This window comes from Streptosporangium oxazolinicum, from assembly GCF_039537505.1.
Taxonomy (GTDB): domain Bacteria; phylum Actinomycetota; class Actinomycetes; order Streptosporangiales; family Streptosporangiaceae; genus Streptosporangium; species Streptosporangium oxazolinicum.
The window spans coordinates 1-45,106 of the sequence record NZ_BAABAQ010000025.1 but is presented as its reverse complement, the minus strand read 5'-3'; the positions used below and the strand labels follow the sequence as shown (position 1 = coordinate 45,106).

Below are 45,106 nucleotides of genomic sequence, written 5' to 3'. Positions count from 1 at the left end.
TGGTCGGGGACATCCACGGGGTGAAGGTCTCCGGCTCCGACGTCGAGGAGATCAGGCAGGCGATGCTGACGATGCCCGCGCACCCCGACGTGGAGGAGGGGCTGACCCGGATGAGGGACGCGGGTTTCCGCCTGGTGACGCTGACGAACTCCCCGTCCAACCCGCAGGGCGAGAGTCCGCTGGAGCACGCCGGCCTCGCGCACTTCTTCGAGCGGCGGTTCACCGTCGAGACCGTTCGCGCCTACAAGCCCGCCTCGCAGGTGTATCACCTGGTGGCCCAGGAACTGGGCGTGCCGCCGTCCACCTGCTTCATGGTCGCCGCCCACGTCTGGGACACGGTGGGAGCACAAAGCGCCGGCTACACCGCGGGTCTCGTCACCCGGCCGGGCAACGCGCCCCTGCCGGTGGCCTCCCTGCCGCAGCCCAACCTCGTCGCGCCCGACCTGCCGGCCCTGGCCGGGCAACTGATTCAGCGGTGGCGCTCATAAGCCGTACGACGGCCCCGACGCGGCCACCGATATACAGACACATGCGGTGTCGCGGCGCGACCGCTTCGACACGTGGGCCCGGGCCGGGACTGCTCGTGAGGCTTAGAGCGGGCTCGAAGCCTCACGACGCCGGCGTGGCCACGCAGAAACGAGCTGCCGCAAACCGCGGCGCGTTACATCCGAACGCCGCATTCGCGCACCGCTTCGACCGGAGGGATCTCAGGCTCACCCAACCACCGGATTGGACCGGGCGTCAGGGGCCGCCTGTCTGCGCAGGCTCCGGACGAAGGAAAGAAGGCACACCCATGTCCGGCTCCAAGCGCATCGTCATCGATCAGATCTTCCCGCCGCTGGACGACCACGTCGTGCAATCCCGCGACGTCGCCGAATGACCACGACGTTCTCCAGCGACACGACAGGAGGAGTCATCAGCGCGTTCGAGCATCAGTACCGCCACCTCGCCGGGCGTGAGCCGGTCTTCGCGCGCCTGCTCGACGAGTACGGCCGGCCCGATCCCTTCGAATGGCACGACGGCGGACGCACCGGGGCGAGTCACTTCGCCGCGATGGCACTGCACATCATCGGACAGCGGATCTCCGCCACCGTGGCGTTCGTCGTCTTCGATCGGATCGCCGCGGCCACCGGCGGCATTCCCACCCCGGACGGCGTTATCCGGCTGGGCGCCGAGCGGTTGCGTGAACGCGGCCTTTCCCGGGCCAAGGCGGCCTACGTCCTGGACCTTGCCCAGCGGCAGGCGAGCGGGCTGATCGACATTGAGAACATGGCCCCGCTCGACGACGGCGAGGTGATCGCCGCGCTCACCGCGGTGCGCGGCATCGGCCTGTGGTCGGCGCAGATGTTCCTCATCCACCAGCTCCACCGGCCCGACGTCCTGCCGGCCGGAGACAGCGGCATCCGCCGCGCCGTCCGCGAGGCTTGGCGACTCCGCGAGCTGCCCGCCGTAGGCAAGGTACGCGACATGGCGGCCGGATGGGCGCCGTATCGCTCCTATGCGGCCGCGCTGCTGTGGCGATCACTACGACCCGCCGGCGAGCCCTCCGACCCCAAGGCCCGCGCCCTGAGCCGCGAGACGATGACCGATTCGCGCTCGTCGTCAGCGGCGACATGGTCGCCCCGCCCCGCCCGAGACCGGCGTGCTGAGCCGCCATCTGGATGAACCGCCGCACACCGCGACAACCACGCGTCCTCCCCGGATTTCCCGGGTGAGCGCGTCATCGAAGAGTCCGTATCGGGGGAAGGGAAGAGCGGTGATGGAGAAAGAGATTATCCGAGTCGAACCCTTGTCGACCTACCTGGAACGGTGGAAGGCGCCGACCTCGGCCGTCACTCGAAGCGGTGACACCGTCTACGTGTCGGGATTTCCTCCCTTCGACCCCGGCACCGGAAAGGTCGTCCAGGATGCCTCCATCGAACGCCAGACCGAACTCGTCCTGGAGCAGATGAAACTCTGCCTGGAGACGGCCGGGTCGTCTCTGGGCAAGGTGCTCAAGTGCAACGTGTACTGCACATCGGTCGAGAAATTCGCCGCGGTCAACGCGATCTACACGCGCTACTTCCCCAACGATCCACCCGCCCGGATCTTCGTCACCGTTCCCGCCTGGCCTGGAACCTTCGACATCGAAATGGACTGTGTCGCCACCGTGTGACGCGTTCGCGCCGCGTGCGGCCGACCCAAGCGCAGAGGTCCTGGACGACCTGCGGCTCCGCGTCGCGCCGGGCGAGTGGTGGACCGGGGCGTCCGGCCGGCGCGGGCCCCTGACCGACGACTGCTTCGGTCGCCCCTACACCGACGCCGACATCGAACTTGCCCTGGCTCGCGACCCCCGCTCCGGCCTGGCCGAACGCGCTTTCATCCCATTCACCTGGCGGGCGTGCCTGCTCTGGCTGCCTGAGCCGAGCCGGCGCTGCTCGGGGTCCGGTTCGGTGATCAGCGAATACCCCTCAGGTAGGAGGCGTGAACGATGAAGCGCAGCCGGTACGGTGACCACCACCCTGGACCTCGTGCGTACGTACGGTCTCGCAGGAGCTCGCGGTAGGAGACACTGACGATCCGGCTCCGTGGGCGAAAGCGAGCTGATCGTCATGAACGGCATCGTCGAGGCAGGCGGCCTCCGGCTGACCCATGCCTGGATGCGCGGGATGCCTGCCGGCGGGCGCGTCCTGCTCATGCGGGCAGCCCGATGACGACGCTCACGCCGGTGCGACCGGTGTCCCTGACGCCCGCAGGCGATGCGACCCCTGTCATGAGGGCCGTCGTCGACGGCATCGAGCCGGAGACCTTCTTGTGACTCACCTTCCACCATTCAAGCAGGACCGTCACGTCATCGCGCATCGATAAGGCGACCGGTCGCGGCTGCCCCTTTCCTGCCTGCGGGTCAACGACAGCGTGCCTCGGGCCGCGCACGGGTGGGTGGGGCGATGCGGTGGTGCTGGCCTGGAAGCCGTTGATCTCCAGCGGGAACATCATGCTGGCGGCGCCGTCGATGTGCGGATGACTCCAGGCCATCCAGCTGTGAAACGGGCCCGAAGCGATGAACCGGCGGTTGCCGACCCCGGTGGAGGTGAAGAACACCGCCCCCGCAGGGCGGCCCAGGAGCAGCTCGTCTCGGGCCGGATCCTGGCGGGCCCTGTTGAACTCGGGCGCGGTGCGAGTAGCCCCTGCCGCTGGCGTTGCCCCGCCAGGCCCAGCTCACCCTCCTCTGGAAGGGCTCCACTGAAAGGGTGATAAGCGGCAAAAGAAATCTTTGTTCTTTTTGTGGCGTTCGTCGCCGTACCCCGGGGAGGGCATAACGGGTACGGGCCCGCACGCTCAAGGACGGGGGAAGCGATGTCACCGGGCAGGAGAGCACAGCCTAAAGGCACGCGCCACGGCTTCGCGGAGAATCCCGACGGGAGCTACGCCACCACGGGGCGCGGCCTGGAGGTCCTGGACAACCCGCTGCTGAACAAGGGCACGGCCTTCACTCCGGACGAACGCGAGGAACTGGGCCTGTACGGACTGCTGCCGGCGGCCGTCGAGACGCTGGATCGGCAGGCGCGCCGCGCGTACGCGCAGTATCTGGCGCAACCGGACGACCTGCGCAAGAACATCTACCTGACGGCGCTGCAGGAGCGCAACGAGGTGTTGTTCTACCGGCTGCTGGGCGATCACCTGCCCGAGATGCTGCCGATCGTCTACGACCCGACGATCGCGCGGGCGATCGAGGGCTACAGCCACGAGTACCGGCGGCCGCAGGGGGTCTACCTGTCGATCGACGACCCGGCGGGTATCCGGCGGGCCTTCGCCAACCTGGGCCTGGGGCCCGACGACGTCGACCTGATCGTCGCCTCCGACGCCGAGGAGATCCTCGGCATCGGCGACTGGGGGGTGGGCGGCGGCGCGGGCATCGCCGTCGGCAAGCTGGCCGTCTACACCGCCGCCGCGGGAGTCGACCCCGCCCGGGTCGTCGCCGTGGCGCTGGATGTGGGCACCGACAACGAGAGGCTGCTCAACGATCCCCTCTACGTCGGCAACCGGCACTCGCGGGTGCGGGGGCGGCGCTACGACGACTTCATCGACGCCTACGTCTCGGCGGCCACCGCCGGCTTTCCCGGCGCGATGCTGCACTGGGAGGACTTCGGCCCCTCCAACGCCCGGCGCATCCTGGAGCGCTACACCGGCCGCGTGGCCACCTTCAACGACGACATGCAGGGCACCGGCGCGATCGTGCTGGCGGCCATGCTGGGCGCCGTCCGCGTCTCGGGCACGCCCATGCGTGAGCAGAGGATCGTCGTCTTCGGCGCCGGTACGGCGGGCATCGGGATCGCCGACCAGCTGCGCGACGCGATGGTGCGCGACGGCCTGACGCCTCAGGAGGCCGTCCGGCGGATCTGGGCGGTCGACCGGCAGGGCCTGCTGACCGACGACATGTCGGGCCTGCGCGACTTCCAGCTTCCCTACGCCCGCCCGGCCGCGGAGGTCGCCGGCTGGCCCAGGGAGGCCCGCGAGGACGGGATCGGGCTGGGTGAGGTCGTCGGCCGGGTCCGCCCGACCATGCTGCTGGGCACCTCCACCGCGCACGGCGCCTTCACCGAGCAGATCGTGCGCGCCATGGCCGCCGCCGTCGAGCGTCCCGTCATCTTCCCGATCTCCAACCCGACGAGCCGGATCGAGGCGATGCCCGAGGACCTGATCCGCTGGAGCGCGGGCCGCGCCCTGGTCGCCACCGGCATCCCGGTCGCCCCCGTCACCCACGGCGGCCTCACCTACACCATCGGCCAGGCCAACAACGCTCTGCTGTATCCGGGGCTGGGCCTGGGGGTGATCGTCTCGCGGGCCCGGCGGGTCAGCGGCGGCATGCTCCAGGCCGCGGCCGAGGCGGTCGGCGCGATGGCCGACGTCTCGGCTCCGGGCGCCTCGCTGCTGCCGCCGGTCGCCGATCTGCGGGAGGTCTCGGCCACGGTCGCCGTCGCGGTCGCCCGCCGGGCCGCCGCCGAGGACCTGGCCCGGGTGGACCTGCCCGACCCCGTCCAGCAGGTCCAGGACGCGATGTGGCAGCCGCGCTACCGGCCGGTCAGGGGAGTGTGACGGTGGCCGCCCGCCATCCGCGCCGCGCGAGCCAGGCCGCGCCGAAGATCGGCGACGTGCCGATCGGGCTGCCGGTCTCGGGCACCCGTACCGAAAGTGACTCCATGGGGGAGATCCAGGTTCCGGCCGATCACTACTGGGGTGCGCAGACCCAGCGGTCACTGATCCACTTCGACATCGGCGAAGACCGGATGCCCAAAGCCGTCTACCACGCCTACGGTGTCGTCAAAAAGGCCGCGGCCCTGGTCAACGGCGAGGCCGGGCGCCTGCCTCGCTGGAAGGCCGACCTGATCTGCCGGGTCTGCGATGAGATCATCGCCGGTGAGCTGGACACGGAGTTCCCGCTGTATGTCTGGCAGACCGGCTCGGGCACGCAGTCGAACATGAACGTCAACGAGGTGATCTCCAACCGGGCGATCCAGCTACTCGGCGGCCGGCTCGGCACCAAGGAACCGATCCACCCCAACGACCACGTCAACATGGGACAGTCGTCCAACGACACCTTCGTCACCGCGATGCACATCGCCGCGCTGCGGGCCGCCACCGGCCGCCTGCTGCCCGCGCTGGCACGGCTGAGGGACGCCGCCGAAGCCCACAGCCGCGAGTGGGAGCACGTGGTCAAGATCGGCCGTACCCATCTGGAGGACGCCACGCCGCTGACGGTCGGCCAGGAGTGGTCGGGCTACGCCGCCCAGCTCCAGGACGCCGACGCCGATCTCCGACATGCCCTGGAGGGGCTGCACCGGCTGGCGATCGGCGGCACCGCGGTGGGCACCGGGCTGAACGCGCCGCCGGGGTTCGGGGACGCGGTCGCCGCCCGGATCGCCGCCCTCACCGGGCTCGCCTTCACCGGCGCGCCCAACGCGTTCGCCGCGCAGGCCTCCTGTGACGCGCTGGTGCGTTTCTCGGCGGCACTGCGCACCCTGGCGGTGCCCCTGTTCAAGTTCGCCAACGACATGCGCTGGCTCGGCTCGGGGCCCCGTACGGGCCTGCACGAGCTGGTCCTGCCCGCCAACGAGCCGGGTTCCTCGATCATGCCGGGCAAGGTCAACCCGACCCAGGCCGAGGCGGTGCTGATGGTCTGCGTGCAGGTGATGGGCAACGACACGACGGTGGCGATGGCGGGCGCGGAGGGCAACTTCGAGCTCAACGCCTTCCGGCCGGTCATCATCGACAACGTCCTGCGCTCGCTGCGCCTGCTGGCCGACGCGATGGACCACTTCCGCGCCTATCTCGTCGAGGGCGTCCGGCTCGACACCGCCAGGCTGCGGGACAACGTGGACCGGTCGCTGATGATGGTCACCGCGCTCAGCCCGGCCATCGGCTACGACGAGGCCGCGCGCATCGCCCACCGCGCGCTGCGCGAGGACCTCACCCTCAAGGACGCCGCCCTGAGGTCGGGTGTCGGCGAGGCCCTCTACGACCGTGTCGTCGATCCCGAGCGCCTCACCCGGCCCGGTGTGGCCTCCGCCGACGGGACCTGAGACCGGGGAGGAACCCTCAGAAGTGGTTCAGCGGCTCGGGGAAGCTGCTCCTCATCTGGGGCGAGGTCGCTCTGCTCCGGCGCCCAAGTGTGGTCGTTGAGGATGAAGACCAGGCCGAGCTGACGGGCCCAATGCGAGAACGGCGTCCAGGAGTCTTTCGCAGGAACGCGATGGAAGCGTCGTCATCGCGGAACTCTTCACGCAGGCGATCGGCGGTCTCTCCGGCCAGATCGGTGGTGTCTTCCTGCTGAGAGCGAAGCCGCCGACGGCCGCATCGGCCAATACAGGCCGACGCCGTCGTGACGGACGACGAAGATGCGGTCGAGGTAATCGCATGTGTCAGGCTCGGGGCGGTCCTCGGCGCTCCATGCGGCGGCGTCGGTGAGCGAGCCCGGTCCCCACAGCAGATCGGCAGGGTACTGGGTGACCTCGTGGCGAAGACGGTGCGCAGGTCCTCGAAGCTCTTGCGGGTGCCCTCGGCCGCCTGCGGCGCGAGGTCGAAGCGGGCGACGACCTGCTGCTGGAACTCAGCGGCGCCTTCCGGGTTCATGCGTACGCCAGAGCCCAGACCCATGGGGGTGAAGCGCAAGGTGCGCTCGTCGGCTTGACGCAGCTCTTCCAGCGTCTTGATGATCACTACCGGGCCCTTCCGTGGCGTGGCGAGCCGGTCAGGATGCATTCCGGGCCTCACCGTCGCAGGCCGAAGCCGAAGCCAGGCTTGTGCATCGTCAGCCACCCCGTCCCCGGCTCCTGCCGGGGGCGATCTGCCCGGCGGCCGGGGCGGGCCCCTGTCCTACGACGCCGCCCACCACCGCTGGCAGATCCACTGCACCGCCACACGCGTCGAGATCGACATCCACCGGCTGCGCCACGCCCACGCCACCGAACTCATCAACGCCGGCGTCTCCATCGAGGGCGTCCGCCGCCTCGGCCACGCCTCCACCGAAACCACCCAGCTGTACGCGCTGCTCGACGACAAGGTCACCGACGCCGAGATCCGCGCCGCACGCCGACGCCGGGACCAGGCAACGAGCTAAGGAAGCTTCGCAACCAAGAGCAGCCTCAGCTCACCGCAAGCAAGATCCTTCTCAGCGCCAATGGCCGTCCGTTGGTTCCTCACCCCCGGACTCGGTGCTGAGCAAGCATCTCAAGGTCCTGCGGACGGCAGGGTATGTGAAGGTGACCAAGACGTCGGGCAAGGCCGCCAGAAGCACATGGATCGCGATCACCTTCGAGGGCCGGCGGGCACCTGGACGAGCCCCGCCGTCTCAGTGACCTGGCGAGGGTCCCCGACAGCGGGTGAACGCTGGAGGAAGCCTCGCGCAGGCCGTTACCACGCGGGCTGGTCCCGCGGGGTCACTGTTTCGACATCGCGCAGGAGTAGTCCGCGCTGCCGGAGCCGCTGTACGCCTCCAGCTCGACGTAGTGCGACCCCGAGCTCGTCGCGGTGTAGGTGAGGGACTCGTCGGTCCCGGCCCCGTTGTTGACGGAGCGGACGAGCGTGCTGCCCGCGGAGTTCAGGACATACAGGTCCGCGTCGTAGTCGGAGGGGATGGAACAGGTGACGGTGATTGTCTGCCCGCTGTTCAGCGAGACCTTGAAGTAGTCCCGGTCCGAGGTGCTTTTCATGTCCCCGGTGACCGTCGCCGGATAGGCCAGCCCCGAGATGTCGTTGGCCGTGGTCCGGGAGTCGTTGGCCTCGGCCTCGGCGAAGGTGGTCTCCCCGGTGGGCGGGGGAGTGGAACAGGAGGTGACGGGGGTTCCGGCGTAGAGGTTGCCGTCGGCGACCCCGTTGGTCACGCTTCTGAGGTAGTAGCCGCAGGTGGGGCGGTTTTTGAAGTCGAAGGACTGCCCGGAGGCGAGCTTCCAGATCTTGTAGTCGGAGAAGGTCAGCGGCTGCCCGGCGACGGCCCGTTCGGGCTGGTGGTCTCCGAGCACGACGTAGGCGGCGGCGCCTGACAGGGTGGCCCGCCCGTTCTTGTCGAGGTAGAGGGAGCCGCCCTCCTCCACGCCCACCCCCCAGGCCTTGCCTCCGCTGGTCCTGCCGTCCTTGAGGGCTCGTGCGACGAAGGCCATCGTGCGTCCCATCCGGTCGCGGGCCACGAAGTGGGAGTCGTTGATCGTGTCGCGGTAGTCCTTCCACTGGAACAACCCATAGGTGAAGGTCATGGCGCTTTCGTAGGGATTGGACAGCGCCGAGGCGGAGGTGGCGCTGCCGCCGCAGGCGTTGTAGACGATGTCGCTGTTGATGTGGTGGCCGGCGCTGCCGCCGCCGCTTCCACCGCCCTTGGCCACGACGGACTCCACCGACGCCTCCAGTGAGGTGCCCTTCCAACTCGCGTACCGGCACTGGTCGCCACCGGCGAAGTAGACGAACTCGGCGTTGCGGATGTCGGTGTTGACCTGCGCGTTGTTCCCGTCGCCGGCGGCGGTCAGGGTGTCGGTGGTGCAGGAGTTGACGCCCGCCAGGGCGATGATGGCGTCGCACTCGGGGGTTCCGCCCGAGGAGCCGGCGAGTACGACGACGTCGAGGGAGCCGGTTCCGCCGCGGATGGCGTTGATGGCCGAGGTCATGGTGGCGGTGACGACGCCGCCGGACCCGTTCATCGTGAACGCCGGCCCGGACCAGGAGGACCTACTGACATCGGACGCGCTGCCCTGGCGGACGCGGGTGACGGATGCCTGTGCCTGCTGGGCGCCGGCCAGGACGAGCGGCAGTGACAGCGCCGCGGTCAGCAGCAGGGACAGCGGCCGGTGTGTCCGACGCGTGACCGAGGGAGTGGAGGAGGGGGTGGAGGAATGCATGGGAGCCTCCGGAGTGGGGGGAATGAAACGCACATTACATCGAGGCGATCGCGAAGTGAATAAGTAACTTCTAGTACGTCCTGCATGTGTCAACGGCATCGATGGCGATACGCGAAAGTTACATTCGTAACATCCTTGCGGAAATATGGAGTATCTGTAATGTTTGCTTCATCACAGCCTCCCAAGTCCTCTCCCGAGGTGCGACGTGCGTGCAACCCCTCTTTTCCTGACCGGCCTCGCGCTGCTCGGCGTCACCGCCTGCGGTCAGGCGGACACGACGGCCGACACCGTCAAGCCCGCCGCCGCCCCGGACGCCCCCGCCCCGGCCACGACGGTCGCCGGGACCTCTGTCACCGCCGACCCCGCCCTGTCCGCCCTGCTGCCCGAAACGGTGCGCAGCGCCGGCAAAGTGCGCGTGGCCACCGACGCGCCCTACCCGCCGTTCGAGATGTTCGTCACCGAGGGCAGCGCCGACCTCACCGGCATCGACTACGACCTCGGACAGGCGCTCGGGGCCCGGCTGGGCGTGAGGTTCGAGTTCACCCAGCAGAAGTTCGACGGCATCATCCCGGCCATCCAGGCCGGCAGGTTCGACGCGGTCATGTCGGCGCTCACCGACAACAAGGAGCGCCAGGCGGTGCTCACCTTCGTCGACTACTCCGTCTCCGGGACCGGCATCCTGGTCAAGAAAGGCAACCCCGAAAGCGTCACCGGTCCGGCCGACCTGTGCGGCAAGCGGGTGGGCGTTCAGGCGGCGACCAACCAGTCCAAGCTGATCGACAGCTGGCAGGCCGAGTGCCGGGGCGCGGGCAAGCCCGCGATCGACAAGAAGGAATACCCCAAGGACACCGACGCCCAGCTCGCCGTCAAGGCCGGCACCGTGATCGCCGTTCTGAACACCAAACCCGCCGCGATCTACACCGCCCAGACGGCCGACGGCGGCAACGCCTTCGAGTCCGTCGACGACCCCGAGGCGCCCGGCGGATACAACGCCTCCCCCAACGGTATCGGCGTGACCAGGCAAAACCCCGAGCTCGTCACGGCCATACAGAAGGCTCTGCAGTCCCTGATGGACGACGGCACCTACCGCAAGATCCTGGCCAAGTACGACGCCGAGTCCATCGGCCTCACCACGGCCACCGTCAACGCGGCGGTGGACTAGCCCATGGCACACACCGCCAAACCCACCGACCCGGCGGCCGCCCCCCTCGCCGACGCCGGCGAACCCCCTCCTATCAGGGCGATCCCCGTGCGGCACTACGGCCGGTGGCTCGCCGCGGCGGCGGTGCTGTTCCTGCTCGCGGGGCTGGTCAACTCGCTGATCCGCAACCCCAACATCGGCTGGCCCACGATCGGGGAGTACCTGTTCAAGCGGGTGATCCTCGACGGGCTGGTGACCACCGTCTGGCTGACCGCGGCCGCGATGGCCATCGGCATGGTGGGCGGCACCATCGTGGCGATCATGCGCCTGTCGAGCAACCCCGTGCTCTCGGTCGCCTCGTGGACGTTCATCTGGCTGTTCCGCGGCACCCCGCTGCTCGTGCAAATCCTCTTCTGGGGATTCTTCGGCATCTTCTACGCCGAGCTTGAGCTCGGCATCCCTTTCACCGACCTTGTCCTGTGGTCGGCCCCCACCAACCAGGTCATCACCCCCATGGTCGCCGCGCTGCTCGCGCTCGGCCTCAACGAGGTCGCCTACGCGGCGGAGATCATCCGGTCGGGCATACAGTCGGTCGACCACGGGCAGACCGAGGCGGCCCACTCTCTGGGCATGTCGCCCCTGCAGACCATGCGCCGGATCATCCTGCCGCAGGCCATGCGCGTGATCGTGCCGCCGATGGGCAACGAGACGATCAACATGCTCAAGACCACCGCCCTGGTGTCGGTGATCGCCGCCGCCGAGATGATGACGCAGATCCAGCGCATCTACAGCCAGAACTACCAGACCATTCCCCTGCTCATCGTGGCCAGCATCTGGTATCTCGTACTCACCAGCCTGCTGTCGATCCCGCAGGCATACATGGAACGCCGTTACGGGCGGGGAGCCGGTCGCGGCTCCGGCGCGCTGCGTCGCCTGGTCGGGGGAACGCGATGACCATGGTCCTGGCCGAACGGGTGCGCAAGCACTTCGGCAAACTCGACGTGCTCAAGGGTGTCGACCTGCGTGTGGACAAGGGCCAGGTGATGTGCCTGCTCGGGCCGAGCGGCTCGGGCAAGAGCACCTTCCTGCGCTGCGTCAACCATCTGGAGAAGATCGACGGCGGCCGGCTCAGCGTGGACGGCGAGCTGGTCGGTTACGCCCAGGCGGGCCGCGGCCGGTTGCGTGAGCTGAAGGAGAGGGAGATCGCCCGGCAGCGCCGGGACATCGGCATGGTCTTCCAGCGCTTCAACCTCTTCCCTCACATGACGGCACTGGAGAACATCGTGGAGGCCCCGATCAGGGTCCGCGGGCAGGACCGGGCGCACACCGTACGGCAGGGCATGGACCTGCTGGCCAGGGTCGGCTTGCAGGACAAGGCGAGGGCCTATCCCGCGCACCTGTCCGGAGGCCAGCAGCAACGCGTCGCGATCGCCCGAGCGCTGGCCATGCGGCCCAAGCTGATGCTCTTCGACGAACCCACCTCCGCCCTGGACCCCGAGCTGGTCGGGGACGTGCTCGACGTCATGCGCGGCCTGGCCCGCGACGGCATGACCATGATCGTGGTCACTCACGAGATCGGCTTCGCCCGTGAGGTCGCCGACACCGCGGTCTTCATGGATGACGGTGTCGTGGTCGAGTCGGGAGCCCCCCGCGACATCCTGGACCACCCCCGCCATCCCCGCACTCGCGCGTTTCTTTCCAAGGTGCTATGAACCTCGACGATTATCTTCACGACCTCAAGACCCTGGTCGGTATCGACTCGGGATCCTACGACGCGGCGGGAGTCAACAAGATCGGAGACTTCGTGGCCGAACGCCTGGGCGTACTCGGCTTCGACGTCGAGCGGCGGCAGACGCTGCCCGAACTCGGCGACATCGTCATCGGCCGCAGGCGCGGCACGGGCAGCCGCCGCATCCTGCTGCTGGCGCACATGGACACGGTCTTCGCATCCGGTACGGCCGCCGCCCGCCCGTTCAGGACATCGGGCTCACGCGCCTACGGGCCGGGGGTGTGCGACGACAAGGCCGGGCTGCTGGCCGGGCTGTACGCCGTGCAGACGCTCGTCGCGCAGGGGCGCGAACCCTACGGCGAGCTGGTCCTGTGCGCCTCGCCCGACGAGGAGATCGGCGCGCCGGGCAGCCGGCCGGTCATCGAGGCGCTCGGCGGGCAGGCGGACTACGCGCTGTGCCTGGAATGCGCCCGGGAGAACGGTGACCTGGTCAGCGCGCGCAAGGGCGTGGCGGACCTGACGGTCGTCGTCGAGGGCCGGGCGGCGCACGCGGGCATCGAGCCCGAGCGCGGCGCCAACGCCGCCCTCGCCGCCGCCCATCTGATCATCGGCCTGCAGGAGCTCAACGGCCTGGTGCCCGGCGTGACCGTCAACGCCGGGGTGATCCGCGCCGGATCCCGGCCGAACGTCGTCTGCCCGGAGGCGAGGATCGAGATCGAGGTCCGGGCGCCGGCCGTACGGGATCTGGACACCGTCCTGCACGCCGCCGACCGGCTCGCCGCCGACAGTCGTGTGCCGGGCACCCGGGCGACGGTACGCCGGGGGCCGATCACCCCGCCGATGGAGGCCACCCCCGAGACGCTGGGCATGCTCGCCCTCGCCCAGGCGATCGCCTCGGAACTGTGTCTCCAGATCGAGGGCGCGCCCACCGGCGGCGTCAGCGACGCCAACCTCACCGCCGGCGTCGGCACCCCCACACTCGACGGACTCGGGCCGGTTGGCGGCGACGACCACTCCGAGACCGAATGGCTTGATCTCACCTCGATCGTACCGCGCGTCACCCTGCTCACCACTCTCATCGAACGACTCTCGGAGAGACAATGATCCCCCTCCCCACGCGCCGGGCCACTCTGGCGCTGCTCGCGGCCGTCACGGCCGCCACCGTGTCCGCCGCCGCACCAGCCATCGCGTCCGTCACCGCACCCGCCGCCGCGCCCGCCGGGAGCGCGGCCTCCGGCGGCACCCTGGTGCTGGTCGGCGGCTCCCTGGACGACGACAACGACGAGATCTACGGCGAGATCGTCAGCCGGGCCGGCGGTGACCAGGCCCGGTTCGGCGTCATCACGGCCGCGTCGCTCCCGCCGAGCCAGGAGCCCGACGGCAACAACAGCGCCTCCAACGGCGTCTTCTACAGCGACCTGCTGAAGAGACACGGCGCCGGATCCGCCGAATGGCTTCCGATCGACCTGGACCACCCCACCGCGGCCGACTCACCCGAACTCGCCGCGAAGGTGCGCTCCATGACCGGCTTCTTCTTCGGGGGCGGCGACCAGTACCGTTACGTCCGGCTGCTGCTCCGCGACGGCAGGGACTCACCCGTCCTGGCGGCCATCCGCGAACGCCTCGCCCGGGGCGCGCTCGTGGCGGGCACGAGCGCCGGCGCGCAGATCCAGGCCGGAGAGGACATGGTCACCGGCGGTGAGTCCTACCAGGGCCTGCGCGACGGTGCCCGCGCGGGCTACTTCGACGACGCCACCGTCCTGGGATACCTGCCGGGCGGCGGCTTCGGCTTCTTCCGCCACGGCCTGCTCGACACCCACTTCTCCGTCTACGGCAGGCAGGGCCGGGCCGTCCGGCTGGCCTCCGACACCGGTAACCGGCGGGTGTTCGGCCTCGACGAGAACACCGCGCTGCTGGTCACCGGCGTCGGCATGGGCCGGGAGAGGCTTCGGGTGATCGGCGAGCACGGTGTCTCCGTGCTGGATCTGGCGCGATCGCGGACCACGCGGCCGTGGTCGATCCGCGACGTGCGCTGGAGCCACCTCACGCGCGGCGACCGGTGGACCCCGTACGGCGTCCAGATCGCCCCCGGCAAGCTGCCCGCCCGGGGCGAGAACCGCACGGCCCGGCCGGCCAGCCAGGACATCTTCGACTCGGCCGACGGCTCGGGCGACGGCTACGAGCTCTTCGAGGCCGCCCAGGACCTGGCGACCGCGTGGCGCTCCCGCTCCGCCACGGGATTCACCCTGGAGACCGGCCCGCGCTTCGCCGTCACCCTCACCAAGGACAAGGACTTCCGCGCCTACGCCGGAGGCTCCTTCACCGGACTGCGGATGGACATCCGTACCGGCTGAGCATCACCATCGATCAACAAGGCGACGGCACCGGACATCAGGGAGGACGACGAGCATGGCGCGTGTCAGCGATGTGATCCGAGAACGACTGGGCGAGTGCAGCCCGGCCGAGCGCAAGGTCGCCCGCGCGCTGCTCGCCGCCTACCCCTCGGCGGGCCTCGAGACCGTGGCCAGGCTCGCCGACCGGGCGGGTGTCAGCGCCCCCACCGTGTTGCGCTTCGTCGGCCGGCTCGGCTTCGGCGGCTTCCCGGAGTTCCACGACACCCTGCGCGCCGAGCTCAACGAACGCGACGCCTCGCCGATCGCGCTCTACGAGAGGACCGAGTACGGCTCTCGCCCGCCCACCGGCGCGGCGACGTTGCTGCGTCAGGCCGGGCTCATCCTTCAGCAGTCGGTCGCCCAGACCTTCGCCACCGTGCCGCCCGACGACTTTCAGGCGGCCATCGACCTGCTGGCCGACCCTGGCCGCCGCGTCCTCGTGCTCGGCGGCCGGTTCACCCGGCTGATCGGCCGCTATCTGGCCCTGCACCTGGTCCAGATGCGCGACGACGTGCACCCCCTGTCCGAGCTGTCCGTCGAGCGTGCCGCCACGCTCGCCCGCCTCGGCCGCAAGGACGTGGTGGTCGTCTTCGACTACCGGCGCTATGAGCCCGACACCCTCACCGTGGCCCGGCACGCCCGCGACCAGGGTGCGCGCGTCATCCTGTTCACCGACCCCTGGCTGTCGCCGATCGCCTCCCTCGCCGACGTCGTCCTGCCGTGCGAAGTCGGGGCACCCTCCCCCTATGACAGCCTGGTTCCCACCTTCGCCACCGTCGAGGCTCTGGTCGCCGGCATCCTGACCGCCCTCGGCCCAGCCGCCCACGACCACATGCTCCACGTCGAGGACACCGCGCGCCTGACGAACCTCTACAGCCAGGACTCCGGCGACGGCACGGTTTTGAGCGCGGATCCCGAGCCGGAGAGACACCCCACCGATCCGTCCCCCACCCCGCACCCCGAGTGAGGTGAACCCGTCCGGCGTTGATGGGGACTCCCGCGGTTGGTAAGGATGGAGCCCATGGCCGGTCGATCGAGGCCGGGCCCTGCCTCCGATGTGTGGACATCTTGAGTACCGGATGATGGAGATCCGGAGACAAGGAGTTCCACGTGGCGATGAAGTCGTATCCGCTGGAGTTCAAGGCGGACGTCGTCGCGTTGTATCTGTCCGATCCGGGACGGGCGCCGGCTTCGGTCGCTGAGGATATGAGGATCAGCCGGGAGACATTGCGCAACCGGGTGCGTCAGGCGCAGGCGGAGGGCGCCGGGGCGCGGGGCCCGGTGAGGAAGCCGGCGCATGGCCCGCTATCGCCCGATGACGTGCTGGAAGAGGAGAACAAGCAGCTCAAGGCCCGGATTCGGGAGCTCCGGCACCCGCCTGCGCCAACGCGTCCGCACCACCGTGCCCGAACCTTCGGCGACGCCGGTGCCTGACCTGTTGGACTGGGACTTCACCGCCGACGCACCCGGCCTCAAGCACATAGGCGACATCACGTATCTGCCGGTCGGCGATGGCGAGTTCCTCTACCTGGCGACTGTCCTGGACTGTTTCAGCCGCCGGGTCGTGGGCTGGTCGATCGCCACCCACATGCGCACCGAACTGGTCTCCGAGGTCAGTAAGCGAGGGCACGGTTCCTCGCCGCGCCAGGCCCGTTCGGCCAGCGCCGCGGCGCGCACCTCGGCGACCTGGACCGCGGCGCGGGCGGTGTCGGACGCCGCCCACGGCCGGTTGGCGCGGTCGGGGGTGGGGACGCGGTGATGTCACAGGTCTGTGGGGGACTCAGCCGGCGCGGCGTCGTGCGGCGAGGTCGGCGAACCAGCGCAATGCCTCGGGGTCGTCAACGGCGCTGATGGTGCAGGCCTGCTCAGCTGGGACGCCCTGGATGATCCGTTTGATCGGCACCTCGAGTTTCTTGCCGGTGACGGTATGCGGGATCGCGGGGGCACACAGCACGTCGTCGGGGACGTGCAGGGGAGAGGCGTGCTCGCGCACCGCCGAGCGGATCCGCCCGATGAGTTCTTCGTCCAGCGTCGCGCCATCGGTTAACTGCACGAACAACGGCATCCAGTAACCGCCGTCGGGACGCTCGACACCAAGGACCAGCGCCTCTGCCACTTCGGGTAGCGCCTCGACCGCCTGGTAGATGTCTCCGCTTCCCATCCGGACACCGTTGCGGTTGAGCGTGGAGTCGGAGCGGCCGTGAATGATCGCGGTGCCGCGACTGGTGATCGTCAGCCAGTCGCCGTGCCGCCACACTCCCGGGTAGTGGGCGAAGTAGGTTTCGCGGTAGCGGTGGCCGTCGTCGTCCCCCCAGATGCGCAACGGCATCGAGGGCATGGGCGACCGGATGACCATTTCGCCGATCTCGTCGGTGACGGCGTGGCCGGCCTCGTCCCATGCCTCGACGTGGCAGCCCAGCGAACGGCAGGACATCTCACGCTCGTACACCGGCAGCCAGGGCGCCCCGCCGACCAGCGCGGCTGAGAACTCGGTGCCGCCGCTGAACGCCCGTAGCGGCAGCGAGGGGCCGAACTCCTCGACGATCCAGCGGTAGCTGCGAGCGGGAACCGGCGAGCCGGTCACCCCGATGCCGCGCAACGCCGACAGGTCGTGCTCGGTCGCCGGGTGCACCTCGGCCTTCTCGCAGGCCAGCAGATACCCAGGGCTCACCCCCAGACCGCTGAGCCGTTGCTCGGCGGCCATCTGCCACAGCCGGTCGACCGACGGGTACATCGGGTTGCCGTCGTAGAGCACGGCGGTGGCGCCGGACAGCAGGCCGTTGACGGTCCCGTTCCACATGATCCACGAGGTGGAGGTGTAGGACATTCCGCGGTCGCCGGGACGGACGTCGCCCTGCAGACCCGACTGCGCCAGCGCGGTGATCAGGACGCCGCCGTGCCCGTGCACCAGGCCCTTGGGCAGCCCGGTGGTGCCCGAGGAGTAGACGATCCATAGGGGATGGTCGAACGGAACCGGGGTGGGCCGCACCGTTTCGTTCCCGGTGAGGAGGTCCGTCCACCGCGTGCCCGAAGACGGCAGGCCGGTCACGGGCACAGTCACGACATGACGCAGGGTGGGCAACGCCGCGGCGAGTTCGGAGACCACCTCGCGCCGGTCGTGCAGACGGCCGCCGAATACGTAGCCGTCGGCCGCGATCAGCAGGACGGGCTCGAGCTGGGCGAAGCGGGCGGCTGCGCCGCCCGGCCTGAGTTCCGGCCCGCACGCCGACCACACCGCTCCGATGGCGGCGGTGGCGAGGAACGCGACGACGGCTGCGGGCACGTTCGGCAGGTATCCGACCACTCGATCGCCCGCGCGCACCCCCATCCGTGTCATCGCGGCAGACACCGCGCCGATCTGGGCGACCAGTTCACCCCAGGTCAGCTGCGTGCGGGTGCCGTCCTCGCCGAGCGACACCAGCGCCGGTTCGTGCTCGCGTCCCGCGGCCTGCCGCAAGATCTGGTCGACGTAGTTGAGCCGTGCGCCCGGGAACCAGACCGCGCCGGGCATGGTCGGCTCGGCCAGGACCGCGGAGTACGAACTGCCCGGGGCGATGTCGAAGAACTGCCAGACCTCGGCCCAGAACTCCTCCAGGTGCTCGACCGACCAGTGCCACAGCGACTCGTAGTCGGACACCTTCACTCCGTACCTACCGGACAACCGCCGAGCGAACGTGGAGAGTTGGGATGCCTCAACCTGCTCGGGCGCGGGCGTCCACAGCGCGTTCGTGCTCATCGGTCCGCTTGCGGGTGTTCGCGCGGCGGCGTTGTGTCCATCGCTCCGCCTCCCGGGCCGCGGCCACGCGGACCGATCGCGGTGATCTCCTCTTGCCGGAGCCGCGCGACGGCCACGGTCAGCGCGTCGCCCTCGCTCCACACCCGGACCGGGGCTCGAACGACCCGATCTGTCATGGACACCTCCACTGAGGAACCCCGAGATTTCACCGATAGATCTATCGTAGAGTTCCCTTTCTGGGCTGTCGAGCACATGACCGAAGCTCAAGATCATTGATAACCTGAACGGTACCCTGGGCGCGAAGGTGAGCCTTGACCAGAGCAGCGGCCTCGATCGAGGCGGGAAACGACGCGGAAGCCGGGGGCCACATGATTGAGAAGGCTCGGGACGGGCAGCGCCGAGCGCTCTCGCGAAAGGAGATCAAGGCGATCACCCGGCGCCGCCTTCTGGAGGCCGGGCTGCGCATCCTGGACGAAGAGGGCGAGACCGCGCTGACGACCATCAACGTCACCCGCCGCGCGGGCATCGCGCAGTCCAGCTTCTACGTGCACTTCACCGACATGGACGACCTGCTGCACAACCTGATCGACGAGCTGTCGCTGGAGCGGCTGCGGTCCACCAGGGCCGCGAGGCGGGAATCACGGTCCGCGCCGCACGACATGGAGCGCTTCCGCGACACCTTCCGGGTGCCCATGAAACATTCGCTCGCCCACCCCCGGCTGTTCCGCCTGCTGTTGCGCAGCCGGCACGACCGCACCTCCCCGCTGGGAGAGTGGGCGCGCGAGGTGTTCGAGGACAACCGCGCCGCGCTGGTGGAGGATCTGACCCGGATCGGCCTGCCGAACGGCACCGAGGGCGAGCGGCGGCGGCTGAACATGATCGCCGATGGTGTCGTCGCGCTCACCGAGTCGCTGACGCTCGGGCATCTGGAGGGGCGCTACCCCGACCTGGAGGAGGCGATCGATCTCCTGGTCGTCTTCTCCGAGGGATACCTGCGCCTGTGCCGGCGGCCGTAGCCGGGTCAGTCCCACCCGGTCGCGGCGCCGTCTCTCATCGCGAGCGGACCGACGGGCCAGCGGAAGCAGTCGACCATCAACCGGTCGACCTGCTCGGCGGTGGCGACCTTCTCCTGAACGACCCGTGCCGCCTCCCTGACCGCCGCGAAGTAGACCCGGTTGGCGACATAGCCCCAGGAGGTGGGCGCGTCATTGATCACGACGGGGTTCTTCCCCGCGCTGGAAGCCAGGTCGGTCACCAACGCGACCGTCGCGTCGGAGGTGAGCGGCCCGCGCACGATCTCGGCCAGGCGCATCACCGGGGCCGGTGACGCCCAGTGCCAGCCGATCACCCGGTCCGGACGGTCGGTGGCGGCGGCGAGCGCGGCGACGGGGAAGCCGCTGGAGTTGGACGCGAGCACGGTGCGCCGCGGGCAGTTCCGGTCGAGGTCGCGGAAGACCGAGATCTTGAGGTCGAGCCGTTCTGGTACCGCCTCCACGACGAGGTCGGTGTCGTAGAGGCGCCGCACCTCATCGGTGAAGGTCAGCCGGCCGGCCGCCGCCTCGGCCTGCGCCTGGGACAACTTGCCGCGAGCGACCGCGCTGTTCAGACCGAAGCGTCCCGTCAGCACGGTCTCCTCGGCACGGTTCAGCGCGTCGGCCGACGCGTCGTGGCAGACGACCTCATTGCCGGCCGCCGCCAGCGCCTGGGCGATGCCCGAGCCCATCACGCCAGCACCGAGAACGCCCACCGATCGGCCCATGCCGCCTCCCGCCTGTGACACCACGTGCGAACGTAATTCACCGTTAACATTATCGTCGAATAGGCCTATCTGTGAAGCCGTCTCCACAGGGATCTGGAGGCGACCGCGGACAACCGGCCTTCCCCGGCGACGTCGCGGGCGGGGCCGTGTGTGCGTGGCGGAGCCGTGGCGGGGGACGCCATGGCTCCGCGGCCTCAGCCGGTGATGGCGCCGAACTCCTCACGGGTGTCGATGATGTCGCCGAACGTCTGCCACCGCTCGCCCTCGAAGCGCATCAGCTGCATCGACTCGATCGGGAACCGGTCGCCGGGACCGGTGCCCAGGGTGATGCCGGGCAGCAGCATCCCGATCTGGACGTCGCCCAGGTTCTCGGCGGCGGCCCGCAGCCCCTCACGGGTCGGGCATTTCGCCGCCTGCATGGCTTTGGCCCAGCTCTCCGCGGCCGCCCAGCCGAACGCGTTGAACGGATCGTTGGGGTTCTCGGTGCCGCCGTACCGCAGCATCTTCTCCTTGAAGAGCTTCATCCCGGGGTCGTCGGCCCACTGCGGGTCGGGCGGGTCCTTGTAGTACCCGGAGGAGATCACCCCCTGGACGTTCTCCAGCCCGACGGGGCGCAGTGCGGTCACCGAGGCCCCCACGTTCGCGAGCAGGAACGTCGGATTCCAGGAGGTGTTCTTGGCGTCGGCCGCGAGGGCCTGGGTGGAGAACTTCGGGGTGGTCACGCTGAGGACGACGTCGGCGTCGGAGGCGGCGAGATTACGCATCTGGGGCTCGACGCTGGGATCGCTGGTCTGGTAGCTCTGCTCGGCCACGATCTTCGGACCCGCGCCGTCGGCGAGAGCCCGCTTGAAACCGCCCAGCAGGTCCTTACCGAGGTCGTCGTTCTGGTAGAGCACGGCGACTTTGGCGTTCGGGCGTTCCTTCTTCAGGTGGGCGGCGTAGATGCGGGCCTCGGCGACGTAGTTGGGCTGCCAGCCCATCGACCACGGGTGGCGGGTGTCGGTGCCCCACTTGGACGCGCCGCTGGACAGGAAGATGTGCGGGACCTTGCGCTGGTTGACGTAGTCCCACACCGCCGTGTTCTCGGCGGTGCCGAGTGTTTGGAACAGCGCGAACACCCGGTCCTCCTCCACCAGGCGGCGCACCTCCTCCACCGCCTTGGGCGGCTGGCCCCCAGTGTCGCGGACGACGTATTCGATCTTGCGTCCGTTGATGCCGCCCTTCTCGGCGTTGAGGTAGTCGAAGTGGGCGCGGACCCCGCGGGGGATCTCGGCGTAGGCCGAGGTGGGGCCGGACAGCGGGTACGCGCCGCCCACCTTGATGGAGGTGTCGGTGATGCCGGTGGTCTGCTGGCCCTTGCAGGCCCCGGTGAGGGCCACCCCGCCGCCGTCATCGCCGCGGCCGCAGGCGGACACGGCGAGGACGAGCGCCCCCGCGACCGCGACAGCGCGTCGTGCCGAGATTCGCATGGCGTTTACTCCTTCCGGGTACGAACGGAACGCGCCAGGCGGGCAGGCAGCCCAGCCAGGCCGGTGGGAGCGGCGAACATGACCGCGATGATCAGCAGGCCGAAGATGACGCCCGGCGCGGCCTCGTTGACGTCTTGCGACAGGCTCGGCACGTACATCACGAACAAGGCGCCGAGAGCCGGTCCCCAGCGGGAGCCCAGCCCGCCCACCACCAGACCGGCCAGCATGGTGATCGACAGGCTCACGGCGAACGAGTCGGGCGACACGAAGCCGATCGTCCAGGTGTAGAGGCAGCCGCCCGCGCCCGCGTACATCGCGCTCCAGGCGAAGGCGACGGTCTTGTAGAACGACCGCCGCACGCCCATCACTTCGGCCGCGGTCTCGTTGTCGCGGATCGCGTGCAGTGCCCGGCCGACCCGCGAGCGCAGCAGCCCGGCGTAGGTCAGGAACATCGCGGCGGTGACGCCGAGTGCCAGGTAGTACAGCCACTGGTCCTCGGCCAGGCCGGTCCACGCCGGTGGCGTCGGCTTCTCCAGGGTCAGACCCTGCGACCCGCCGGTGATGGATCCGAACCGCTTGAGCAGCGGGACGCAGAAAATCGCCAGGGCGAGGGTGACGAGCGCGAGGTAGAGCCCGCGCAACCGCAGCGCCGAGGCGCCCAGCGCCAGTCCGAGCAGGAAGGCCACGGCCATGGCCGACGGTAGGGTCAGCACGTAGGGGACGTCGTAGCGGTCCAGCAGGATCGCCGTGCTGTATGCGCCGACCGCGAAGAAGGCCCCGTGCCCGAGGGAGATCTGACCGCTGTGCCCGACCAGGACGTTCAGCCCGATGAGCGCCACCAGGTAGACCAGCACCATCGTCAGCTGAAAAACCCGGAAGGGCTCGAGCTGCCAGGGGGCCAGCGCTGCCATGACCACCAGGGCGGCCGCGGCCGCGCCCCGCCAGTGCCGTACGGAGACGTGACGCCACCCCGGCCGGGCGGACGGGGCCGGTCCGGGTTCCTCGGTCGCCGTGGTCGCCGGCCCACCGGTGCCTGATGTCGCGTGCGCCTTGGTCATACGCGCTCCACCGCCGCCCTGCCGAAGAGTCCCTGTGGGCGCAGCAGCAGGACGCCGAAAATGATGGCCAAAGGGACCCCGACCTTGAGATCAGAGCCGATGACGTCGATGTAGGCGCCCGCGAGGGTTTCGGCGAGGCCCACCAGCAGCCCTCCCAGGACCGCGCCGCCCGGGCTGTCGAACCCGCCAAGCGTCGCGGCGGCGAAGGCGTAGATGAGGACGCCGCCCATCATGTTGGGCTCAAGGAAGAGGTGCGGCGCGATGAGGATTCCCGACAGCGCTCCCACGGCCGCGGCCAGGCCCCAGCCGAGCGCCAGCACCGTCCCGACCCTGATCCCCACCAGCCGCGCCGACCCCGGGTCGCTCGCCACCGCCCGCATCGCCAGCCCGAGCTTGGTGTGCAGGAACAGCAGGTAGAGCAGCCCCATCACCGCGCCTGTCACGGCCAGGACACCGACCGCGGAGTAGGCGACGCCGACGTCGCCCAGCCGCAGCGCGCCGCCGGGGAACGGGGCGGGGAAGTCCTTCACCAGGAAAGTCCATATCAGCCCGGCGGCGGCGTTGACGAAGATGAACATTCCCACCGTGACGATCACCACGGTCAGCTCCGGCCCGCCCTCGAACGGGCGCACGACCAACCGTTCGATCAGCATCCCACCCGTGAACGAGACCGCCAGCGTGACCGGCAGCGCGACCCAGAACGGCATCCCCCACTGCACCAGTTGCCAGGCGATGTAGGTGGAGAACATGGCCATCTCGCCCTGGGCGAAGTTCACGATGCCGGTGAAGCGGTAGATCAGCACCAGCGCGAGCGCCATGCCCGCGTACACGGCTCCGGAGCTGAGGCCGTCGATGATCTGTTGCAGGAGTCCGGTCACGTTCACACCCGGTAGCCGAGGTAGGCGCCGGCGACCTGCGCGTCGGCCCGGATCTGCTCGGCGGGGCCCGACAGCACGATCCGGCCGGTCTCCAACACGTACGCCCGCTGCGCGACGTCCAGTGCCAGGTGCGCGTTCTGCTCGACGACGACCACGCTGGTGCGCTCCCGTTCGTTGATGGAGGTGATGATGCCGAACAGCTCGCGGGTGAGCTTGGGCGACAGGCCGAGTGACGGCTCGTCCAGCAGCAGCAGCCGGGGACGCAGCATCAGTGCCCGGCCGATCGCCAGCATCTGCTGCTCACCGCCGCTGAGGCTGCCGGCGGGCTGCCGGAGCCTCTCCTTCAGGACGGGGAAGTAGTGGTGAACCCGTTCCAGGTCCGTGGCGATTCCGTCCCGGTCACGCCGTGAGTACGCCCCGAGCCGCAGGTTCTCGGCCACGGTGAGCTGGGTGAAGGTGCCGCGCCCTTCAGGCACGTGCGCGACGCCGAGCCGTGCGAGAGCGTCTGGCGAGCGTCCGAGCAGGTCGATGTCGCCGAGACGGGCCGTTCCCCGGCCGCGGACCATGCCCGACAGCGCGCGGAGCATCGTCGTCTTGCCGGCGCCGTTGGGGCCGAGCACCGCGCAGATCTCGCCCCTGCCCACGGTGAGGTCCAGCCCGTGCAGGACACGCGCGTCGCCGTATCCCGCACGCAGGTCCGCGACGTGAAGAGCGGCGCCGTCTCCGCTGTCGGCGCTCATGCGGCCGTGCCCAGGTATGCCTCGACCACGGCCGGGTCGTGCTGCACTTCCTCGGGTGCTCCCTCGGCGATCTTGCGGCCGAAGTTCAGGCAGACCACCCGGTCGCAGACGCCCATCACGAACCCCATGTGGTGCTCGACCACGACCATGGTGAGGGCGAAGTCGCGGCGGACCTCGCGCAAGGTCGCGGCGAACGCCTCGACCTCCGCGTGGCTGAGGCCGTTCACCGGCTCGTCCAGGAGCAGCAGCCGGGGCCGGGCGGCCAGCGCCCGGGCCAGCTCGACCCGCTTGAGCGTCCCGAACGGCAGCCCGGCGGCCGGATGGCCGGCGAGGTCGGCGAGGTCGAGGCGGGCCAGCAACTCCTCCGCCGCGGCGCGCAGCCGCCGCTCTTCGCGACGCACCCGCGACAGCCGCAGTCCCGCGGTCACAAAACCGGCCCTGCCGTGGTGGTGCGCGCCGATGAGCACGTTGTCGAGCACGGACAGCTCCCGGAACAGCCCGAGGTTTTGGAAGGTGCGCGCGATGCCCCGCGCGGCGATCGCGTGCGGCGGTGCCTTCAAAAGGTCATCGCCCCGGTACGTCACCCGGCCCGCATCGGGGGTGTACCGGCGGGTCAGGCAGTTGAAAAGAGTGGTCTTGCCCGCCCCGTTCGGCCCGATGAGGCCGACCAGGCCGCCCTCGTCGACTCGGAAGCCCACGCCGTCGAGGGCCGTGATGCCTCCGAAGCGAATGGACAGCCCTTCCACGGTGAGCATCCGGCCTCCCGATCCGCGCGACCCGCGCCGCTCCTTCTTGAGGCGTCAGCGTAGGAACGGCTGGAGATCACGTCATTGGGTGCCTGGACCCAACAAGCGTGCGTGATGTTGTCTCTGGCGCACCTCGACACCGGGCGGCTCACCTGGCCGCCGGGGTCTTCCGGAGTTCGATGGCGATGAGCAGGTCGATCAGGTTGTGGATGCGCCGCGGGTTCAGGCCCGTCAGCTCCTCGACCCGGCGCAGCCGGTACTGCGCCGTCTTGTGGTGGATCTGCAGCGCCTTGGCCGCCGCGCGCGAGTTGAGGTCGGCCTCGGCGAACGCCTGGATGGTCTCGGTGAGCACTCCGCCCCGGATCCGGTCCTCGGCCAGCAGCGCCTCGACGCGCGGATCGACGAGCCGTCGGGTGACGTCGTCGGCGCGCAGGGCCATGTACCGGAACGGTGACAGCAGGGGCAGCGCCGCGACACCGCCGTCCCCGGGCACGAGGTCCAGCGCGGCCCGGGCCTCCTGGTAGGCCCTCGGGATCTCGCCGAAGTCGGTGGCGATGGTGCTCACACCGACGGCCAGGGTGACCTCCAGCTCCTTCAGCAACCGCCCGCAGGCATCCTCCAGCCGTTCGCACAGCCGGGCCGGTCCGGCGCCGGGCGGCGGCGTGGGAATGGAGATGATCTCCGTCCCGCGGGTGACGGTGAGAGCGCGGGTGCCGGTCTCGGCCGCGCGGGCGATGAACCCGCCCGCCGCGTAGAGCGTCTCGGGGCCGAGCGCGCCGTCCAGCGGGGTGGCCACGACGGCCAGCGCCGGTGTGTGCGGGCCGAGCCCGTACACGTGCGCGGCCGCCAGCAGCGGGCCGCGCCTGGGTGGCTCGCCGGCCAGCAGGGCCTCCAGCAGGTCGCGGTTCTCCCGGGTGGACTCGGAGATCGCGTACCGCTGGAAGTCCAGGTAGGTGTTGGCGGCCAGGGTGCTGACGATGTCGTTGTAGCGGATCAGCGGCGTGGTCAGCGTGAGGGCGGCCTCGTGTGCCGCCGAGGAGGACCCGGCGCATTCCACCACCGCCTCCCAGAACACGTGGTGGCCGACGCGGAAGGCGTTGATGTAGTCGGCCAGCGCGAACTCGGTACGGGCACGGCGGATCGCCGCCCGCTTGATGAACGCGACCTCCTCCGGCAGGACCGTCCGCTCCTGCAGCAACGCGTCGATCAACGTCCGGTAGCTGACCTCGCACTGCGCGACGACCTCGCGGTGGAAGGCGGTGTCCCGGTCGGCGTAGGCGGGAATCTCGGTGGACATCGCCGTGGCGGCCCGCTCCGACAGCCGGTCCACCTGGTCGCGCAGGGTGGACAGGATGCGGACCCGTTCGGCGCGCACGTCGCCCGTCTCGGTATCCGTAGCGGCCGTGTTCGCGGGACTTCGACCTGCCATCAGGTTCGCGCGGATGAGACCGCCCGCTCTGGCCGGCGGGGAAATCCGCGCTCCCTCCTCTCGACGTCGTCACAAACGATCCGTGTCACCCGCGGGGGTCCGGCCGGTTCGGGATGCCGATCGCCGCCGGGGCCGGGCCGGGCTCTGGTCGAGCCGCGCCCCGGGAGGCCGACCCTCGCGAGTCTCAGAGCAGTCACGAGCGGATGGTCCCCCTTTATGGACCGTCAGGTCAACGGCTGGGAGGAGCCGGAACCCGGCCGCTCAAGGTGCGCCGACGACAAGGCGGGGCGGATCGGCTTGGCCCTGGCGGCCAATGTCCGGGCTCGGGGGCACACGTACGCTGACGCCCACCATTGCCTGAAGGGGAGCGGCTCGCAGGACGATGACGATCAGTGTGAACGAATTGTTCAGCGTCACCGGCCGCACGGCGGTGGTGACGGGGGCCTCCTCCGGGCTCGGCCACCGGTTCTGCCGGGTGCTGCACGCCGCGGGGGCCAACGTGGTGGCCGCCGCGCGCCGCCAGGACCGGATCGACGAGCTGGCCAAGGACCTGGGCGGCGACCGGGTCCTCGCGGTCCGCTGCGACGTGGCCGACGAGTGGGAGCGGGGGCGGCTGGTCGACGAGGCGCTGAGGCGCTTCGGTGCCATCGACATCCTGGTCAACAACGCCGGTATCTCCTCCGGCGGCCCGGCCGCCGGGGAGACCCTGGCGGGCTGGCAGCGAGTGATCGATGTCAACCTCACCTCCGTGTTCGCGCTCAGCCGGCTGGCGGCCGGTCACATGCTGAAGGCGGGCCGCGGCTCCATCGTCAACGTCGCCTCGATCTACGGACTGGTGGCCGCGGCGCCGATGAGCCAGGCCAGCTACAGCGCGAGCAAGGGCGGTGTGGTGAACCTGACCCGCGATCTCGCCTGCCAGTGGTCACAGGGTGGCGTACGGGTCAACGCGCTCGCGCCGGGCTGGTTTCCATCCGAGCTGACCCACGGGGTGCTCACGCGGGAGGACCGCAGGGGAGCCGACTACATCCGGCGCAACACCCCCATGAGCCGGTTCGGTGAGGAACACGAACTGGACGGGGCCCTGCTGTTCCTGGCTTCGGACGCCTCCTCGTACGTGACCGGCCACACCATCGCCGTGGACGGAGGCTGGACCGCGCACTGAGCCCGAACATCACCATTTACCGGCGTGATTGCGATTTGTCAAGTCGCTCCATCATCGGTGTGTGCCGCACCGGTCTCGTTCCATTTTCAGTGGCCGATATTTCCAGTCAAGCTAGGCCGTAACATTCTGTACATTTTTTATTGAAAGAAGTTCAACAAGGACTTATAGTCCTCGTGAAGGTGGCGGAGAGCACACCGTGTTCTTCCCCGGCCGTCACCGCTTCGGGCGAATACGCGTCCGGAGGCCACGACCACCAGAATGGAGGACCGTCGTGGCTGGACTAGGCAAGGTCTCGCGTAGAACAAAACGAGCGGTCGATCAGGGGGCCGCTCCCGTGGACAGCGGCGAGGACGGACGGCACGCGCTGGCCGGACGTCTCCGCACCCGTCTCGGCAGGATCGCCATGCGGGGGGTGATCTTCCTGATGGTTCCCCTGGCCGCGTGCGGCACCAGCGCGGGCAGCTCCCAGCAGGCGCAGCTCAGCTCCCAGCCGAACGTGGCGAAAGCGCAGAACGCGGCATACCAGCCCGCCGCCGCACAGCCGGCGGCGAACGCGAAGTCAGCGCGGGCGGCCGCGTGGACGCCGTCGTGTCCGACGGGCTTCGTGCCCCGCGCCGGGCTGAACTCCGGCTTCTCCTCCGACGGCCGGGCGCGCCAGTTCCACGTGCGGCTTCCGGCCAACCTCTCCACTCCCCGCCCGGTGTTCGTGTCCCTGACCGGCACGGTGCAGTCCGAGACCGACTTCATGCGGCAGTCGGGGCTGGACCAACTGACCGCCCAGGGCTGGATCGTGGTGGCACCCGTTCGGCTGCAGCTTCAGGACGGGCGGAACTGGCCGCCGTGGTTCGACGGCCACCCCGACCCGCGCGTGGACGAGGGCCCCGACGTGCGCTTCGTCGAACGGGTCGTCAGGTGCGTCGCCACCGCCTGGTCCGTCAACCAGGCCCAGGTCTACATCGGCGGCATCTCGGCCGGCGGGACCTTCACCAACCGCAACCTCACCTACAACAGCGATTTCTGGGCCGGTGGCGTCCCGGCGTCCGGCGAGTGGTACATCACTGGCCGCGGCCTGGAAGGCCAGTGCTGCCCGCGCCCCCTGCGGACCATGGACTCCTCGATCGTCATCGTGATCTGGGGAGGCCGGGGGGACGTCTGGCCGTCACCACCGGAGCCGCCGCTGGCCAACTACGCGCCCACCACGAAGATCGCCTCGCAGTACTACTCCTCCCAACGGCCCAACGGGGTGGTCAATGTCTCCTGCACGCACAACCAAGGTCATATCTGGCCCACGGCGATGACGCAGTGGATCGCCAGAACGCTGGCCTCCCACCCCAAGGGGACACCGCCAGCCAATTTCCGACTGACCCAGCCGCCCGCTGGAATGACATGCGTAGTCGGCCCCTATACCGACCACTGACATCGGCGTGAGAAACCCTCCTTAAGGCCGAGGACAATCAATGGCGCAGAAAAGAAGGAAGGTGTGGAGCATAATGGCCGCCGCCGCGATTCTCGCGGCGGCGACCGCCCTCCCCGCCTCGCTCGACGCAATGAGCACACGCCAGGCCGACACCATCACCGGAACGCTGAGACTGGCCGCCGCCGAGAACGCGATGGCCCAGGCCCCGGCCGACTGGACGACGTTCGGGCACGACCTGGCGAACACCCGCACCGCCCAGGAGACGACCCTCTCCGCGGCGAACATCGGCAGCGTGCGGACCCGGTGGAACGCCGCGGGGGCCGCGGTCACCGGGACCCCCGCGATCGTCGGCGGGATCGCCTACTACTCCGATTTCGACGGCTACCTGCACGCGCGCAACGCCACGACCGGTGCCCAGATCTGGCGGACGCGGCTGCGCGACACCATGCTTCCCGGCTCCCCGTACGTGTCCGGGGACAGCGTGTACGTCGCCGGTGACGCCGGCTTCGTGTACGCGGTCAACCGCGCCACCGGGCAGCGGCGCTGGGGGGTGGACATCGAGTCCACGCCCAACGACAGGATCTGGTCATCGCCGGTGCTGGCCGGGAACACGGTCATCGTCGGAACCGGCTCCTACCAGGTGTTTATCGAGGCCACGCCGGTCTACCGGGGAAGCGTCGTCGGCCTGGACCCGGCGACCGGCCGGCAGAAGTGGCGCGCGTCGGTCTGCGACGCGCCCTGCACAGGCGTGTCGGTGTGGTCCTCGGCGGCCGTGGACCTCACCGCCAGGCTTGCCTACATCGGCACCGGCCAGTCCTACTACACCCCCGCCGGGCCAATGTCGGACGCGCTGGTGGCGATCAACATCGACACCGGGCGGATCGTCTGGTCGCGGCAGTTCACCGCCGGTGACTCCTACACCGCTTACACCTCCAACCCGGGCGGTCGCGACTACGACATCGGTGCCGCCCCCAACCTGTTCGCCATCAACGGCCGCGCGGTCGTCGGCGTCGGCGACAAGGGCGGCATGTACAAGGTGTTCGACCGCCTGACCGGAGCCCTGATCTGGGAACGCCGGGTATCGAACGGCACGCCGCTCGGCGGGGTCGAGCACACCACCGCCTACGCCAGTGGGACCATCTACGGCGTCGCCAACACCTCCATCAACCCGGGCGACGGCCGCTCGTCCGCCACGCCCAACCAGGGCGCGGTGTGGGCGCTCGACGCCGCCACCGGGACGCTCAGGTGGTTCAGGGAGATCAGCGAGGGCGGCTTCGGCGGCGTAGCCGTGGCCAACGGGCTGATGTACTTCACCACCTGGGAGGGCACGCTCAGGGTGCATCGGATCTCCGACGGCGTCGCGGTGCTCAACCGGTACATCGGCCTGTCGTCCGCGCCCACCCCGATCGAACGCGGCTCCGCCAGCGGTCCCTCCATCTCCGGCGGGCTCATCTATGTCGGCTACGGATGGACCTGGGATCTGCGGGCGCGCGGCGGAGTGATCGCGCTCGGTCTGTAAAGCACACGACACGACCATGAGGCGTGCTCGCCGTCAAGGGCGCCCGCTCGTGAGGGTGCCCCCAGACGGCTCGCCGTGCCCGATCCGCCGGGGACGGGCGCGGCGAGCCCCATCCTTCGAAGAGAACGCCCCGATCCCACCGTCGGCGATCGGCCGTACAGAAAGGTACGCGGTGAGCATTTCCGAAGCGCAGCGGCAGGACGCTGGCGACCTGTCGCTGGAGCCCGTTGCCACGGGCCTGCACTTCCCGACGAGCCTGGCCTTCGACAACCGCGGCCGACTCTACATCGCCGAGTCGGGACTGCCGTTCGCGGGGGCCCCGGCCGGCGGGCGGATCTGGCGGGTCGAGGACGACGGCCGCACGCTGCTCGCGGATGGGCTGCGCCCGCCGGTCAACGGGCTGACCTTTCACGACGGCGCGTTGTACGTGTCCGAGGCCGGGTATCCCGCCCGGATCGCACGTCTCGACCCCGACGGCCACGGGCTGGAGACCGTGCTGACCGGCCTGCCGGGACCGGGGAACTACCACACCAACATGGCGGTCTTCGGCCCGGACGGGAAGATGTACTTCAGCCAGGGCGCGATGACCAACACCGGCGTCGTCGGCCTGGACGCCTACGACCTGGGCTGGCTGGCCCGGCTCCCGCACGAGCACGACCTGCCCGGGCTGGAGATCGAGCTGGCCGGCGTCGAGGTCGAGACCGACGACCCGTTCACCGCCGGAGGCAGGGCTGTCACCGGCACGTTCTCCCAGTTCGGCACCGTGCGCCCGGCCGGTACCCGCCTCCCCGCCGCGTTGCCCTGCACCTCGGCCGTGATGCGCTGCGACCCCGACGGCGGCGGCCTGGAACTGGTCGCCTGGGGCCTGCGCAACGCCTTCGGGTTGCTGTTCCTGCCGGACGGCCGCCTCATCGCGACCGACCAGGGGGTGGACGACCGGGGCAGCCGCCCGGTGGGCGACGCGCCCGACCTGCTGTTCGAGGTGCGGGAGGGCCGCTGGTACGGGTGGCCCGACTTCGTCGGCGGCATTCCGGTCAACGATCCTCGTTTCGCGCCCGAGCACGGGAAGGCGCCGGAGTTCATCCTGGCCAACCATCACGAACTGCCGCCGCCCGAGCCGCCGCTGATGAGGTTCGACCCGCATGTCGCGGCGGTCAAGATGGAGCTGGCCGTGGACGGGCACATTGTAGTGGCGCTCTTCGGGGACGAGATCCCGATGACCGCGCCGTCCGGGCCGCGCGCCGGACGGTCGTTCGGGATCATCGACCCGGCCGACTGGACGATGCGGACCGTGGGCTCCCCGCTGCTGCATCGACCGATCGACGTGAAACGCGGACCCGACGACGTCCTGTACGCGCTGGACTTCGGGCACTTCGAGCCCGGTCGAGGCGGCCCCCTGAAGGCCACCGCCGGCAGCGGGACCGTGTGGAGGATGTCGTGGAGCGGCGCCTGACCGGCGAGCGGGCCGCCCGCGCCGACTCGGCGATCCCCGTCAACCGGGGGCGGGGGCTGCGGTGCAGTCGGCGCCGGTGTCGTCCGGGCGGCTGATCCGCACCGAGGGGACGAGGTCCATCAGCTCCTCGGGGGAGGACAGGCGCTCGCGCAGCGCCGCCGCCAGCTCGGGGCGCAACGCCTGCGGCTCGTCGATCGCGACCCCGCGCAGCGCGCCGAGGAGCGCGTAGGCCATCATCCGTGCCATCGCGTCCCGGGCGGGCAGACGGGCCCTGGCCAGCCAGGCCCGGGCGGCGTTCTCGTTGAAGCCGACCCATCCGGTCACGGCATTGCGCAGCATCGGGGATTCGGGGCGGCGGCCGACGTAGCCGATGATCTGCTCCACGAAGACGCGCTCGGCCTCGCCGCCCACCTGGGCCAGGTCGCCCTCGCTGCCGGCGACCCGGATCAGCCAGGTCCACTCGTTGGAGTGCTCCTCGACGTAGGTCAGGAAGTTGGTCAGCCCGAGCATGATGCGGTTGCCGCTCGGGTGGTCTCCGGACGCGCTGACCGCTTCGATAAGGCGCTTGTAAGCGGACTCGACCACCGCCACGTAGAACTGCCGCTTGCCCTTGAAGTAGTGGTAGAGCAGCCCGTTGCTAGTGCCCGCCGCCTCGGCGAGCTCCTCGACACCGATCTCGTGGTACGGGCGCCTGGAGAACATGTGGGCGCCGACGGCGAGCAACCGTTCGCGGCGTTCGTCGATGGAGAGGCGCTGCTGGTTACCGGCCACGCGACCACATTACCGTTGAATGTTCCTCAACAGGGTTGGCATGAACACATGATCGACATGCGCCGCCGGAGCGGCGCTTCTCAGGGCTGGATCCAGATCTGGGCGAAGGGGTGGACCCGGCCGTTGAGGGGCAGGCCCTTCGCCCCGTCCGGAAGGGTGTGGTCGGTGATGCCGCGCACCTTGGGGGAGGCGATCACCCCGACCGTGCTGAGGTGGTCGATCCAGATGAAGGGCACCAGTTCGTTGACCCGCCGCTGCACGGTCGTGTACGCCTGCCTGCGCACGACCAGGTCGTCGGTGGAGCGCCCCCTGTCCAGCGCGTCGTCGAGCCGGAGGTCCCTGATCCGGCTGACATTGGTGGCGATGGTGCCGACCGGCGAGGCGAACTTGGAATGCATGCTGGTGTAGGTCTCGCCGTCGGGATCGCTGGCGCTGTAGGAGAGCCCGACACCCACGTGGAACCGCCCCGTCGCGATCCGCCGGTGCAGGGTCGCCTGATCGGCCTCCTCGATCCGGACGTCAAGGCCGGCCCTGCGCCACGTGTCCCGGGCCAGTTCGGCGTTTCGCACGGCGCCCCGGTCGGTCGAGGTCAGGATGGTCACCGACCCTCCGCGCTTCTCCCGCTTGTACTCGTCAATCAGGGCCTTGGCCCTGGCCGGGTCGTGTTCCGGGTAGTCGGTCGGAGCGTACCAGGGGGTGTCCTGGCTCCACGGGCCCTCGGCCTCGGTCGTCAGGCCAGAGCGGAGCGCGGAGATGTGAGCGCGCCGGTCGGTGGCGTGCGCCATCGCGCGCCGTACCCGCACGTCGTCCAGGGGCGGAACAGCCGTGTTGAGCCGCCAGTGGTACACCTGGACGGACATGCCGGCGGGCCTGAAGATCTGGTGCCCCCGATCTTTGGCGAGCTTCTGGAATGTGGCGAAGTCCTCGTCACCGGTCTCGACGACGTCCACGCCGCCCGCCTTCAGGGCCTGGCTCTTGGTCCGAGGATCGGGGACGACGCGGAACTCGATCTCGTCCAGGAAGGGCAGCCCCGACCGCCAGTAGCGTGGGTTCCTGGTCACCACGAAACGGCTGCCGGGCGTGTATGTCCGGAGCCTGAACGGCCCGGTGCCGACCGGGTGGCGAGCGGCGGCGCCGGGGTCACGCAGCGACGCCACAGGGACCATCAGACCGAGCTGGCCCGCGAGGTAGTACGGGAACGTCGCCCATGGCTCGCTCATCAGGACCTCGACGGTGCGCTCGTCCGTCACCTTGACGGAGGCGAGCGGGCGCATCACCACGGCGCTGAGAGGGGATCGTCTTTGCGCCTCCAAGTTGGCCCCGACCACCTTGGCGGTCAGGGCTTCGCCGTTGGTGAAGGAGATGCCGCGGCGCAATCTGATCGTCCAGCCCTCGAACTCTCGGTGGGGGACGATCTCCTCGGCCAGGAACGGGCGCCACCGCCCTTGAGCGTCAAGGGCGGCCAGCGATTCGATGATCGTGCCACCCATCGCGAAGGTCTGCGACGTGTATGGGTTGCGGACCGGATCGAAGCCGTTGGCGTCGGCCTCCACCGCGTAGACCAGGCGACCACCGGGCACAGGGGACGTGTTCCCCGCGCCGCCCGGCGGGCCGCCGCCGGTGCAGGCCGTGGCCAGTACTCCCAGCGCGGCGGCCCACACCAGAGCTGCACGAGAGAGGCAGGTCGACCGGATTCGCCTGATCAACATCGGCGGCGTTCCCTCCTCGGGCTAACGGTGATGCGGCCTGCGTCGGCATCCCGATCGGCCGGCCACGATCGGTTCGACCGCGCCCTGGCCACGAGCGGTGGAGCCCTCGGACTCGCGAGGATCCCGAGGATCCCGAGGACCTGCCGGAACTCGCACGAGAGGTTCGACCATACCGGGAGCGTAGGCTCAAACTGAAAAGTATTCAATGGGCCGTTCGTCGCAGCCACCCCGGCCCGGGCTCTCCGCCCTACCGGTCTTGCGGTGCGCACCCCGTTCTCCACCTCGCGCAGGTAGCGGCGCACCCGGCGCTCGTCCAAAGCCTTGGGCGCGGTGCGCCGGACGGCGCGCTCACGCCGCGCGGGGGTGACGGCCAGGGCGATGCGGGTGTGGAAGTCATCGACGGCCGCCAGCACGTTGTCGATCGTGGTCGACGCGCGGCGGCCGTTCTTCAAATCCGACCCACGCGAGCCTTTGTGGAACAGCGTGGCCGACGACTGTGGAGACCTCCCCGCCGTCATGTCGATCGGTGGATGGGTCAGCGACACCGCCAAGATGTGGCCCGAAGGCGCCCCTCGCGCCCTGGCCGAGATGGTCCTCATCACGTTCGGCAACCCCAGCGAGACCACTTTGCATCTGCTGTCGCAAGCGGTCATCACCCCCAACCCTCGCGCCCGTAAGGGGACCGGCGTCGGCGCCGCGTGGGTCGCTCGCGCCTGCCAGAGCGCCATCGATGTCCTGGCTGAGACTGACTCGTTGGAGGACGTGCTGGAGCGGGCGAAGAGCGACTGGAGTTAGGACGCCCGGCCTCGAAACCACGCACCCGGTCAGCCATCCCCGGGAGCTTGACCGGCGGGCAAGGCGCTTGGGGAGCGCGAAGGCGGCGCCGGTGTCTGGCGCCGCTTTCGCGGTAAAACGTTTTGCCCTGTTGAAGGATTCGATCAGGAGGTGCTGGCCTGTGGCGCCAGGACTCGTTCGAGGAAATTCTTCCGGGTCTCTTCGTCCAGGGTGCCGTCGAGCTGGAGGGCGGTGGTGATCGATCGTTCGCTGACATGGCGAGGAATGTTGAGCTGTCGGCTGGCCTCACCGATGATCTGCTCGATGGTGCGGCCGGCGGTGGCCGGGTTGTGGCGGATGAGCCAGTCGAGCGTCTTGGCGACCGCGGGGGTGATCCCGAAGTAGTCGTAGTCGCGCTGGCCGGATTCGCCGTCGTCGTGGAGTTCCATACCAATGGCGAATTCATGGAGCATGGCCTGCCTGATGGTGGTGGCCAGGTCGTAGACGGGAACCAGCTTGGAGATGTCGCCGGCTACCTCCCAGCTGAGGGCCTCGGCGATTTCCTGGACGGAGGCCTCGGTGCGCCAGCGCAGCGCCCAGCGCTTGCGCCAGGTCGGGTGCTCCCACAGCAGGGAGAAGAAGTTGCGGCTGAAGCGTGTCCAGGTCTCGGCCACCCCGACCGGCAGCGAGTTGCCCTGCCGGGCGGCCGAGACCGCCTCGTCGACGCCGTCGCGGGATCGGCGGCGTTGTTCGGCCCATTCCTCGGCCACCGGTCGGGCCCAGGCGCTGCGGCCATGGACGGTCGCCTGCGGCAGCGGCACGTCGCCTTCACCGCGTGAGATGTAGGCCCGCAACGTCGAAGCGGCGATCCCGGCGATCTGCGCCATCTCGGCCAGGCCGACGAGCTGGTCTCCGGTCAGTTCCGGGGCGGTGAGCGTCACGACGCTGTCGGCCAGGTCACCCTCGCGGTGAGAGGCCCACAGGGCCAGGTCGTCGCGCCAGCGGCCCGACGGGGCAGCCTCGACGTCGACGTCGGTGATGGACAGCAGCCGACTGCGAGCGGGGTCGCCGCCCGGCAGCAGGTCCTTGGCCGTGACGGTCATCGCGGCGGGCACCGGCCGCCGGTAGAACTGCTCGGCGGCGGCATTCCACAGCTGACCAGGCCGGTACCAGGTGACGCCGTCCCACCAGTAGCCGCCAGCCCGAAACACCATCGCCGTCGACCCGTCGTACATCAAGACTGAGTGGACGGAGGCGGCGTCCTCGTCGCGGTAGAGAAGCACGGCGCGGCCGTGCTCGGGATGCCAGCGCACCACCCAGGCCAGGTCGTGACGCACCGCGTCGGTGGTGAAGGCCACCCACCCGCCGTCCTTGCACTTGTCTTCGCGGCCCCACATGCCCTCGCCCTTGTTGCGGCCGATGTCTTCGATCGCCGCAGGGTCCTCCAGCGGGAGGTGCCGGTCGTCGACGAAGGGCAGCTCAGGAATGGGGTGGTCCGTTCGCAGGCCGTTCGCCACCGGATGGTAGCTGTACAGCGACATAGGCTCTCCTCTCAGCGATTCTGTTGTAGATATCTACAGCATAACTCAGAGAGGTCTACAGCACTGCGGAAACGAGACACAATTTCTTCGCATAGTCCGAGCACGGAGAAGCCCGATACGAACCGAAGAGCAGGTGGCCGCAGAGCGCGCGGATCCATCGAAAACCGCCGAGGCTGGTCTCCCCGGGGCGCTCGCGGCAGTTTCTCGGCGCGTAACCGCTCTGGCAGGGGGAAGACTCGTGAACACCGACGAGCAGCTGCAGCAGGTTCCGGCGTCGCGGCGTCGCGGCGGCCTGGCCGCCACGCGCAGTGACCACCAGGAAAGTGAGCGGTCATTCTTCTGCCGGGTATGTCAGCGGGCCGAACGCGGGGTATGGGTGCCGACGGGCTGGTATCTGCTGGAGCGCGCCGGGCGGTAAGAAGGGCCGCCACATCCGCCTCGGTTTATACTGCAGCGTCGCCTGCCTGGTGCGCGCAGGCGAGATGCTGGAGGCCGGGGCGGCCGAGCACGCCGCCCGGATGGACCTGCCCACCGAAGAAGACCGCCGCCGCGAACGCACCCGCGTCACCGACATCGCCCAGACCTTGCTGTCCGGCGGGCTGACGATCCGCCAAGCCGCCGAGAGCCTGATGGTGAAGACCTTCACGCTGAAGGCGTGGCTGAAGGAGGCGGGCATCCAGATCAGCCCGGCCGCACCGGTGGTAGCGGAGTCGTCAAAGTCGTCGGGCGGGGTGGGTTCGGGGGAGCGTCATCCGGTGAGCGTGCTGAACGAGCTGACCCAGCAGGGCCGCATCGAGGCGGTCACCTGGACGGTGGAATCGACCGGCCCGTCGCACGCCCCTGCCTTCACCGCGTCCGCCGCCACCCACCTGCTCGCCACGAACACGCCCGTGCGCGGCCAGGGCAGCGGGGCCAGCAAGGCGGCCGCGCGGTCGGCGGCCGCAGCCGTGCTGCTGACCGGCCTCGACACGGCGTGACGGTGTCGGCTGCGGGCGGGGCTCCAGTGTTCTCGCCGATCACCTTCCCAGCCAGTCAGCTGCCTGACTGGTTCAGGGCGGTGCACGACGTGCTCCCGTTCCGGCCCGCGGGCGACCTGCTGCGTGCCGGGCTGGTGTCGGGCGGCCAGGGGATGAACTGGCCTGACCTGGTGGTGCTGCTGGCCTGGTGCCTGGTCGGGCTCGCGGTCAGCGTTCGCGCACTGGTCCGCCGTTCATGAGGTGCCCGGTGAGGGGCCGGCGAACCGTCTGCGCGCGGTCCGGTCGACGGGCCGGGCGGGCCGCGCGCCCGGCAACGCGGCGGCCGAGACGTTCAACGGCACCCTCGAGGTCGAGCTCGATCCAGGACTCGAGGCGGTCGACCAGCGCGAAGCCGTCCTGGCAGTTCAGGACCCTGTTCTGGCGGGACCGAACGTGCCAGGACCGAGCTGCTCCGCACCCTTTGCCGGTCGATCGGGCTCGTCAGCCCAGATACTTCTCCCAGGGGCCCGTGATGGCCAGGGTGAGGCCGGGATCCTGCATGTTGACGAAGAGCACCTTGCCGTCGGCGGTGAAGGTCGGGCCGCAGAACTCCGAGTCGTTGAGCTGGTTGCGAGCGATCGCGTACGTCGGGCCGCCCGGGATCGAGCTGAGCACGTGGGAGGCGCCCGAGCCGTCCTCAGCGAGCACGAGGCTTCCCCACGGGGTGACGGTGACGTTGTCCGGGCCGTCGAAGGTGAGGTCGCTGTACTTGGTCGGCGTGCCTTCCTCCGACGCGGTCTGGTGCGGGAAGTACGTCACCAGCTGGATGGTCTGGGCCCGGTAGTTGTAGAACCAGACCATGCCGTCGTGCGGGGCCGCGTCCGCCGGGAGGTCACCCTCGTCCCACGCGTAGGAGTTGACCACGTACACGCCCTCGTCGGTGCCCCACACGCCCTCGAACTTGCGTCCGCGGGTGACCTGGCCGTCGGCGAACTGCTCGCGCACGGTCTTGGTCCGCGCGTCGCGCTCGGGCACCTCGATCCACCGTACGGGGAAGGGGCGGCCCAGCTGGGCGGAGGTCAGGTAGGCGACGTCCGGCAGCACCGAGCCGTCATCCATGATGATCTGCATCGCGGCGAGGACGCCGGCGTCCGGAGCGAGGCGGGTGAGCACCCCGGGGCCGAGCTTGACGGCGCGGGGCGCGGTCCAGCGGTAGAAGAGGCCGTTGGGCCCGTCGGCGTCCTCGGAGAGGTAGATCTTGGTACGGTCCTTGTCGATCGCCAGGGCCTCGTGGGCGTAGCGGCCCAGGCACTTGATCGGCCTCGGGTCCGCCTTGCCGTCGGCCGAGACCTCGAAGACGTAACCGTGGTCCTTCTGGAAGACGCCGGACTTGCCGTTCTCCTTCCAGGAATCCCCGGCCCGCTCCTCGGCCTCCTCGCAGGTCAGCCACGTCCCCCACGGGGTGGGCCCGCCCGCGCAGTTGGCGATGGTGCCGGAGAGGGCGACGAACTCGCCGTGGTTGCGGCCCGCGCGGTCAGTCCTGATCACGGTGCAGCCACCGGCGTCGACGGCGCCGGGGTCGTAGACGGTGCCCTTGACGTGCGGTACGCCGAACTCGGCGCCCGGGTCGATCTCGTGGTTCTGGATCAGGGTGTAACGGTCGCGGCCGGCGTCGTAGACGGCCATGCCGTCGTGGTCGGACGGGGTCGTTCCCTGGCCGCCGTCGAGCCGGGTGACGCCGGTCTTGGTGACCACGGAGTATTTGAAGCCCCTGGGCAGGGCCAGGATGCCGTCAGGGTCGTCCACGAGCGGCGGGAAGGGCGGGTGGTCGCTCCCGGCCGGCGGGCGGGGCCGGTCCGGGTGGGACTGGGCCAGGGACGGGAGGCTACCGGCGACGGCAAGACCTACGCCGACGGCACCGCCGGTGAGGAGGGTACGACGAGAAGGAGACACCTGGGCTAACTCCTGTTCAAAACAACCATGACGACTTGTCAACCAACTCCTGCGGACCGACGTGAACACTTCATCCATGTGATGGAACGGCGACATCGAGGCAAAGAATTAGGGCTGATCATGCCCCTGTCCAGATGTTCGGGGCGTTTGGGTGGATACCGCACGCGCGGCCGAGGGCCCCTCACCCTGAAGCGTGGACACCTTGAGTACCGGATGATGAAGATCCGGAGACAAGGAGTTCCACGTGGCGATGAAGTCGTATCCGCCGGAGTTCAAGGCCGATGCCGTCGCGTTGTACCTGTCCGATCCGGGACGGACGCTGGCCTCGGTGGCTGAGGACCTGGGGATCAGCCGGGAGACGCTGCGTAACTGGGTGCGTCAGGCGCAGGCGGAGGGCAGCGTGGGCGCCAAGGAGCGGGGCCCGGCCAGGAAGCCGGTACGGGGCCCGCTATCGTCCGACGACGTGCTGGAAGAGGAGAACAAGCAGCTCAAGGCCCGGGTTAGGGAGCTGGAGCTGGAGCGCGACATCCTGCGCCGGGCGGCAAAATATTTCGCGGGAGAGACGAACTGGTGAGCCGCTTCGCGTTCGTTGACGATCATCGAGGCGCCTTCGGCGTCAAGCGGCTGTGCCGGGTGCTGAAGGTGTCGCGCTCGGGGTTCTATCGGTGGTGCAAGGCGGCGCCGGCCCAGGCGGAGCGGGCTGCGGCCGATGCCGCACTCGCCGCGGAGATCAGGCGGATCCACGACGAGTTCGACGGCACCTACGGCAGTCCGCGCGTCACCGCCGAACTGCGGGCCCGGGGCCGTCAGGTCAACCACAAGCGGGTGGCGCGGGTGATGCGCCGCTGCGGCATCGTCGGGCTGCACCTGCGCAAGAAGGTGCGCACCACGGTGCCCGAGCTGTCGCATCAGCAGGTGCCCGACCTGATCCAGCGGGACTTCACCGCCGAGCGGCCGAACATCCGCTACGTGGGCGACATCACCTATCTGCCCGTCGGTGAGGGCCGGTTCCTTTACTTGGCCACCGTGCTGGACCTGGGCTCACGCCGGCTGGTGGGCTGGTCGATCGCCGATCACATGCGCACCGAGCTGGTGAGCGACGCGCTGCGGGCCGCCGCTGCGGCCCGGGGCAGTCTGGGCGGTGCGATCTTCCATGCCGATCACGGGGCGCAGTACACCTCGGCCGAGTTCGCCAAGGTCTGCGCCGAGCTGGGGGTGCGCCAATCGATGGGTGCCGTCGGGTCCAGCGCCGACAACGCCGCCGCGGAAGCCTTCAACGCCACGTTGAAACGCGAGACGCTGCGGGGCGCCAGGGGCTGGTCTTCGGCGCGTGAAGCCCGCCTGGCAGTCTTTAAGTGGATCACCCGCTACAACACCCGCAGAAGACACTCCACCCTCGGCTACCTCAGCCCCATCGACTACGAACAGCAGAGCACCGCTAGAGTGCTGCTCGCCGCATGACAGCCGGTGTCCACGTTTCTGGGTGAGCCCCCGGTGTCGATGTCATCCACGGCCTGCGGGGCTGGACCAGCGTCCCGATCATCGTGCTCTCCGGCCGGGCCGGGAACCAGGACAAGGTCGACGCCCTGGACGCCGGAGCCGACGACTACGTCATCAAGCCCTTCGGTATCGACGAGCTGTTCGCCCGCATCCGCGCGGTCTCCCGCCGCACGACCATCCAGGAGTCCGAGTTCGCCCAGATCGCCATCGGCGACCACATCGTCGACCTAAACAGCAAGACCGTCTCCAGCGGCCTGCGGCTGACTCCCACCGAGTGGCGCATCCTGGAAATTCTGCTACGCAACCCTGGCAAGCTAATCAGCCAGCGACAGCTGCTGACCGAGGTGTGGGGTGCCAAGTACGTCAAGGAGACCCACTACCTGCGCCAGTACATGGCCCAGCTGCGCCGCAAACTGGAGCGCGATTCCGCCCATCCTTCTCACCTGATCACCGAGTCCGGCATGGGCTACCGCTTCAAACCCTGACCTGAGAAGCCGGGTCGTGCCCGCTTTCGCGGCGCGATCGCCAACGGAGATCATCGTGAGCGTTCGGCGCCGACGTGGAGTCCCAGGCGCCTACGCCACCGGCGTGCTCGCACTGATCTCTCGGCCGCCGTCGCGGTCACCCTGTCCGCCTGGAACACCGGCCGCGTCCGGGCCGCGATCCCGTTCGGATCATCACACTGATCTTCACCACCACCACCGCCGCCGTCGCCGCGCTGCCGCTCTCCGCGCGCCCAGACAGGCAGGACTCCGCGCGTCCGCTTCCACTGGGTCGCCGAGGCAACCCCGAAGGTGCTGCGCCGGGCGGAGGCCGACACCGCCCGCCGCCCCCAGGTCCACGTCGGCTGAGGCCGACGTCATCCGAAGAGGACAGACGAAGAGGAGACAGGGACGCGGCAGCGATCAGTCCCTCCGGGATCTGGCCGCCGTGACCGCGTACCCGGTTACGGCGGCGGTCACCAGCAACGCGCCGCTCAGTCCCAGGCCCAGGGTCGTCACCGCGGCCAGTACGGAGCTTTCCTCGATCGACAGGGACGCCAGCCCGGCCAGTCCCACCGAGACCCCCGCGGCCGTGATCCACGGCTCGACCTCGTCGTGCGTGATCTCCCATGATCGCGCGTCCTCCAGGCCGATCCTGGCCGCCAGGCCGCCCCAGCCGCGCACCGGCCCGCTCCTGACGCGCCTCGCGAATATGAACAAGACGAAACCGACACCCAGCAGCCACAGTCCTGCTATCTCGTTCACGACACCCTCCAGCACGCGATGGATTCCGGCCCAGCGACGCCCCACGTCGCCGCTCCTTTCCAATTCCATGGTGGGCCGGTATCCGGACTCATCACCACGGCATTGACGCGTTCCCTACGCTTTCAAGGGATTTTTTGATGCTTTTACCATCAGTGCTGCGCCGAACCCCCGATACCGGTACCTCACATACCTCACGTACCTCGTAGGACGTCGGGTGCCGGTCGTTCCCGCCCGATCTCCTCACGCCGAGCCGCTGCCGGGCAGAGACGTTCCCGGTCTTGGCTGATGGCACGGTCACCGTTTTTGCCGCATCACCGTGGGATACGCGTTGTTATTCGTGGCCAATGCGTCAAAAGACCATATAGACCGGTAATTGCGCTCCGCGCCGGAGGTGACTATGAAGCGTAACCCTCGTACAGGAGTGACGCGATGTCCGCGCTGTCGACCCCCGCTCGTCCCCAGGAGCACCCAGATCCACCCGATGCCGGTGACCGGCACCGGCTGACGGTCACCGGCGGCCTGGCGGCCCTCTCACTGGACGCGATGGCCTCGGTGGCCTACGGTCCTGAGGCCATCGTCGTGGTGCTGGCGCTGGCCGGCGGCGCGGGGCTGGGGTTCACCCTCCCGGCCACGCTGTCCATCGCGGCCCTGCTGGGTGTGCTGACCCTGTCCTACCGGCAGGTCATCGCCGCCTTCCCCTCGGGGGGAGGCGCCTACGGGGTGGCCAAGACCTACCTGGGCCGCCGGGCCGGCCTGGTCGCGGGCGCCTCGCTCATCGTGGACTACATCCTGAACGTGGCGGTCTCGGTCGCCGCCGGGGTCGCCGCGCTGACCTCGGCCTTTCCCGAGCTCCTGCCGTACACCGTAGAACTGTGCCTGGCCGTGCTCGGCGTGATCACCGCGATCAACCTCAAGGGCATCACCAACAGCGCCCGCGCCTTCATCGCACCGGCCTCCCTCTACGTCGGCGCCATCGTGGTGGTGATCGTGGTCGGCCTGGTCCGTAGCGAGCCCGCCGTCTACGTAGAGCACGCCCCTCATGCGGTGCAGACGGTAGGGGTACTTCTGCTGCTCAAAGCCTTCGCCAACGGCTGTGCCTCGCTCACCGGCGTCGAAGCGATCGCCAACGCGGTGCCCTCCTTCAAGAAGCCGAGGGTCAGACGGGCCCAGCGCGCGGAGGTGGCGCTCGGCGCCCTGCTGGCCGTGATGCTGATCGGCATCGCCCTTCTGATCGAGAAATTCAAGATCGTTCCCGTTGAGGGAGTGACCGTGCTCTCGCAGGTCACCCAGGCGTCGCTGGGTGACGGCCCGTTGTTCTACCTGGTGCAGTTCTCCACGGTCGTGCTGCTCGCGCTGGCCGCCAACACCTCCTTCGGCGGCCTGCCGGTGCTGGCCCATCTGCTGGCCAAGGACAACAACGTGCCGCACCTGTTCGCGCTGCGCGCCGACCGGCATGTGCACCGCTACGGCATCGCCTTCTTGACCATCGCCTCGGCCCTGCTGCTGATTTTGGCCCGAGGCGAGATGAACCTGCTGGTGCCGCTGTTCGCGATCGGGGTGTTCGTCGGCTTCACCCTCTCCCAGGCCGGCATGGTCAGGCACTGGCTTCAGGACCGGCCCGCGGGCTGGCGGTGGCGGGCGGCCCTCAACGGCTTCGGCGCCCTGTTGACCTTTGTCGCCGCCATCGTGGTCACGATCTCTAAGTTCACCGAGGGCGGCTGGCTGATCGTTGTCATGATGCCGCTGGTGGTGGCGGCCATGCAGTGGGTCAACCGCTCCTACACCCGTATCGGCGAGCGCCTGGAACTCGGCAAGACCCCCATCCCGCCGCGGCCACGCCGCTCGCTCGTCGTGGTGCCGGTGCACGCGATCAACCGCCTGACCTGCGAGGCGCTCGCCGCCGCGCTCTCCTTGGGCGATCGGGTGGTCGCGGTCAACATCACCCACCCCGAAGACGAGCCAGAGGCCCGAAGATTCGTCGAGGACTGGGAGCGCTGGCACCCCGACGTCGAGTTGGTACAGATCTTCGACGCGCATCGGCGCCTGGACGTCCCCTTGATCGAGTACATCACCGGTGTGCCCGACAGGCACGTGTTCGTCCTCATCGCCGAGATCGAACCCGAACACGCCTGGCAGCGCATCCTGCAAAACCAGCGCGGCGCGGTCCTTGCCCAGGCCCTACGCCGGCGCAGTGACGCCGTCGTCTGCCGGATGCGTTTCCGGATGACGGCCACCGCCCGTCATCACGGCTGAAAGGGCGTTCGGTTCAGCGTCGCGTACCGCTCGGGCGGGCTTACAGATTCGAGCGGATGATGGACAACCTCGGTGTGATCGTCGGGCCGCTGCCGGCGCTCGGCCCGGTCGCCGCCGGGCGGAAGGAGAGCCTGAGGGAGTGGGGCTGAACACTCCCCGCCAATGTGGCCGGCGCGGCGGCGTTCGTGTAACACGTCCCGAGTTCGCCGACCGGCCGCGTGCTGGGGTAGGCCGCCGGCGATCGTCGCCTGCCGGCCGGTCAGGTGGGGGGTGTGGACTGACGGGCGCGGTGGCGGCGTACCGCGTCACGGTTGGCGCACGGCTGGGAGCAGTAACGCTGCCGTGCGGTGCGTGAGGTGTCCGCGAAGATCATCTCGCAACCGGCGGCGGCACACCGTCCGAGCCGGT

General features: G+C 69.5%; 44 protein-coding genes and 2 pseudogenes. 29 read left to right on the top strand and 17 right to left on the bottom strand.

All coding sequences use genetic code 11. The features are described from left to right. The 5 genes from ABD817_RS39115 to ABD817_RS39095 form a co-directional block, all read left to right on the top strand. On the top strand, positions 1-488 hold a 488-nt coding region (locus tag ABD817_RS39115; protein ID WP_344923520.1), incomplete at its 5' end, for an HAD family hydrolase. A gap of 134 nt (positions 489-622) precedes the next feature. Further along, complete coding sequence (locus tag ABD817_RS39110) at positions 623-880, top strand: hypothetical protein (RefSeq protein ID WP_344923519.1); 258 nt, start codon at positions 623-625, stop codon at positions 878-880. After that, positions 877-1,665: a DNA-3-methyladenine glycosylase family protein gene (locus tag ABD817_RS39105; protein WP_344923518.1), complete on the top strand. Its 789-nt coding sequence runs from the start codon at positions 877-879 to the stop codon at positions 1,663-1,665. Before ABD817_RS39110 ends, ABD817_RS39105 begins: the two co-directional genes overlap by 4 nt. 94 nt (positions 1,666-1,759) lie before the next feature. Next, on the top strand, positions 1,760-2,155 hold the full coding sequence (locus tag ABD817_RS39100; protein ID WP_344923517.1) for a RidA family protein: 396 nt from the start codon (positions 1,760-1,762) through the stop codon (positions 2,153-2,155). 412 nt (positions 2,156-2,567) lie between these two features. After that, entirely contained in the window at positions 2,568-2,693 is a 126-nt protein-coding gene (locus ABD817_RS39095; RefSeq protein WP_344923516.1) for a hypothetical protein, read from the top strand. Here ABD817_RS39095 and ABD817_RS39090 read toward each other — a convergent pair. Further along, positions 2,674-3,081 (bottom strand): hypothetical protein, encoded by a 408-nt coding sequence (locus ABD817_RS39090; RefSeq protein WP_344923515.1) that lies wholly within the window; start codon positions 3,079-3,081, stop codon positions 2,674-2,676. The genes ABD817_RS39095 and ABD817_RS39090 overlap by 20 nt on opposite strands. 255 nt (positions 3,082-3,336) lie before the next feature. On the opposite strand from ABD817_RS39090, the gene ABD817_RS39085 reads away from it, so the two are divergent. Beyond that, on the top strand, positions 3,337-5,076 hold the full coding sequence (locus tag ABD817_RS39085) for an NAD-dependent malic enzyme (RefSeq protein ID WP_344923514.1): 1,740 nt from the start codon (positions 3,337-3,339) through the stop codon (positions 5,074-5,076). Beyond that, on the top strand, positions 5,040-6,560 hold the full coding sequence (gene fumC, locus ABD817_RS39080) for a class II fumarate hydratase (RefSeq protein ID WP_344923513.1): 1,521 nt from the start codon (positions 5,040-5,042) through the stop codon (positions 6,558-6,560). Before ABD817_RS39085 ends, fumC begins: the two co-directional genes overlap by 37 nt. Before the next feature lie 16 nt (positions 6,561-6,576). Here fumC and ABD817_RS39075 read toward each other — a convergent pair whose 3' ends face one another. Next, a complete protein-coding gene (locus tag ABD817_RS39075; RefSeq protein ID WP_344923512.1) occupies positions 6,577-7,197 on the bottom strand; it encodes a hypothetical protein in 621 nt (206 codons plus the stop codon). Here ABD817_RS39075 and ABD817_RS39070 point away from each other — a divergent pair. Continuing rightward, complete coding sequence (locus ABD817_RS39070) at positions 7,190-7,597, top strand: tyrosine-type recombinase/integrase (protein WP_344923511.1); 408 nt, start codon at positions 7,190-7,192, stop codon at positions 7,595-7,597. The genes ABD817_RS39075 and ABD817_RS39070 overlap by 8 nt on opposite strands. Before the next feature lie 94 nt (positions 7,598-7,691). Then, positions 7,692-7,835, top strand: a complete 144-nt coding sequence (locus tag ABD817_RS39730; protein WP_425583465.1) for a transcriptional regulator — start codon at positions 7,692-7,694, stop codon at positions 7,833-7,835. A gap of 81 nt (positions 7,836-7,916) precedes the next feature. On the opposite strand, the gene ABD817_RS39065 is transcribed toward ABD817_RS39730, so the two are convergent. Then, on the bottom strand, positions 7,917-9,365 hold the full coding sequence (locus tag ABD817_RS39065) for a pre-peptidase C-terminal domain-containing protein (protein ID WP_344923510.1): 1,449 nt from the start codon (positions 9,363-9,365) through the stop codon (positions 7,917-7,919). A gap of 205 nt (positions 9,366-9,570) precedes the next feature. Here ABD817_RS39065 and ABD817_RS39060 point away from each other — a divergent pair, with 205 nt between their 5' ends. The 8 genes and pseudogenes from ABD817_RS39060 to ABD817_RS39025 all read left to right on the top strand — a co-directional run. After that, a complete protein-coding gene (locus tag ABD817_RS39060; protein ID WP_344923509.1) occupies positions 9,571-10,527 on the top strand; it encodes an ABC transporter substrate-binding protein in 957 nt (318 codons plus the stop codon). Positions 10,528-10,530: 3 nt separating this feature from the next. Further along, positions 10,531-11,460 carry an amino acid ABC transporter permease gene (locus tag ABD817_RS39055; protein WP_344923508.1) on the top strand — a complete coding sequence of 310 codons (930 nt, stop codon included), beginning with the start codon at positions 10,531-10,533 and terminating at the stop codon, positions 11,458-11,460. Next, on the top strand, positions 11,457-12,218 hold the full coding sequence (locus tag ABD817_RS39050; RefSeq protein WP_344923507.1) for an amino acid ABC transporter ATP-binding protein: 762 nt from the start codon (positions 11,457-11,459) through the stop codon (positions 12,216-12,218). The genes ABD817_RS39055 and ABD817_RS39050 overlap by 4 nt, the downstream gene beginning before the upstream one ends. Next, positions 12,215-13,339 (top strand): M20 family metallopeptidase, encoded by a 1,125-nt coding sequence (locus ABD817_RS39045; RefSeq protein ID WP_344923506.1) that lies wholly within the window; start codon positions 12,215-12,217, stop codon positions 13,337-13,339. Before ABD817_RS39050 ends, ABD817_RS39045 begins: the two co-directional genes overlap by 4 nt. Then, positions 13,336-14,589, top strand: a complete 1,254-nt coding sequence (locus ABD817_RS39040; protein ID WP_344923505.1) for a cyanophycinase — start codon at positions 13,336-13,338, stop codon at positions 14,587-14,589. The genes ABD817_RS39045 and ABD817_RS39040 overlap by 4 nt, the downstream gene beginning before the upstream one ends. 55 nt (positions 14,590-14,644) lie before the next feature. Beyond that, positions 14,645-15,595, top strand: coding sequence for a MurR/RpiR family transcriptional regulator (locus ABD817_RS39035; RefSeq protein ID WP_344923504.1), 951 nt, complete (start codon positions 14,645-14,647; stop codon positions 15,593-15,595). 149 nt (positions 15,596-15,744) lie between these two features. After that, positions 15,745-16,062, top strand: a complete 318-nt coding sequence (locus tag ABD817_RS39030; protein WP_344923522.1) for a transposase — start codon at positions 15,745-15,747, stop codon at positions 16,060-16,062. Continuing rightward, positions 16,007-16,240, top strand: a pseudogene (locus tag ABD817_RS39025) (DDE-type integrase/transposase/recombinase); the annotation flags it as partial. The gene ABD817_RS39030 and the pseudogene ABD817_RS39025, both read left to right, overlap by 56 nt. A gap of 168 nt (positions 16,241-16,408) precedes the next feature. Here the strand turns inward: ABD817_RS39025 and ABD817_RS39020 are convergent. Then, positions 16,409-18,364: an acetoacetate--CoA ligase gene (locus ABD817_RS39020; protein WP_344923503.1), complete on the bottom strand. Its 1,956-nt coding sequence runs from the start codon at positions 18,362-18,364 to the stop codon at positions 16,409-16,411. A 311-nt stretch (positions 18,365-18,675) separates the two neighbouring features. Between ABD817_RS39020 and ABD817_RS39015 the strand changes: the two genes are divergently transcribed. After that, the gene (locus ABD817_RS39015) at positions 18,676-19,380 is read left to right on the top strand and encodes a TetR family transcriptional regulator (RefSeq protein ID WP_344923502.1); all 705 of its coding nucleotides are present in this window, start codon (positions 18,676-18,678) and stop codon (positions 19,378-19,380) included. A gap of 5 nt (positions 19,381-19,385) precedes the next feature. Here the strand turns inward: ABD817_RS39015 and ABD817_RS39010 are convergent, their stop codons facing one another. From ABD817_RS39010 to ABD817_RS38980, 7 genes are all read right to left on the bottom strand, one after another. Beyond that, a complete protein-coding gene (locus tag ABD817_RS39010) occupies positions 19,386-20,123 on the bottom strand; it encodes a 3-hydroxyacyl-CoA dehydrogenase family protein (protein WP_344923501.1) in 738 nt (245 codons plus the stop codon). Positions 20,124-20,317: 194 nt separating this feature from the next. Next, complete coding sequence (locus ABD817_RS39005) at positions 20,318-21,592, bottom strand: ABC transporter substrate-binding protein (RefSeq protein ID WP_344923500.1); 1,275 nt, start codon at positions 21,590-21,592, stop codon at positions 20,318-20,320. A 5-nt stretch (positions 21,593-21,597) separates the two neighbouring features. Then, positions 21,598-22,650 (bottom strand): branched-chain amino acid ABC transporter permease, encoded by a 1,053-nt coding sequence (locus ABD817_RS39000; RefSeq protein WP_344923499.1) that lies wholly within the window; start codon positions 22,648-22,650, stop codon positions 21,598-21,600. After that, positions 22,647-23,534 (bottom strand): branched-chain amino acid ABC transporter permease, encoded by an 888-nt coding sequence (locus tag ABD817_RS38995; protein WP_344923498.1) that lies wholly within the window; start codon positions 23,532-23,534, stop codon positions 22,647-22,649. The genes ABD817_RS39000 and ABD817_RS38995 overlap by 4 nt, the downstream gene beginning before the upstream one ends. After that, positions 23,531-24,268 carry an ABC transporter ATP-binding protein gene (locus tag ABD817_RS38990; RefSeq protein ID WP_344923497.1) on the bottom strand — a complete coding sequence of 246 codons (738 nt, stop codon included), beginning with the start codon at positions 24,266-24,268 and terminating at the stop codon, positions 23,531-23,533. Before ABD817_RS38990 ends, ABD817_RS38995 begins: the two co-directional genes overlap by 4 nt. Beyond that, positions 24,265-25,023: an ABC transporter ATP-binding protein gene (locus ABD817_RS38985; RefSeq protein ID WP_344923496.1), complete on the bottom strand. Its 759-nt coding sequence runs from the start codon at positions 25,021-25,023 to the stop codon at positions 24,265-24,267. The genes ABD817_RS38990 and ABD817_RS38985 overlap by 4 nt, the downstream gene beginning before the upstream one ends. Before the next feature lie 139 nt (positions 25,024-25,162). Continuing rightward, positions 25,163-26,389, bottom strand: a complete 1,227-nt coding sequence (locus ABD817_RS38980) for a PucR family transcriptional regulator (RefSeq protein ID WP_344923495.1) — start codon at positions 26,387-26,389, stop codon at positions 25,163-25,165. Positions 26,390-26,825: 436 nt separating this feature from the next. Here ABD817_RS38980 and ABD817_RS38975 point away from each other — a divergent pair, with 436 nt between their 5' ends. The 4 genes from ABD817_RS38975 (at position 26,826) to ABD817_RS38960 (ending at position 31,994) form a co-directional block, all read left to right on the top strand. Then, positions 26,826-27,605 carry a glucose 1-dehydrogenase gene (locus ABD817_RS38975; RefSeq protein ID WP_344923494.1) on the top strand — a complete coding sequence of 260 codons (780 nt, stop codon included), beginning with the start codon at positions 26,826-26,828 and terminating at the stop codon, positions 27,603-27,605. A 334-nt stretch (positions 27,606-27,939) separates the two neighbouring features. Further along, on the top strand, positions 27,940-29,022 hold the full coding sequence (locus tag ABD817_RS38970; RefSeq protein WP_344923493.1) for a CE1 family esterase: 1,083 nt from the start codon (positions 27,940-27,942) through the stop codon (positions 29,020-29,022). Between the two features lie 130 nt (positions 29,023-29,152). Next, positions 29,153-30,541 (top strand): outer membrane protein assembly factor BamB family protein, encoded by a 1,389-nt coding sequence (locus tag ABD817_RS38965; RefSeq protein ID WP_344923492.1) that lies wholly within the window; start codon positions 29,153-29,155, stop codon positions 30,539-30,541. Between the two features lie 172 nt (positions 30,542-30,713). After that, on the top strand, positions 30,714-31,994 hold the full coding sequence (locus ABD817_RS38960; protein ID WP_344923491.1) for a PQQ-dependent sugar dehydrogenase: 1,281 nt from the start codon (positions 30,714-30,716) through the stop codon (positions 31,992-31,994). Positions 31,995-32,033: 39 nt separating this feature from the next. Here ABD817_RS38960 and ABD817_RS38955 read toward each other — a convergent pair whose 3' ends face one another. Then, positions 32,034-32,765 carry a TetR/AcrR family transcriptional regulator gene (locus ABD817_RS38955; RefSeq protein ID WP_344923490.1) on the bottom strand — a complete coding sequence of 244 codons (732 nt, stop codon included), beginning with the start codon at positions 32,763-32,765 and terminating at the stop codon, positions 32,034-32,036. A gap of 80 nt (positions 32,766-32,845) precedes the next feature. Beyond that, positions 32,846-34,474, bottom strand: coding sequence for an ABC transporter substrate-binding protein (locus ABD817_RS38950; protein WP_344923489.1), 1,629 nt, complete (start codon positions 34,472-34,474; stop codon positions 32,846-32,848). 330 nt (positions 34,475-34,804) lie between these two features. Here ABD817_RS38950 and ABD817_RS38945 point away from each other — a divergent pair, with 330 nt between their 5' ends. Beyond that, a complete protein-coding gene (locus ABD817_RS38945) occupies positions 34,805-35,269 on the top strand; it encodes a hypothetical protein (RefSeq protein WP_344923488.1) in 465 nt (154 codons plus the stop codon). Between the two features lie 143 nt (positions 35,270-35,412). Here the strand turns inward: ABD817_RS38945 and ABD817_RS38940 are convergent, their stop codons facing one another. Further along, on the bottom strand, positions 35,413-36,789 hold the full coding sequence (locus ABD817_RS38940; RefSeq protein WP_344923487.1) for a helix-turn-helix transcriptional regulator: 1,377 nt from the start codon (positions 36,787-36,789) through the stop codon (positions 35,413-35,415). Positions 36,790-37,027: 238 nt separating this feature from the next. On the opposite strand from ABD817_RS38940, the gene ABD817_RS38935 reads away from it, so the two are divergent. The 3 genes from ABD817_RS38935 (at position 37,028) to ABD817_RS38925 (ending at position 38,005) form a co-directional block, all read left to right on the top strand. Further along, on the top strand, positions 37,028-37,207 hold the full coding sequence (locus tag ABD817_RS38935) for a hypothetical protein (protein WP_344923486.1): 180 nt from the start codon (positions 37,028-37,030) through the stop codon (positions 37,205-37,207). A 49-nt stretch (positions 37,208-37,256) separates the two neighbouring features. Further along, on the top strand, positions 37,257-37,766 hold the full coding sequence (locus ABD817_RS38930) for a putative dsRNA-binding protein (RefSeq protein ID WP_344923485.1): 510 nt from the start codon (positions 37,257-37,259) through the stop codon (positions 37,764-37,766). An 80-nt stretch (positions 37,767-37,846) separates the two neighbouring features. Then, positions 37,847-38,005, top strand: a complete 159-nt coding sequence (locus ABD817_RS38925; RefSeq protein WP_344923484.1) for a hypothetical protein — start codon at positions 37,847-37,849, stop codon at positions 38,003-38,005. A gap of 241 nt (positions 38,006-38,246) precedes the next feature. Here the strand turns inward: ABD817_RS38925 and ABD817_RS38920 are convergent, their stop codons facing one another. Next, positions 38,247-39,698, bottom strand: a complete 1,452-nt coding sequence (locus ABD817_RS38920; protein WP_344923483.1) for an alkaline phosphatase PhoX — start codon at positions 39,696-39,698, stop codon at positions 38,247-38,249. A 244-nt stretch (positions 39,699-39,942) separates the two neighbouring features. Here ABD817_RS38920 and ABD817_RS38915 point away from each other — a divergent pair. Beyond that, a protein-coding gene (locus tag ABD817_RS38915) for an IS3 family transposase (RefSeq protein ID WP_425583464.1) occupies positions 39,943-41,159 on the top strand; the annotation gives its coding sequence in 2 pieces (ribosomal slippage) (positions 39,943-40,255 and positions 40,255-41,159; 1,218 coding nt in all). Between the two features lie 32 nt (positions 41,160-41,191). Continuing rightward, a pseudogene (locus tag ABD817_RS38910) lies at positions 41,192-41,683 on the top strand (winged helix-turn-helix domain-containing protein); the annotation flags it as partial. Between the two features lie 420 nt (positions 41,684-42,103). Here the strand turns inward: ABD817_RS38910 and ABD817_RS38905 are convergent. Then, positions 42,104-42,490, bottom strand: a complete 387-nt coding sequence (locus ABD817_RS38905) for a hypothetical protein (RefSeq protein WP_344923481.1) — start codon at positions 42,488-42,490, stop codon at positions 42,104-42,106. Positions 42,491-42,874: 384 nt separating this feature from the next. On the opposite strand from ABD817_RS38905, the gene ABD817_RS38900 reads away from it, so the two are divergent. Beyond that, positions 42,875-44,698, top strand: coding sequence for an APC family permease (locus tag ABD817_RS38900; protein WP_344923480.1), 1,824 nt, complete (start codon positions 42,875-42,877; stop codon positions 44,696-44,698). 259 nt (positions 44,699-44,957) lie between these two features. Here ABD817_RS38900 and ABD817_RS38895 read toward each other — a convergent pair. Continuing rightward, on the bottom strand, positions 44,958-45,106 hold a 149-nt coding region (locus ABD817_RS38895), incomplete at its 5' end, for a CGNR zinc finger domain-containing protein (protein ID WP_344923521.1).

What these genes read in the sequence shown, in the direction of transcription:
- ABD817_RS39020 (WP_344923503.1), bottom strand. Translation starts at nt 18,364, where the DNA reads ATGAGCACGAACGCGCTGTGGACGCCCGCGCCCGAGCAGGTTGAGGCA.
- ABD817_RS39000 (WP_344923499.1), bottom strand. Translation starts at nt 22,650, where the DNA reads ATGACCAAGGCGCACGCGACATCAGGCACCGGTGGGCCGGCGACCACG.
- ABD817_RS39100 (WP_344923517.1), top strand. Translation starts at nt 1,760, where the DNA reads ATGGAGAAAGAGATTATCCGAGTCGAACCCTTGTCGACCTACCTGGAA.
- ABD817_RS39065 (WP_344923510.1), bottom strand. Translation starts at nt 9,365, where the DNA reads ATGCATTCCTCCACCCCCTCCTCCACTCCCTCGGTCACGCGTCGGACA.
- ABD817_RS39030 (WP_344923522.1), top strand. Translation starts at nt 15,745, where the DNA reads ATGAAGTCGTATCCGCTGGAGTTCAAGGCGGACGTCGTCGCGTTGTAT.
- ABD817_RS39010 (WP_344923501.1), bottom strand. Translation starts at nt 20,123, where the DNA reads ATGGGCCGATCGGTGGGCGTTCTCGGTGCTGGCGTGATGGGCTCGGGC.
- ABD817_RS39050 (WP_344923507.1), top strand. Translation starts at nt 11,457, where the DNA reads ATGACCATGGTCCTGGCCGAACGGGTGCGCAAGCACTTCGGCAAACTC.
- ABD817_RS39085 (WP_344923514.1), top strand. Translation starts at nt 3,337, where the DNA reads ATGTCACCGGGCAGGAGAGCACAGCCTAAAGGCACGCGCCACGGCTTC.
- ABD817_RS39035 (WP_344923504.1), top strand. Translation starts at nt 14,645, where the DNA reads ATGGCGCGTGTCAGCGATGTGATCCGAGAACGACTGGGCGAGTGCAGC.
- ABD817_RS38985 (WP_344923496.1), bottom strand. Translation starts at nt 25,023, where the DNA reads ATGCTCACCGTGGAAGGGCTGTCCATTCGCTTCGGAGGCATCACGGCC.
- ABD817_RS38975 (WP_344923494.1), top strand. Translation starts at nt 26,826, where the DNA reads ATGACGATCAGTGTGAACGAATTGTTCAGCGTCACCGGCCGCACGGCG.
- ABD817_RS38950 (WP_344923489.1), bottom strand. Translation starts at nt 34,474, where the DNA reads ATGTTGATCAGGCGAATCCGGTCGACCTGCCTCTCTCGTGCAGCTCTG.
- ABD817_RS39005 (WP_344923500.1), bottom strand. Translation starts at nt 21,592, where the DNA reads ATGCGAATCTCGGCACGACGCGCTGTCGCGGTCGCGGGGGCGCTCGTC.
- ABD817_RS39055 (WP_344923508.1), top strand. Translation starts at nt 10,531, where the DNA reads ATGGCACACACCGCCAAACCCACCGACCCGGCGGCCGCCCCCCTCGCC.
- ABD817_RS38990 (WP_344923497.1), bottom strand. Translation starts at nt 24,268, where the DNA reads ATGAGCGCCGACAGCGGAGACGGCGCCGCTCTTCACGTCGCGGACCTG.
- ABD817_RS39040 (WP_344923505.1), top strand. Translation starts at nt 13,336, where the DNA reads ATGATCCCCCTCCCCACGCGCCGGGCCACTCTGGCGCTGCTCGCGGCC.
- ABD817_RS39105 (WP_344923518.1), top strand. Translation starts at nt 877, where the DNA reads ATGACCACGACGTTCTCCAGCGACACGACAGGAGGAGTCATCAGCGCG.
- ABD817_RS39045 (WP_344923506.1), top strand. Translation starts at nt 12,215, where the DNA reads ATGAACCTCGACGATTATCTTCACGACCTCAAGACCCTGGTCGGTATC.
- ABD817_RS38900 (WP_344923480.1), top strand. Translation starts at nt 42,875, where the DNA reads ATGTCCGCGCTGTCGACCCCCGCTCGTCCCCAGGAGCACCCAGATCCA.
- ABD817_RS38940 (WP_344923487.1), bottom strand. Translation starts at nt 36,789, where the DNA reads ATGTCGCTGTACAGCTACCATCCGGTGGCGAACGGCCTGCGAACGGAC.
- ABD817_RS38965 (WP_344923492.1), top strand. Translation starts at nt 29,153, where the DNA reads ATGAGCACACGCCAGGCCGACACCATCACCGGAACGCTGAGACTGGCC.
- ABD817_RS39070 (WP_344923511.1), top strand. Translation starts at nt 7,190, where the DNA reads ATGATCACTACCGGGCCCTTCCGTGGCGTGGCGAGCCGGTCAGGATGC.